Here is a 53,462-nt window from a genome sequence, read left to right on the forward strand (position 1 = left end):
AGCGAGCCATAATGATTTCTTATCTTGTAAGAAAAGCCAGTCCTCTCACTCTGAGAGAGGACTGGCCATTGGGTTTTATGACTTCACGGCAATTACATCCATTTCTATTAGTACGTCTTTAGGAAGCCTCGATACTTCTACTGTCGCTCTTGCTGGGTAAGGTTGTTCGAGATAGGTAGCATAAATTTCATTCACTTTTGCAAAATCATCCATAGAGTTTAAGTATATAGTAAACTTTACTACTTCCTGAAAGGTGATACTAGCTTCCTTTAAAATGGCATTTAAATTTTTCATAACTTGATGAGTTTGGTTTTCAATCCCTTCTACAACCTCACTCGTTGTAGGATCGATGGGAATTTGGCCTGAGACAAAAACAAACCCGCCAGCATCAATTGCCTGTGAATAGGGCCCAATTGCTTGTGGCGCTCCATTCGTTTGTATAACCTTTCTCATGTAAATCAACCTCCTAAATGGCATTCATTTTTTCTTACTATAACATTCTGGAGAAACATATACATAGTCCTATTTGTGCAAAATTCTTTTCTAACCTTAGAAAATTCGTTACAATATTATTTAGGAACTCGAAATAGTTTAACAAAAAGAGAGAAGTGGTCAAAATCAACCAAGAAATAATCGCCAAGAGAAATTTAAAAATTATGTGGTTTGCAAATTTCTTTATTGCAGGAAGTATGACGATGGTACTTCCTTTTCTTTCGTTATATATTGAAACGTTAGGAAATTTTTCAGATGCTTATGTTCAAACTTGGTCAGGGCTAATTTTCGCAGTAACTTTTGTGACGGCTGCCCTATTCTCTCCCATTTGGGGAAGAATTGGTGACAGATTTGGAAGAAAAAACGTTCTCATTATCTTGGGGATAGGTTTGGGAACTTCTGTATTCCTAATGGGATTTGTTACCTCGATTATGCAATTATTTTTCTTACGTCTTTTTATGGGGATCTTTACAGGTTTTATTCCTATGTCACAAGCGTTAATCGCCACTCAGACTCCAAGAAAAATGGCAGGAAGAGTGCTGGGCACATTACAGACCGGAAATATTACAGGAAGTCTGATGGGCCCCCTTATCGGAGGTGCACTAGCTGATTCTATAGGGTTTGCCCAAACCTTTCAATCTCTTTCCTTTGTGTTATTGATAGCTTCCATTCTGGTATGGACTAGTATCAAAGAAGTAAAGATAAATAGTGAGGAAGGTTCTAACAGAAAATATAGTGGAAAAGAAGTTCTTTCCCATATCATCCATCATCCAATGATGCTTACCGTGATGTTATTAGCAATGATCGTCCAAATCGCTCACTTTAGCATTCAGCCCATATTATCCCTTTATGTGGGAGAACTTCATGGCCCCGTCAATTTAGCCTTTTTCTCTGGGATGGCCTTTTCAGCGGCTGGATTAGGAAACTTGATTATGGCGAGAAATTGGGGGAAACTCGGCGACAATAAAGGTTATTTAAAGATATTGATGATCCTCCTTTTCCTTGCGGGGGTCGTTTATCTGCCAGGTGCCTTTGTGACGAATATATGGCAACTAACTTTTATTCGGTTCTTGTTAGGCTTTTCAATTGGTGGAATTATGCCTTTGTTGGTAGCCTACATCCGCCAAGAAGCACCTATCTCTATTCAAGGGGAAGTTTTAGGGTACAACACTAGTCTTAGGTTCACTGGCAATATTATTGGCCCTGTCCTTGGTGGAACAATCTCTAGTTATTTTGGTATTTCATCCGTTTTTTTCGTTACCAGTTTCCTTCTTATATCAAGTGGGGGTATTCTGTATTTAGTAAGGCATAAAATGAGTAAATCAAATAACTCCCCTATCCTGGAAAAACCATAAAGTGAAACTCCAATCAGTGGCCGTCCCCCACTGATTGGTAGCACCCAAGGGCATGTCTAAAGGCCCTTGAACCAATCGGACATTTATGGGCAGTTTATCCTCACCTACTCTTTTCGTTCACTTAAGACTTGAGGTTGGGGTTTACTTCCATGAAAATAAAACATTAAATTTTTTATCCTTGTTGGTGAAGCTTGCTTCATGATTGGCTGCCCGTTCATGCGAAATAAATATAATAACGACATGAATCTAATTTTCCTCTCATATATTAATAGAAATTTCAATGATAATCCCTTGGGAATGGAGGAGAAGGATTTATGGACGAGCCGGAATACTTGTTAACCTACAATGGTGGTCTTTATGAATGGTTTTATTCCGTTGATGAAATGAGAGAATTCCTAGAAGAAAATGAAATTGAATCTTATGAAGCTTTGCATATTCCAGAAGCTTTTGAGGTAGAGATATAAGATTTATCCTTCTAAAAATCTTTCACTTGCAAAACATCAAAAAGTAAGATAAAGTAACTTTTAAGTATTTTAATTGAATAAAGTAAGTTCTTATCAAGAGAGACGGAGGGACTGGCCCTAAGATGTCTCAGCAACCAGCCATTAAAGGCACGGTGCTAATTCCAAAAGGTTATTATGCCTTGAAGATAAGAAGAAAGCGACTCGATTATTCAGGACCTTCTTCTTAGAAGGTCCTTTTTATTATTGTTGATCAAGGAGAGGAATTTATGACAAAACAAAGATTAGAGACAAAGCTAGCACAGTTAGGAAATAAAAGTGACGAAAAAACTGGAGCAGTGAGCCCTCCTATTTATTTATCTACAGCATATCAGCACCAGGGACTTGGTCAATCAACAGGCTATGATTATACTCGTACCAAAAATCCGACTCGTTCTCTCCTAGAAGATGGAATTGCATCACTTGAGGGTGGCGTAAGAGGATTTGCATGTAGCTCGGGTATGGCTGCCATTCAATTAGTTCTTACTCTTTTTCAACCAGGAGATGAATTGCTCGCACCTGAAGATCTTTACGGAGGAACGTATCGTTTATTTGAGCAATATGGTAAGGTTTACCGTATTAAAACAACCTATCATGATTTTGCCGACGTTAAAGAAGTTGCAAAGAAACTTACAGCTAATACTAAGGCTATTTTCATTGAAACTCCAACGAACCCTTTAATGCAAGAGATCGATCTTGAGGATTATGCAGAGTTAGCTCAGAGGAATAACTTATTGCTTATCGTTGACAATACATTCCTCACTCCATACTTACAGCAACCAATATCTCTTGGTGCTGATATCGTCATCCATAGCGCCACCAAATACCTAGGTGGACATAATGATGTTTTAGCGGGGTTAGTTGTAGCAAAGGATACAACTATTGCTGATCAATTAGGAGAGTATCATAATGCTTCTGGGGCTACCCTCTCCCCTTTTGATTCCTGGCTCCTTATCCGGGGACTAAAAACGTTATCACTCCGAGTGGAAAGGCATCAAGATAATGCTCGTGTCCTAGCCGAATTTTTACGAAAGGAACCATTAGTAACAGACGTTCTTTATGCGAACAAAGGTGGAATGATTTCTTTTCGTCTCGCAGACAGCAAGTGGGTTCCTTTATTTTTAGAAAGCCTGGACCTTATCATCTTCGCGGAAAGCTTGGGTGGCGTGGAAAGCTTTATCACATACCCTGCCACTCAGACTCACGCAGATATTCCTAAGGAGGAAAGAGAAAGACGAGGGATCTGTGATCGGTTGTTACGCTTTTCAGTAGGAATTGAGCATGTGGAAGATTTAAAGGAAGATTTGAAACAAGCATTTAACCAAATACGTGCTAAGGAGAGGAAATAATGAGTGAGCATAGGGATCAGTTAGAAACAAAATTTGTCCATTCTGCTAGAGACAACTTTGTGGAAGAAAAAACAGGTGCTGTCAATGTTCCTATCTACTTATCTTCCACCTTTCATCAATAATTGTTTTACCTTTTTGGATAACACGTTCATGACTCCCCTACTTCAAAATCCAATTTTATTGGGAGTAGATGTTGTCTTACATAGTGCAACCAATGTCTATAAATAAAACAAGGACCTTGGAGGTTAAATCCAAGGCCCTTGTTTTATTACTTCATAAAGAATACTAGATGAAGGATATCATCTACTCCTCTGAATGCGATTGAAAAGAATGGGATGTATAATGGAAACGGGATTAATAAAAATAGAAACGCCCAAACTTTTTGATCCGAGTCAAGCTTTACTTTTGTGTAAGTAAGTAGCATCATGATTACGAAAAATAACGGGTATCCAAATAATCCAAGGAAGAATACAGGCTCAACTATAAACTTAGAATGAGGAAACATAGCTATTAAAAAAAAGAAAAAACAAGAAATGATAAGGAAAGCTAGGATAGATATCCAAAACCACTTAGGGAACACTCTCACTGGTAACCCTCCTTTTTCTTCTTTTTCAGCCTACCCTATTCTTTACTAACTTGCCTACCTAAAACTATCCTTTTTGCTTTAATGGTGTGATTTCTTTTCCATACGGCAAAATATGATACACTGTCAATAAAATAACACCAATTAAACTTGACCAACCAAGTATAAAATACATCATTCCCCCACCATAGGAATCAATCAGAAAGCCACCAAATAAAGATCCGAATATTCCAGAGACTCCAAAAAATACTGTAACAAATAATAGGTGCCCCGTAGCTTGGAGAGAAGTTGGAATTAATCGGGAAACATAGTCAAAAGCAGCTAAATAAAAGACACCAAAGGATAACCCATGCAAGAATTGAAAGCCTGTAATAATGATAGGATCAGAGATGAAGGAATAAATAAACCACCTAGTACTATACAAAATACCCGCACCAATAATAAAAATTAATGGATGGTATTTTTTAAACCAAAGACCCGCAAAAGCAAACACTGCTGCTTCACTTGCTACTCCAATAAACCAAGATAAACCAACAAGTCCTTCGCTCCCTCCAATTCTCGTAATGTAAAGCCCAAGAAAACTATCACTAGCGCGATGCGTGATCGTAATAAACATGATCAAAACTAGAAAAATGATAAGGGGTTTATTCTGAAGTAACTGCTTCACGTCAGATAATTGAATCGAAACATCTTTTTCTACTTTCACGTCTGTCAAAAATAAACAGGATATAAAGGCAATGATCCCAAAAGAAAAGTAAGGCCACATAATATGTTGAATTCCCACTCTCCCTAGGATCTCGCCAAAAATTAAGGCCGATACCGCAAAACCAATGGAACCCCAAGTGCGAATACTTCCAAAATTAACACCTAATTGTACGGATTTTCTTTGAGCCAAACTGTCACTTAACGCACCAATGGGAGATACAAAAAAATAAAAAATAGCAGCCATAATTAAAATAGTGGCTAAAGCTGTCATTTGAAAGAAAACGAGCGTACTTAAAAGCAATCCACCCAAACAGATTAACACCATTCTTTTGACTGTTTGGTATTTATCACTCATATATCCCCAAAAAGGCTGTGCAATAATGGATGACATGGGTCCTATAGCCATAACCCAGCCAATTTCACTCCCCTTTAACCCCACGAACTCCAAATAAATAGGAAGAAAGGAAATAAGAATAGCATTCGCTCCATGAAAAAAGAACAATAATGATTTCAAAGGAATAGTGGACTCAGTTTGCAACATATGTATAACTCTCCTAGTATGTACTCCACTCTATATAGAGAGTGATTACGTCTGATTAGTCTAAGATTTTAGTATAACGCTATTTGGAGTACATTAACAAAGATTTTATTTTATAGTACGGGATTATTAAAAGTGTTCCCCTAAATAAAGTGAAACTTCAATCAGTGGTCGTCCCCCACTGATTGTTAGCAACTAAGAGTATATGACCTAAAGGCCCCTGGAACCAATCGAACCTTTACGGGAAAAGTATGAAGATATAAAAAAAATGGCCAGCAGGACTCGGGTTCATCCCGAATCGCACTGGCAGTTTTAAAATATAAACCTACCTAATAGGTTGGATGATGAATTTTTCTTGTTTTCTTCCTACCCTCTTTTATTACTGTTTTACTGTCTTAGAAAACGATGCTCCTAATAACAGCATGACAATGGAAAACGAAAGTACAGCAATATTCTGTAGTTCTTGAGTTCCTAGGAGGTAACCTATAATGGAACTATTGCAGACATGGTAAGTCCCCAAACAAATTTTACTGAAATTCTTCTTTATAAGAAGAACCACTCATTTTTTGATAGCTAATAATTGATACTTAAATGTTTAATATCTATAGACACCTTCACATGTATTGGCTATTGGTTCATAATAACAATGTTGTTTATATTGCCCTGTATTGGGTTGATTATACCATGTTGGAGGGCATTCACCATAAGGGTTAAAATACCAGAGCGCATATTTAGAAGGATGTTGTCTCCAATAATCTAAAACCTGCTTTGCTAATTTTTTCTCCACCCCTCTTGCTCTGTTGTAGAAAACATTTCCCTTTTGTACGGCTTCAAAAGAATAATTCCCTCCCTGCACTTGATAAATGACATCAGGTATGGACTTTAATCCAATAAAATCTAAACAATCAGCCTTTGCTCGATTTACAATAACATTACCAACCATGAGCATCCCAAGCTTACCTTCGCCTTCCGCTTCTGCCCTTATCATCCTTGCTACTAAATCCACATCGCTATCTGTATATTTTACTCTTGGCATTTTTATCACCTCTAAAAGAATTGTATGAAAAATGCCTATAAAAATGTGGGCTTTTCTCTTTTTTTTACTTAGTGAACTTGTACTTATTTCTCTTGGACTATCCATTTCAATCCCATGAAAAGGGAATGAATATTTATTTAGATTACATGAAATTTTAACCCATGCTCATATTAAAAATTAGGAGGCCTATATTATGAAAATGACATACTTAACTATTCTATTTCTTATGTTTAACCATAATGCAGTTTCAAATGACCTAGGGGTGACTTATAAAGGGGATACGCTTACTACTGTAAATAGATCTGATTTTTTAATTCCCTATCTTGACGTACTAGTTATAGATGAAAATAAATATATTCACTTGATAAATCAACTGGATCAGAAAATATATAAGGCGCCTGTTGATGCATCAATCAATGATAATGGAATAATTGTTCCTGGAGAAGTAGGTTATAAATTACATCTTCACAGATTCAAAGAACTTTTCTACACCTATTTTTTTGAAAATGGTTCTGCTCAAATGGAGGCCCCTATTCTTGAAGTTCACCCAAAGGTTGACAGTGAACTATTAGCAAACATTAGGACACAACAAATTGGGCAATATGTTACCTATTATAATTCTAAGAACAAAGAAAGATCCTATAATATTGTTCTTTCTACAGAAGCCATAAATAATCATGTTATATTTCCTGGTGAAACTTTTTCTTTTAACCAGGTTGTGGGTAAGAGAACAAAAGAAAAAGGTTATTTGCCCGCACCTGTGATTGTTAAGGGAGAGGTTGCAGAAGGAATTGGCGGGGGGATATGTCAGGTTTCTTCCACCCTATTTAATGCAGTTGACCGTGCCGGTGTCGAAATTCTTCAACGGTATTCCCACAGTAAGAGCGTTCCCTATGTTCCACCAGGAAGGGATGCAACAGTCAGTTGGTATGGGCCTGATTTTACTTTTAAAAATATCTTAAATGAACCCGTTCTAATCCGTTCAAAGGCACGAGATGGGAAAGTAGTCATTCAAATCTACTCTTCTGACCTTGTGGAATACACTCCACGCAAAGTACCAAAAGTTTTAGATGAGCTTCCAAAGGAAATACAGATTTTCCATTAATTAATAATCTCTATTTTTTAAAAGTTCCTCTTTTTAGGAACTGATCAACTAGTTGTGCAGTTACCTTTTTGTGGTGAATTTCTAAATGTCCATAAGGGAGAACCACATAATCATTCAAATCAGGGAAGTAAACGGAATCCAATTCTACTCGCCCATCATTTGTTACAGGAATTAACTTACCTAACAAAAGATTATTTTTATTACCCGCGATCGCTCCCAACTCAATGGTCGGATGGGAAGTCAGGTTCAATTGTTTAATATATTCCTTATGAAGAGATTTTAAGGTGCGATATATTTTAACAGAAAATGGGAAAATACCGGCTAATTCTGCTAACCTACTTCCATTGTTTGGTGTAGCAATGAGAACACATCTTCCAACTCGATTTTTGTATTTTTTATTGGAAATGACCTTACGAATAACAAGTCCACCAGTACTGTGACCTATTAAATGTGGTTTTTCATTAGGAAAATGCTCATCAATGATACGCTCTAACTCCACAGCTGCTTTATCAAATTCTTTATAAGTTAAAGAAAAGTCCGGAGTTAAACATGTATAACCAAGAGGTTCTAAATGATTCTTTAGTGGAGCCATATCTGAACCATCCTTTTTATATCCATGTACTAATATAGCCTTGATGATAATCACATCCTCTTTCCAAAAGGAATAGTAGAATCAATGATTAAGTTTCTTGTTGGTTACGAACTGAGCATATCCCTTTACAGTAAACCTATCAAAAAATAAATTGGAATAGAAAATATATGATTCCATTTTATAATTTCATATATGCCCAACCATTCAAAGACGTTCCCGTGTTCCCTCAACTCCTCAATGAATTCTTCAATAATTTGAAACTGTTCCACGGTTTCACATCCTTCCTCTTTATTCTTTCCTTTACCAAGATAAAATATTGATTTTGTAATAGTAAGAAAAGCGCAAGCGCCCTTGATCATCGACGTAAGGCGGTGAGGCCCACAGGATGTGGGTCACGTAGGCGGTTGCGACACGATGGCGCGGTTTTAGCCTACGTTCCCTCCCAGATAAAGGAAACACGGTTCACGAAGTGAATCGATGTTGACTTATCGATGGAGAGGAGGGAACCGACTCTAGTCGATAGGGCGCTGGAGCTAGACAAGTTTTATACTTTCCTATCTGTTAAAAAAAGAGAATGCCTGTTGGACATTCTCTTTTATCATTCCTTAAAAAGAAGGTAATTGATCTAAATTATTTTCTTTAATGCCGTCTGGTTCACTTCTTAAGATATCTCTCCCATACTTATGAAAAACATCAACGTGCATAAGTTTTCCTGCTTTTGCTTCTTCTAAGGCAGTAACATAGTCTAATTCTCGTCCAGTATTTGTTTTCATCGCAATGATATCTCCATCATCATTTTTACGAACAGCTACAATTTCTTCGCCGTCATAGCCTTGTTGGTTAACCGCTTCTTCTTGTGCTTGTTGGTCACCTTGCTCCTTGTATTCATTGTAGATTTTTTCAAAGTCTTGTTGACTCATTAAAAACACCTCCTGTACAAGATTAGTATGTGTGGAAGGTGTATGATTTATAAATTTATGATTTGTTCCATCCCTCTGCTAACATGCCATACACCACATGGTCCACATAGTGGTCATATAACCATTCTACTTGTCGCAAAGTTCCTTCTTTTACAAAACCTAACCTTTCTGGAATCGCACGACTCTTTTGATTAGCTTTTGCCACTCTTATCTCAACCTTATGTAGCCCTAATTCTTGGAAGGCATTTGTCGTTAAAGCTCTCGCTACCTTTGTCATAATACCAAGTCCTTGAAAATCTGAATCCAGCCAATATCCTAGATAAGTGATTTTATTAACCCAATCAATTTCATTGTAGCCTGCTACTCCAATTATTTCTCCCCTATAAAGGATCAGTGTAGTCATGCTTCTCTGTTCAGCATAATTTTTTTGCCCAATCTTAATGAAATTCTTTGTATCTATAACGCTTGTTGTCCCATCAAGCCAAGCTAACCACGGTTTAAGATATTCCCTATTTTTATCTATCACTGAAAATAATTTTGTTGCATCTTTATTTTGAGGAAGTTTAAGGGAAAGCTCCTCATCAATTTTCATAACGAACATCTTTTTCCCCTCCATAGAGAAAAACCTTTTTATTTATACTAATTTAACTTCCAGGTTATTCCCCTCTTTTCTGTTATACATTTTGACTTGTCTCTATTTGGCACCCTGAAGTTTTCCTTTATATAATGTCTTCTTTTGAAGCTGGATTTTTAACTCATTAGCGATTTTTCTCAATTTTGAACTTTCGCTTTCCGTAACAATCGAAATGACCTTCCCATCTAGTTCAGAGCCTAGCCTTCCTGTTCTCCCTGATCGATGGATATATTGTGCGGATTCTTTCGGTACATCTAGTTGAATCACATGTGTGATGTCTTGGATATCGAGTCCTCTTGCTGCAACATCTGTAGCAAGCATAAAAGAAACCGCTCCTGAACGAAAATCGCGAATGGCTTTGGCGCGATCCTGCTTTTTGGAATCACTGTGTAACACAGCAACATCGATTCCTTTAAATCGAAGTTTCTCTGCCATAACTGATAAATTTCCAATATCTCTCGCGAACACTAACGTTTTTCCCTCTTCTGCATGATGTATTTTCCTTAAGGTTTCTAATTTGTCCCTTTCCTCAACTACTACAAAGATATGGTCAACTAAAGGTTTACTATCCTCTGATAAATTAACTCTTATGACAGCTGGTTCCTTCATTCGCGTTCTAAAAAATTGTTCCATATCATTGGATACTGTTGCAGAGATGACAACCAATTGACGATCAGCCAAAGCTCTTTTTATCACTTCATCTACCTTCGCTTGATGCTCTGGCACCATTAATTGATCTGCTTCATCTAATACAATTGTTTTCACCTCATGCATTTTTAATTTCTTTTGTTTGGATAGCTCATCGACTCGACCCGGAGTACCAACAATTATATGAGGGTGTTTTTTCAACTTTTCCAATTGACGTTTAGGATTCGCTCCCCCAATTAGAGTAGCACTACGAATTCCACTACCCTCTCCCCATACTTGCACCTGTTCATGAATCTGCATCACAAGCTCATGGGAAGAAGCTAATATAAGTACCTGTGGATGAACTTGATCTAAATCTACATTTTGTAAAAGTGGTAAAAGATAAGCTAACGTCTTCCCAGTACCTGTCGGCGCCTCAGCGATAACATCCTTCCCTTCCTCAATCACAGGAATAGCCTTTTTCTGAACAGTCGTTAAATCTTCAAACCCCGCCTTATCCCACGCCTTTAGAATAAACGGTTGCGGTTCCTTAATAAATATATCTTCCATAAACCATACTTCCCTTCAAATTACTACTCCTAAATCTACCATGTACACACCCGCACTTCAACATGGAGCCGGTTCTCACCAACCCGTTATCTTGTAATATACAGTAGTATGTTGGTGAGAACCGACCCCCCCAACACACCAATACCCCCTAGGGAACACCTGTGATGTAAAACACGCTTATCCGTGATTTCGTTCACTTCAACGACACAAATTTGCCTTTAAGATGTAGTTAGAAGATAAAGAGGGGGAGATAAGAGATGGCGACATCAAAAGTTAGGGGATCTGAACATAATCAAGAAGAAACACAAGTTGGAACAATAATATCTGTTGGCATAGTTGCCGCAGTCATTGTAGTTATGTGGGTAGCCGTATTTGGAATTTATATGGCTAGATTGTAGAGAAAGGGGAGAACTTCATGCACCGTTTAGAGGAAATTTGGATGACCATTAGTATCGGAATCTTAGTTATTTTTATGTTAGTTATTGGATATCAAACTTTTGCTTTAGGAATGGGGCCACCAAGTAATATGGACACCATTGATCCACAAAATGTGGAAGCCACAGAACCTTTTGATGAGCCTGGTGTAAAAGAAATTGGGGAGAACGAATATGAAGCAGTTATTATTATGCAACAATTCGGATTCCAACCAAGTACGATAGAAGTTCCTGCAGGAGCTAAAGTGAATTTTACACTTACATCAAAAGATGTAACTCATGGATTCCAAGTAGTAAATACAAATATTAATGCAATGGTTATGCCTGGACATATTCAAAGAATATCTCATACATTCGACGAACCGGGCGATTATTTAGTCGTTTGTAACGAGTATTGTGGTGCTGGACACCAAGCAATGAGTACGACAATCATAGTTAAGTAAAGGAGGGAATAGCTAATGGCACAAACATTAAAAACTACCATTAAAGAAGGAGCTAAAAGGGCCTTAGGGGTGAATCCTCAGGATGCAAAGATATCACTATCCTACTTCACAGTAGCTTTTGTCTCTCTATTAATAGGTGGCCTTTTTGGATTACTACAAGGATTAGAAAGAGCAGGACTTATACAATTACCCCATTGGTTAGATTACTATTCCATATTAACCGCACACGGATTACTTTTGTTGGTTGTATTTACAGCAACATTCACCATTGGTTATCAATTTGCTAACTTATCCCACTCATTGGGTGGGCTTTTACCAAAAGTAAGAAAAATGGCATGGATAGGTTTCGGTCTCATGCTTATTGGAACAGTAATGTCAGCTACAATGGTGTTATTAGGTAAAGCATCTGTGTTATATACCTTTTATCCACCGATGGCTGCACACCCAATCTTCTACTTCGGATTAGTGCTTATTGTTCTTGGAATTTGGTCTTCCTGTTTTGGAGTATTTACCAACTATCGTCATTGGAGAAAAAATCATCCAGGGCAAACTGCTCCTCTTTTAGCTTACTTTGCAATGGGAGTCTTTATTCTATGGTTCTTTGCAAGCTTAGGAGTAACAATCGAAGTATTCATGATTATCCCTTGGGTACTTGGATGGGTTGAAACGATCAACGTTATGATTTCAAGAACCCTCTTCTGGTGGTTCGGACATACGCTAGTTAACATCTGGTATCTAGTTGCAACCTCAGCTTGGTATGTAATTGTACCGAAGATTCTTGGAGTAAATCATTTCAATGAAAAGCTTATTCGTCTAGTAGTAATTTTAATTGTTATCTTAAACATCCCTGGCGGATTCCACCATCAAATTATCGACTCAGCAATCTCGATTCCTATTAAATTCTTACACGTTTTTATGAGTCTGTCGATTGCAGTACCTTCTCTAATGACAGCATACGCTATGTTTAGAGTATTAGAGAAAGCGGGAAGAAAAAACGGCGGTACTGGTCTATTAGGTTGGTTTAAAAAGCTTCCATGGGGAGATGTCCGCTTCTTAGCACCAATGATTGCTATGATCGGATTTATTCCTGGAGGAGCTGGTGGTATTGTTAACACTAGTAACCAATTAAACCAAGTTGTTCATAACACAATGTGGGTTGTTGGACACTTCCACGTAACTGTTGGAGTTTCCGTAGTTCTTACCTTCTTTGGAATCTGTTACTGGATGATTCCACATCTAGCAGGACGTCAATTAACGCCACAAATGAATAAAATTGGTGTCATTCAAACGATTGTCTGGACTGTTGGTATGACAATAATGGCAGGTTCTATGCATATTGCAGGTTTGTTTGGAGACCCAAGACGTACTTCTGATACTTCTTACGGTGGTCACGAAGCTGCATTAAACTGGCTAAACTTTGAAATTATATTTGGAGTTGGGGCTACAATCCTTCTTATTGGAGTTCTTATCCAAGTTTATGCTGTATTTAATATGATGTTCTTTGCACCAAAAGGTCACACAGAGTTTCCTGTGGCGACAGCTGCACCTGGAGCACCAAAAGCACCAATGTGGACAGAACGTTGGGGATTATGGGCTGTACTATTACTTGCTGTAGTTGCAATGGCTTATGTAGTTCCAATCGTCGATATGATTTGGAACGCACCTCCAGGATCCCCACCATTTAAGATGTATTAATATGAAACTAGAGGTCAGAACCATATTTACCTTCTGACCTCTATCCACCAAGTAAGGAAGTGGTTCTATGAACAATAAGTTACGAAACCGAATAGCCATCATTTTAGTTCTCCTGTTTGGAGTGTCTATCTTTTATGTGGGGACAGATGGTTTCAGAGCCTTCACTGCAGAAAGTGCTAGAACTCTTTCGTTAGAAAAGAATAAGCCCTCCTTCCCTTCTGTAACTTTAGAAGATAGCAAATATCAAACTTATACTTTTCAAGAACTAGCAAAAGACAAATATGTCTTCATTACATTTATGTACACGAATTGTGGTTCTGTTTGCCCTATATTAGAAATGAATATGGCTGACGTTTACGACCTTATACCAGAGGCCTACTTGGGAAAAGATATTCTGTTTCTAAGCATTAGCTTTGATACAGAACGTGATACACCAGAGGTTTTATCAAAGTATGGAAGCTATTTTGAAATTGACGAAGACTTCTGGAGGATGGCACGTATTCCTAATGAACAGGAGCTACAGTCCGTTTTAGATAGCCTAGGAGTCATCGTTATTCCAGATAATAATGGAAACTTTCAACATAACTCCGCTTTTTACTTGATCAATCCAAATGGTCAGTTAGAAGAAGTTATGGATTTCACAAAAATAGAAGAAGCAGCAAGAACAACACAAACTTTTCTTGAAACAGGGAGGGATTAATAATGAAGCAATCCATCTATGGTATGGCTCTTTTCGTTTTCTTAATCCTCCCCCCTGTTGCGAATTTACTAGAATCTATTATGATTATTCATATGCATATGCAAATGCCATTGCTTGTCCTTTCAGGTTTCCTAATGGCCCGATTCTTTCAAATGAAATTTCAAAGTTTTTTTGAAAAATGGAATCAAAATGGTGTACCTGGCATTACCCTCTTTGTTATCCTATGGTTATATTGGATGATCCCAAGGGCAATGGATGAATCTTTAACTCTAGCAACAGTAGAATGGTTTAAATTTATTAGTCTCACTGTAGCAGGTATCGCCCTTCGCGATAGCTGGAAAAAGCTCAGTATGGTAGGTAAAACGATTGTCTACATCTTCTTTACTCTAAAGTTTTTAATTATGGGTTATCTATACGTCATTATTGATAGCCAAGTATGTAACAACTATTTAATTCTTGAGCAAAAAACACTTGGTTGGGGATCGTTCGCCATGGCTATATGTTTTATTATTTATGGCTTTGTTCATCTCTTCACCGACCAATCAGAGTATCAACAATCTTGATAAAAAAGCGGAAGTGCCCTTTGAACATCGACATAAGGAGGTGAGGCCCGCAGGATGTGGGTCACGTATGCGCTTTGCCACACGATATGGCGGTATAGCGTACGTTCCCGTTGAGATAATGGAAACAAGATTCATGTTGAGAATCGATGTTGACTTATCGACTGAGATGAGGGAATCAACTCTAATCGATAGGGCGATGTGGCTAGACAAATTTCAGAAATTGCCCTTTAGGGAGCTGACTCATGCCGACAGGGCACTTAATTTAAGAAAACTTAATTTAAACGGGAGGAATTTTCAATGAAAAAACTAATGTTAACGTTATTATTTGCAGCTTTAGTAATGGCTCTTGCAGCCTGCGGAGGAGACGATTCTAGCAGTAACAATGCAGGTGGTTCTGGAGAAACTGTTGATTTAACTGCTTCTAACTGGCAGTTTGATAAAGATACTTACACTGTTCCAGCTGGAAAAGTAACTTTCAACCTTAAGAATGAAGATGGTTACCACGGAATTGAAATCGAGGGTACTGATGTGAAGATTGAAGGAGAAGGATCTGATTCTGCAACATTAGAAGCTGGAGAATATACTATTAAGTGTAGTGTTCCATGCGGTAGCGGCCACGACACTATGACAACAAAACTCGTCGTAGAATAATAAATATAAAAGGTATTTTATTAAAGAATGATTCCTCGTTTGAGGAATCATTCTTTTCATAGTATCAGCTATTTATAAGTTGTTTGAGAATTTGTCTATCTCCAGCGAAAAAGCTACAATGGCCGTCCCCCAATGATTGTTAGCACCCAAGAGTATGACCTAAAGTCCCTTAAACCAATCGACATTAATGGTCGGTAATGCGGGATAAATGAATGTTTCGAGGATTGTTCTGCGCATGAGCCGGCAGTGATAGAAATGACAGGGACATCAAAAGACAAACAATTACCACAATACTTTTTTTCAAATCAAAACCCTTTCCATACGTTATCTAAGAATGCAATTATAGTTTTTTATTCCCAAGGAAAGTATGCGAGGATTTTAACTTTTTTTAAGTAATAGAAAAAGTTCGTCGATTGACGAGCTTCGGAGCCTCCTTTTTATAAAAAGGTAACACCTATCATAAGAAGAAATATGATCATAATGTAATTGACCGAGTATAAAAACATAGTACGAGCCCATTTCATATGATCTTTTACAGTGAATCCTGTGATGCTAATGATTAACCATATAACATTCAATCCAGTGGCAATAAGTATAAAAGTCCACCCGAGCTCAACCATAAAGAATGGAAGAGGGATTAGGCTGGCAACATACACAGTAGTAACTCTTTTCGTTATGGAGAGCCCGTGTACAACAGGTAAAATAGCAACCTTCGCTCGTTTGTAATCATCATACTTTCGGATAGCAATAGCAAAGGTATGCGGGATTTGCCATATGAATAAGATAAAAAACATAAGAACAGGGATACTACTTGTAGCAGAATCGATCGCGGCCCACCCAATAAGTGGAGTGACAGCCCCCGAAATACTTCCTATGATTGTGTTGAGCGTGTATCTACGCTTAGACCACATCGTGTAAAGAATGACGTAAGTAAACCAACCAACAAAAGCATAGATTGCGGCTTCTATACTTGTTATTAATAATAAGATCATGCCAAGTACACTGAATGATATGCCCATAATTAGGATATACTTAAGCGGAATGGAACCTGTAACAGTGGGTCTCTTTTTGGTTCTTTCCATAACCGAATCAATATCAACATCATACCAGTTGTTGATTACTAAGGCTCCACCCATGACTAATGTACTGCCCAAAATCGTTAAAAAAAAGATTCCCCAATGATTAAGTAATGACAGCCCATTAAAATGCAACGCTAGCCAAAAACCAGCTAACACAGGAAGAATATTTGAAATGAGCACCCCAGACTTAAAAAGTAGTTTTAAATCACTTGCGAATTGGGTATGATTTCTTATATATGCTTGATCTATAACTTCAGATGACTGTTTCACTACTACCACCTCTTAGGGCGTTAATCGTATTCTAACGATAACGATAATAATTCTATTGTAACATGAGGAGCTCAATCACTAAGTGATATAATTCATAGCTGAAAATTCATTTATGAATAGTTGTATAATCTGAAGAAATTTGTTAAAATAAGATGGTTTCATATATTTTTAAGGGGGAAAATTTTTTGTCCATCGAAGTAGGAAGTAAAGTAAAAGGAAAAGTTACAGGAATTACGAATTTTGGAGCTTTTGTAGAACTACCTGGAGGAACAACTGGACTCGTGCATATCAGTGAAGTTGCTGACAGTTATGTAAAAGATGTTAATGATCATTTAAGTGTTGGTGATGAGGTGGAAGTGAAAGTAATCAGTGAAAAAGACGGTAAAACTGCTCTTTCTATCAAAAAAGCTATCGATCGTCCCGAATCTCAATCATTCCAACGTTCTTCACGACCAGGTAGAGATGGAAGAAATTCAAAAGACTTTCGTTCCAAAGGAAATTTCAAAGCAAAGGAAAGTTTTGAGGACAAACTCGCTAACTTCTTAAAAGCAAGTGAAGAAAATCTCTCTACTCTTAGCAAGAACACTGAAACTAAACGTGGTGGTAGAGGCGGACGTCGCGGATAATCACCAATGAACTTATAACTTATACTATCAAAAGGCAAGCCCTTAGCGGCTTGCCTTTTTACGTTTGTGTAAATGGCTGCCAATATGGTTTCTGTCCCAATTAACGACGCCGCTAAACCAAGTTATGCGTAACTTTACGAATAAGCAAACAAAGCAAACAAAAAATATACTATCACAAACAAAAGGTGGTTTTTTTATGAGCATATCCGAATTATTAATAAGACTCACCATAGGATTTGTCGGGTTATTTGTACTTACAAGAATTATGGGTAGAAAAGAAATAAGCCAAATGACTTTTTTTAATTTTGTTTCTGCAATTGCTATTGGATCTTTAACTTCAATGCTTATCCTTAGTCAAAATCTTAGTATTAGAAATGGTATGATAGCACTCGTTGGATGGACCATTTTTACTCTTGTTATGGATACTATTGATATAAAGTCAAAATCCGCAAGAAAAGTCACTACGGGAGATCCCATTATTGTAATTAAGGACGGTAAAATTGTAGAGAGAGCGCTGAAGAAAAGTAGGTTAGATGTGGATTCTCTTATGGCCATGCTACGCCAGAAGAATGTATTTTCCTTAAACGATGTGGATTATGCAGTTTTTGAAACAAACGGAAAAATCTCGGTTATGAAAAATATAGAACAGCAGGCTGCAACTAAAAAGGATATAAACAAAATTTCTTCAGCGAAAGTTTATCCTATCCCCACTGAAGTTATTTCAGATGGAAAAATACTAACCAAAAATCTTGAAAAGCTAAACCTTGACCAAAATTGGTTACAACAAGAATTATCTAAAGCTGGAATAGAGACAGTGGATAATGTTTTTTTTGCACAAGTTTTGCAGGATGGAACACTTCACATCGACCAGGATAATAGACGGGTTCATTAAACATCTAAAGCCCCCGCTTTGTTATAAGCGAGGGCTCCTTTTGTTACTCTTGTAATTCCTTTATCTTTTGATTTAGTTTTTCGAAATACTGGTCAACAAGGGAAAAATCAACTGCTTTTATATAAATATCTTCTAATTGATCATGAAGGACTTTTGCGGTTTTTAAATGCTCCATTCCTTCTTTCATCTTTTGTTTATATCGTTGATTGAAGTATGCAATTTCCTCGCCGTATTTTTCATCTGTTCCTGGAGTAACCGCTTTTTCGTAAACATCTACTATTTCATCCCCATGTCTACTAGGAAAATACTCGTGGGGATCGGTGCTATCAAAAACACATACCCCTAACTCTCGGATGAGCACCATATCCATACTTTCCGGGTCAAAGCCGCAGTGATAAAGTTCAACATCAAAGTGCCGATCTTCAGCTTCTTGAGCCAGCTTTTTTAACATCGTTGATTTGCCCGTCCCTGCACGGCCTTTTATAAAAAATCGTTTGTTTAAACCCTCCGTAATATTCGGTATGAAATCCATCACTCCTTTGGGAGTCGATGCTCCGAAAAAGCGATGGCGAGTAATTCCCTCACCAACCTCACTTTTTTGACCAGTGAAAATAAGATCAATTAGTTTTTCCGTTAACTTATTAGCTTTTTCAAAATCCATTTCGTTAATATAAATTTCCTCAAGTTCATCGTGAATCCAAAGACCTTTCTCGAATAAATCGTAAGCTTTTGAATAATAGGTAGACAACTCAGTTTGTATGTCCACAATCTTTTCCTTACTCTCACGCAATAGATTGGAATCCCAAGCATCACCTAAATTAATATAGTTTTCAATGGCTCCTGGTGCCTTTGGTTCTAGAACATGTGGTGCTGTTGCATCGAACACTCCAAATTTAAGAGAAGGAATAATGATACCATCTAAGGAATCTGGATCGGATGAACAATGAAGCTCCTCGATATCAAATCCTTTTTCATTCCATACTTTTGCGATCTTTTTCATCATGGTGGACTTTCCTGTTCCTGGACCACCTTTTATTAGGTAGATATGCTCCATACCTTGCATATTTGATTCAAACAGATTGTAAAAACCTTTAGCTGTATTTCCACCTGCAAAGTAGTGCGTTATTTCCCCTGCCATAGGACACTCTCCTTTGTGAGGTAATCTACATTAACTTATGCACCTTTTTCAAAATAGGTGAATGACCTATAAAATTCTTATTCGAAAGATTGTACAATTTTCTCCGCAATCAAATGACTTTTTAAATCTCGGTCATAGTCTAATAGTTGAAGATCATTTTGCCGTACTCTCGTTAGAAACTCTTCAATAACCCCATAAAAACCCCTCTTTTGTAGAGTTGGTTCCCAATCATTCGATTCATGAGTCAAAACTTTCTTATCTTTAAAGGAAAAAACTTCATTAACATTGGTCACCATTCGCGTTTCCTCTGAACTTATTACTTCTACTTTTTCTTGAGTTGTTCCAGCCTCTCTATTCATAACACCAATCGCTGTACCCTCTCTCGCCTCCAGCTGCAGTGAAACATGATGAAGTAACCCATTATGGATTTTCCCATGAACATGGAAATTTTCCACATGATAGGGAAATAAGTAAAGTAAAGTATCAATCACATGAATAAAATCATCAAATATGAAGGTTCTTGGATCTGTAGCAAGATTAGCACGATTTTTTTGAATGAGTACCATATTTGGATTCTGTACTTCTTTTACCTTTTGATAAGGGGGAGCAAAGCGTCGATTAAAACCAACCTTTAAAATAAGACCTTTATTTTTAGCTTTGTTCATAAGACGTTCTGACGAAGCAGCATTATATGTAATTGGTTTATCAACGTAAACGTGGATGCCGTGGTCAAGTAATTGATCAACGATTCTCTCATGTGATTCTGTAGAAGAATGAACAAAAGCAGCCTCCATACCACAATTCAGCCAATCATTTATATGATTGTATGTATTTTTAATTCGGTGCTTTTCTTTTATTTCTTGCAAAGTCTCAAGATTTCGCGTGCAAATATGCAATTCAATATTCACGGTTTGCGTAAGTATGGGTAAATAAGCTTTTTTAGCAATATCACCAATTCCAATCATTCCTATTTTCACTAGAAAAACCTCCCTTAATGTATTTAACAATATTTCCTTTTCTATCACAGTATTCTAAAGTTTTCTCCCTGAAGTTAGAAAGGTTTTATGCTTTTTTATTCTATCAACCGACTAAAGTAACAGTGAAACTTCAATCAGTGGTCGTCCCCACGATTGTTAACACCTAAAGGTCCTTGAACCAATCGGACATGAACCGGTTTTTGCTTAAGATTTGGGGTGGGGTATGAATGCCTGTTCATGCGAGATAAATTTTGATAGTATAAAAAGCCCCTAATTTTTCATTGACTTAAATATGTTCAAATCCATTTGCTCTCAAAATAAAAAGGGCAATAGTCAGAATAATCATTACAACAAGACAGCCGGTATCGTGTTTTTGCCAGACAAGTTGACGAAAGGTTGAACGTTTTCCCCCGGATTGATACCCACGCACTTCCATTCCATTGGCCATATCCTCTGCACGATTTAATGAACTTACAAACAAAGGAAGAAAAATTGGAACTAGGGATTTCATTTGTTGAAACAACGAGCCTTCCCCAAATTCAGTACCTCGAGCACGCTGGGCATCCATTACCTTTTGTGTTTCATCTAAAAGATTGGGAATAAAGCGTAAAGAAATAGAAAGCATTAAGGATAGCTCATCCACAGGAACTTTAAATACTTTTAAAGGGCGTAACAGATAGTTAATCCCATCAGTGAGATCAATAGGCTTTGTTGTCAAGGTAAGTACTGTTGAAATAAATACAATTAAAACAAATCGACAGAAAATATAAAAACCCATTTCAAGTCCATAAGAGGATATCGTAATTGGTCCCCAATCGACATAAATAGTTCCTCCAGCTGTAAAAATAATTTGAAGGAAAACGGTAAAAAGAATAAGCCAAATCAGCGGGCGTACTCCTTTAATATAAATACGAAAAGAAACGCCAGACATCCTCATCACAAATAAGGTAAAGGCCCAGAGTATAGCATAGGTTTGCCAATTATTAGCTAAAAATAAGATTAATATAAAATAAATACCAGAAGCGAGTTTTGCACGCGGGTCCATAAGATGGAGAATAGATCCCCCTGGGAAATACCTTCCTAAGATAAGCTGGTTCATACGAGCCCCACCTCGATTAGTTCATCTGCAAGTTCTTCCACGGTTAGACAAGTCTTTGAGAAACGAACGCCCATTTCTTCTTCAATACTCAATTGCAGTTTTCTTGCATTAGGAACATCAACATTCCATTGTTTCAGTTTTTCAACCTCACGAAATATTTCTCGAACGGGTCCATGCATCACAACTTTTCCATGATCCATCACAAGAACATCGTTAGCATAACGTGCCACATCATCCATATCATGAGTCACCAAAACAGTAGTAAGATTTCTTTCTTTATGCCAAAAGGTTAATAACCCCATTATTTCCTTTTTCCCTTTTGGATCAAGTCCAGCACCCGGCTCATCTAGAACTAGCACATCAGGTTCCATGGCTAACACACCCGCAATGGCTACTCTCCTCTTTTGGCCACCTGATAAAGAAAAAGGTGATTTTGATAAAATATCAGGTTCTAAACCAACTAGTTTAATTACATCATATGCAATTTTACGTGCTTCATCCATAGATTTGCCGAAGTTCATAGGTCCGAAGCAAATATCCTTTTCTACCGTTTCCGCAAAAAGTTGTGATTCAGGAAACTGAAACACCATACCAACCTTTTTTCTCACGTTTTTCAATGCCTTTTTATCCTTTTGTTGATTAATAATAAGGTTTCCTACCTTTACTTCTCCCTCACAAGGAATAAGGAGCCCGTTCATAACTTTTAACAGACTTGATTTTCCTGAACCTGTATGACCAATCACAGCCGTAAAGGAATTAGGAGGTAGGACTAAATCTATAGAATCAAGAACTCGTGGTGTTCTAATAGGCCCAATGACATAGTCTGCTGTTACACCGGTAAATGTGATTTGCATATCCACTTCACCATTTCTTCTTCTGACATATAAATTGGAGGAACTTTTCTCCCTCTACGTTCGAGCTCTCTTCGAAGTTTCTCTCCTAAAGGAGCTTCTAGACCCGTGCATTCTGAAAAAATCACCCTTGGATCTCCATCCTTCACAATCCGGCCGGACTCTAGCATGATGACCCTGTCAGAATGAGCAGCCTCATTCATATCATGGGTAATCGATATAATTGTAATATTTTCTTTCTCTTGTAATTGTCTAAGAGTACCTAGTACTTCTCGTCTACTCTTTGGATCCAACATAACTAATGCTTCATCTAAAACAAGGATTGATGGTTTAAAAGCAAGGATCCCAGCAATAGCAACTCGTTGCTTTTGTCCCCCAGATAGTCTAGAAGGATCATGAAACCTGAATTGTGTTAATCCAACCATACCTAACGCTCGATCGACGTTCTCCTTCATTTCCTCATAGGGCATATTTATATTTTCTAACCCAAAGGCAATATCGTCCTGGACAGAGGTACCTACAAATTGATGATCTGGATTTTGAAAGACTAAACCAATATGTCTTCGAGCTTCCCATTTCGTTTGATCAGACATAGGAACTCCTGCTATAGAAACTTTGCCGCGATGGGGTTCTAATAGACCAACTAACAACTGTGCTAAAGTAGATTTGCCGGATCCGTTGTGACCAATGACGGCCAGCCATTCCCCTTGTGTTAAGGAAAACGTGATATCAGACAAAGTCTCTTCCGTTTTTCGCTGGTCATAACGAAAGGAAAGATTTTGGACCTCAAGGACCGGTGCTTCCATCCGAACCCCTCCTCTCTATAACAAAAATGAAATAAGTAAGAAAGCTACGATAGAGCTATTCACTAATATAAGGTTTTTAACAGCCACAAAAAAAGTTTCTGACTTTTCCTGTTTTCGATTAAACAGTCTTACATGCTTATACACTGGAATCGCTATAACTAAAGTGAAAAGCATGATAGTTGGAAGTAAGCGGAATAACACAGCCACTATAATAGCACCGAATGTAGCTAAATACAGCAAATCAAATAACCAAATGGAATATTTCTTTCCCAAATAATAAGGTAACGTATAACGGCGATTCACAATATCATCTTCTAAATCACAGATATTGTTAGCAAGCATTAGATTTGCAATAGTAAAGACACACGGTAAGGAAACAATGATAATTTCTATGATTTTAATAATATCAGCCTCAAAGCTAATGGTTCTTCCTTGCCATACTAACTGTGCAATTCCTTGATCAAAGGCATTCACATACACAATGAGGAAAATAATACCAAATCCCATCGTCGCACCTGAGAAAACCTCTCCTAATGGCATTCTGGAGAAAGGAATAGGACCAAAAGTGTACAATATTCCTATGGAAAAACATACAACTCCAATGAGTAAAACGAGTAAATCCGTTCGGAAAACTAACCAAACTCCTAACCCTGTCGCTGTAAAGAAAAGGGTAAAAATAGTAGTAATAACCACCCATTCAGGTATATTCTGTTGGCCAATAATGTTTCTCTTTTTCCTGTAATCTCTGTCTTTTGCCGTCTTAAAGTCCATATAATTGTTAATGGCCGTAGTAGTCAAATCAATCAACAACATCGAAAAAAAGAAAATTAAAGTGTTCATCGGTTGAAATGTGTCATAGCGAAAATAGACGAAAAGACATCCTATTAAAAAAGGAAATACACTAGCAATCTTTGTTTGAATTTCTACTAGTTTTAAAAATGAGTTAATGGACATTTTTAGCCCTCCTCTTCCAGTCTGACCTTAGTTCCCCATCGTGAACTCATCATTTGTAATTTCAAAATTCTTTAATCCTTTGGTTATATATACTTTTTTATCAAAGGTTACGAAAACAGCCTCTACACCCTCCATATTTTCTAAATGTTTTAGTCCATCCCCTAACCCTTTCGAGAAAATGGTAGTTGAGAGTGCATCTCCATCAATAGAATATTTACTAATAATAGATACACCAGCAATATCTCCTTCAAATGGATATCCATCCGCTGGATTTAATAAGTGATGATATCTTACTCCATTCACTTCTATATAACGTTCATAGACACCAGATGTTACGATAGAAAGGTCTGATGCTGGAAAAATGCCAATCGTTTTCCCTCGGGCCGAAAAAGGATCTTGTATCCCGGTTCTCCATGGATTTCCAGATGGATTATTCCCCATAACGTAGATATTGCCCCCCAAGTCCACAATTGCAGTCGTTACATTTTCTTCTCTTAAAACTTTAACTGCCTCATCTGCAATAAATCCCTTAGCAATCGCTCCTAAGTCGAGCTTCATTCCTCTCTCTTTTAGAAAAACGGTCTTTTCTTCTTCATTTAATACAACATTTTCGTAATTTATCTTTGGTAAAACCACATCGATTTCTGATTGCTCCGGTTTTCTGGCATCATCAAAGCCAATATGCCATAATCTAGTTAATGGCCCAATGGTAATATCGAAGGAGCCATCGGCATCTGAACTATATCGTTTACCTTCCTTAATAAGTCGGAATACATCATCGGAGACTCTAACAGGTTCTATCCCGGCACTATCATTGACAATATCAATCTCTGAATCTTGTTCTTCAGGACTAATTTGATTCGCAAGTTCTTGGATCCTAGCAATGGCCTTTTCTACAGCTGCTCCTTTTTCTTCATCATAAACCTTTACTGTCACAACTGTACCCATTAAAAAAGCAGTTTGTTTATAAGGTTCTTTAAGGAGTTTTACTGATTGCCCTTGAGCAGCAGAACAGCCGGCTACCAACATTATCATAAGGCTCAGAACAGTTATTAATGTTTTTCTCTTCATATTTTTCAGAACCCTTCTTAGTGAAAATAAATACATAATTTATATATATCATGTTGGAATGAAAACAAATCATTGTATAAATACGCATAAATTCCTCTTTCCAATCATGATTGTGAACTTATTCACATTTCAATGTGAGTATATCACCGGACCCTTCTCCTGTCTAGGTATTTCCTCCTTTTATCCCCCTTTCCATATGTCAATTTCTGTTTAAAAAACCTATTAAGTCAACGTTTTTCATTGGTCCTGTAAATATGTATAGAAATCGAACTTTTCTCGCTACCTAGTATTTGTTTCTAATTTGTGAACAGTTGAGCAAATTTTGATTTTCTTTAAGAAAATCCATAGACAGTTTAAAAATCACAAGTTAAAATATGTATAGATTGTTCAACATTTCACATAAAGTATAAAAGGAAGTGAGCTTATGGCTGAGAAAGAGATAATTATTATCGGAGCAGGTTATGCGGGGTTGCGTGCTGCAAAAAATCTAGCAAAAAAATATAAAAAAGACCCTTCCGTATCCATTACATTAATAGATAGACATTCCTATCATACAATGATGACAGAATTGCACGAAGTAGCCGGTAACCGTGTAGAACCTCACGCTGTTCAGTTAGATCTAAGAAGATTATTCAACCGTTCGAAAGTAAACTTGGTGACTGATAATGTCACAGGAGTAGACCACAATTCAAAAATTGTTCATACAGAACACGGATCCTACTCCTACGATTATCTTATACTTGGTATGGGAGGAGAACCGAATGATTTCGGTACTCCAGGAGTTAAGGAACATGCGTTTACCCTTTGGTCTTGGGAAGATGCTGTAGAAATTAAAGAACATATCTTAAAAACCGTTTTAGAAGCCTCTAAAATCCATGATGAGAAAAAGCGTAAAGCAATGCTTACCTTTACTGTCTGTGGTTCAGGGTTCACTGGCATTGAAATGGCGGGAGAACTATTAGAATGGCGAGATAGATTGGCCAGAGACCACAAGCTTGATCCAGACGAAATTACCATTTATGTAGTAGAAGCTGCCCCAACGATTCTTAATATGCTTAATCGTAAGGATGCAGGAAAAGCAGAAGCCTACTTAATGAAAAAAGGCGTACAAATTCTTAAAAATTCACCAATTGTAGAAGTTAAAGCAGAATCTATCATCCTTAAATCTGGTAGTGAACTTCCAACTCAAACTCTCATTTGGACTGCAGGTGTTCAAGGAAACAGAGACGTAAAGGAATACGGAATGAGTGAAGGCTGTGGAGGACGTATTAAAGTAAACGAGTATATGGAGTCCGTTGACCTTGAAAATGTGTATGTTGTTGGTGACTTAGCTTACTTTGAAGAAGAACCTGGAACGCCTACCCCACAAATAGTTGAGGCTGCTGAACAAACGGCAAAGACGGCTGTTCGATCTATCATTTCAGAAATCAGCGGTGGGGACAAAGAGCCTTTTAAATCTAATTATCATGGATTAATGGTCTCTATTGGAGCAAGATATGGCGTTGCGGATGTTGGAGGAATGCACCTTAGTGGTTGGTTCTCTAACCTAGTAAAACACATGGTAAACCTTTGGTATTTCTTCGGAATCCGAAGTGGCTATTATATGTTTCATTATATAATGCATGAATTTTTCCACACGAAAGATAAACGTAATATATTCAGAGACTTTATATCCCGATATGGAAATGTTCTTTGGAGTTTACCTCTTCGAATTTATCTAGGACTCTTCTGGATTATCGAAGGTTGTATTAAGCTTTGGGGAGAAGATAAATGGAGCGAAGCAACCTCTAGTATATCTAGTCTACCAAAACTATTCACAGGTCTAGGAGAACAATCCTGGTTGGTAGGTTCAACGGTTAGAATGCCATTTGATTGGTTACTAACCACTACAAGTGGGGCAAGTGAAGCTGCTGGCGGAACAACAGAATGGACGGAACCAATTATCAGTCATGTACCTGGGATCTTTGCTTGGGTAATGGAGATATTCCTCCCAACACCAGAAATGGCTATCTTGGTACAAAAAATCATGGTATTTGTTGAAATTGGGTTAGGTCTTGCCCTTCTCGTTGGATTATTTACATGGTTAGTTGGGGCAGCCAGTGCTGTCTTTATTGGAATATTTACTTTGTCAGCAATGTTAGGCTGGGAGCAATTCTGGGTATTACCTGCTTCTATCGCTCTTATGAATGGTTCCGGACGTTCCATTGGTTTAGATTACTGGGTTGTTCCCTTCCTTCAACGATTTGCAGGTAACTGGTGGTATGGCAAGGAACAATCTATCTATATTGATCAAGGAAAAGCTGTACCAAGGAACAAAAAACAGCAAAAAGCCTCCTAACCCCTGTGGATGGATTTCATAGATATTCAAGTGAAGCCCTTCACATATATCGATAACTCACTCCTTCCGAGAGGTAGCTCCTTCTTCCTCTCGGACTATAAAAAATGAATGAAGCAAAGGAGAGAAAAGACATGAAGGGCTATCTAGAAATGATTAAACCTTTTGACATAATCATTGTAATTACACTAATCTTAATGTCTTTTCTACCTTTTGCTATTTTCACCGTCCAACAAGGAGAAGCAGAAGGTACAAATTTGGTTGCGGTTATAAAAGTAGAAAATGAAGTAATTAAGACAATCCCACTTACTGGACATGAAGGCGTTGAAATCTTCGATGTGTATCCACATCCTGATGAGGTCAATACAATTGAAGTAAATGGAGAGAAAATTAGAGTAAAAGCCGCCAATTGTCCGGACCAAGTCGACGTGTTAACAGGGTATATATCTAGACCAGGGGAAACTATTGTATGCCTTCCTCACAAAATGGTTATAGAAATACAATCTGATAATGGATATATAGAAGATGAAATAATCATTAGCTCTTAATTGAAAAGCGATAGCACACTTGGGTTGTATAATTCAAAAGGGAGAGGGATTGCCTATGACTAAAAATCAACGCCTTGTTTATATCGCTTTATTAGCAGCACAAGCTGTCATTATTAGTTTACTAGAAAGGGCAATTCCTTTCCCTTTTGCTATTGCTCCCGGTGCAAAACTAGGTTTAGCCAACATTATTACTCTTATGGCCTTATACACTCTTTCCACTATAGATACAGCAAAGGTAATAGGAACACGTTTAATATTAGCTGCTCTTTTAGGCGGAACCATATCTACTTTAATGTATAGTTCTGCAGGAGCTGTTTTAAGTTTTATAGGAATGTGGGCAGTGAAAAAGCTTGGTCCTACTCGTGTAAGCATTATTGGAGTGAGTGTTACAGGCGCTATGCTACATAACGTCGGTCAGCTAATGATTGCTTCTTGGATTGCACAAACCTGGACAGTTATGCTCTACTTACCTATTTTATCCGTTGTTGGAATTTTATCAGGAATTGCAGTAGGAATTGTAGCTAATTATCTGATTTCTCATGTGGAAAAGCTCCATTATTATAAAGATTTGCAAGAGATCAAAGTATCTCATTATCAAATAGAAAGAGGTTAGAGCGATGCGTGTACATCAAATGTGGAATTCTTACCCTGAACTAAAAACTGACTTAGGCATGGTGCTTACACTCATTGATTCCCATGTTAATGTTCGTGATAGAACGGTTGAAACCATAATAAAAGAATTAATTTATTCTGGAGGAAAATTACTAAGACCTGCCTACTCCCTTCTTTGTTCTCAAATTGGACCAAAAATGGATAAGGACCGCGCAATAGCCGTTGCCGCAGCATTGGAAACATTACACATGGCCACCCTAGTCCATGATGATGTTATAGATGAAGCAGAAACACGACACGGAAATCCAACCATTCATACTCGGCAAGGAAACAAATTTGCTGTTTACTCTGGGGACTATCTTTTCTGTATCTGTTTTTCTATTCTTTCAAGGTATTCTAAGTCCTTAGCCCATTTGGAATTCAATTCAAGAAGTATGGAACGAATCTTAAATGGTGAACTAAATCAATGGAACTCACGCTACCAATCTACTCCCTCTATAAGAAACTATTTATCTCGTGTTTCTGGAAAAACGGCTCAATTATTTGCAGTAAGCTGCTATTCAGGAGCAATGGAAAGTGAAGCTGAACGAAGAGACGCAATGAATGCCTGGAATATGGGACATTACATCGGGATGGCCTTTCAAATTATGGATGACATCTTAGATTTTAAGAGTGACAGTAAAATTCTTGGTAAACCAGCAATGGCAGATCTTAAACAAGGAGTCTATACCCTACCATTAATTTACGCAATGCAGGATGATCCAACCCCTTTCATTCCTTTACTTGACAAAAAAGAAGATATGACTGAGGAAGATATTTGGGAAATCACAAAGTTAATTCATCAAAATATGGGTGTTGAAAAAGCCCATAATCTAGCAAAACGATATACAGAGAAAGCACTTATTCAATTGGAAAAACTCCCAGTTGGCGACTACAAGAAAACCCTATGGGATATCACATCCCACTTGCTACAAAGAACAGCTTAATGGATGTTTGATTGATAGATATCCTCCCCCTTCTACCCTGTATGAAACCCTATCATACGGGGTATTTACTTGGATTTGGATATTCTTTTAACAACATCAGTTGCTACAATCGACATCTCCTTATTGAACATTCGTCTCCTTCTTGCAAAAAATCTTCCTACTCTATCCGATGTACTATTTTTGAAAATGTTTTTCGAATAAAAAAGGCATCCTAATAAAGCAACCAAACTGTCTCTATGTTATGCTTGTGGGGAGGAGGATTCGAATGAAACCAATTGCAAAACAAGTCTATGTAGAGGTAGAAAGAGGGATTGCCTCGAGACAACAGTATTATAATCCTAAGGAACATGAGCTTATTTTATATAAAGACCGATTGGAATCATCCAAAGAAACATTTTATTTACAGGATGTGTTAGATCTTTCCTATCGAAAATTTAATGATAATTTCGGATTATTTTATATACATTCCAATCGTGGTGTTTTTCCCTTTCAAGTAAAAATGAACCCAGCTAGTTTTATCGAATACTTTAAGAAAGTTAAAACTGAACTTCTTTGAAGACCTTGATACTAGATAATATAGCCAAACATAATGACTCTAATCGTATGATTTAGCATCTTCACTGTTTTGAATTATTGTTCACAATTCACGAAGGATAAAACAGCTATCAAGAAGTTCGTTCCTTTCACTTTTGTTTTTGCGCGTGATAGTATTTTCTTATATCCGATTCTAATTCATTTAATGATACCATCTACACCTGGGGAGCCCCTTTGTTTACTTTAAGTTACTTGAATGCTTCCAAAGATTATCGTCTTCAATAACTCTACTGATTTAATTGATACCACCTTGTTCTCTCCTATCCATGTCGGCATCCTTACGCACTCCTCAGCTGATAATATTAAAAAACAGCCAACCGGTTTCAACGATTAGCTGTTTTTTATAATAATCTTATTGAACTTCAGTTGCGCCAGTTACTTCACCATCGATAGCGGCAGTTGCTTTAACATCTTCGCTAGCAAAGTAAAGGTTTCCGTCGATCTTAGCAGTTTCATGAAGGTTAAATCCATTTGCTTCTACAATAACATCACCTTTGATGATACCACCCTGAATACGTAGGTTTTCACTTTGTACTGTTAATTTAGGTACAGTAATTGTGTATTGAGCAGTGATGTTATGGTCTGCATCTTGAGCATAGGGAGCGATTTTACGATAGATATCGTTAGCCGCATCGCCCTTATCATGGAATTCACCAGCAACAACTACTTCTTCATCAATTGTTAGATCATTAAGTGTTGCGATAATCCATGTTCCGGTTAGGCCTACAGCACTAATAAATGCCTCTGCATCGTTAACGATTGAAGCAGTAGTTACTACATCTGCTCCACCAGAAACTTCAGTTGAACCAGTTACTTGACCATCGATAGCTGCGGAAGCTTGAGCTTCTTCACTAGCGAAGTAAAGGTTTCCGTCAATTGTAGCAGTTTCGTGTAATTGGAAACCATTAGCTTCTACGTATACATCACCTTTAAGAATTCCACCTTGAAAGTTTAAGTTTTCACTTTTAACGGTAAGTTGAGGCATTGTTAATGTAAATGATTCTGTAATGTTATGATCTTCGTCTTGAGTGTATGGAGCGATTTTACGATAGATATCGTTTGCAGCGTCTCCCTTATCGTGGAACTCACCTGCTACAACAACTTCTTCATCAAAAGTTAAGTCGTTAAGAGTTGCGATGATCCATGTTCCACTTTCGCTTACTGCACTTACAAATGCGTCTGCATTGTCAACGATAGAAGCGGTAGTCACTACGTCTGCGACTCCATCATTCCCTGTGTTTTCTTCGTTATTTTTCGCCGCATTGTTTGTTTCATTGTTTTCTTCGCTAGCGTTCGCATCTTCATCTGCTCCGCATGCAGCTAACAAACCTACCAACAAAAGAGCCGCTAAAATTGCCGTCCATTTTTTCATTTGCTTTTCCCCCTAAGGAATTTTATTGTGATTGCTTTCACATTGAATATTACCATAAATATCACAATAAAAGTTCCTTAACTATGTATATTTTGTGAAATTACGAACATATGCAAACAAAAATATATGTAATATTAAATCATTGTTATATAAGGTTTACACCTGGTTGAAAGTGCTAATTTAGGATGTTCTTTTTTTTGTAACATTTATAAAAGTATGTATATATATGTAAAATTATGCGAAATAATGGTGTTTTAATGAATAAAAAACCAACACTCTTGTAGTAGAATGTTGGTGTGAACTACTCATCACTTCCACCCTTTCGGATTGCTTGAAGTGGAGGCTTCTCGGGTTATTACATTTTTATTAGCTGACGAAATTACCAAGCTAACCCTTTTGTTCCAAGAGCTATATTTTTATAAAGTGAAACTTCAATCAGTGGGGGTCCCTCACTGATTGTTAGGACCCAAGGGCATGACCTAAAAGGCCCTTGAACTAATCGGACATTTAAGGTCAGTCTATCCCCTGCCTACTCTTCTCGTTTCACTAAAGACTTGAGGTGGGGTATTACTTCCATGAAAAAAACATTAAATTTTCCATCCTTGTTGGTGAAGCTTGCTTCATGGTTGGTTGCCCGTTCATGCGGGATAAAAAAAGATCTTAGGATGCCATGCAACCGAAATTCATCTCTCAATTGCCATTGGGCTACGCCCTTCACATGCTTGAACAGAGAGACTCCTTTCGAAAGTACGATACGTCGAGTTTAGCTTCCCATTTTCCGTCGTGAATTACTCACTTTTTTCGTTTGTTGACTTTGCATTCTATGAGTAGGTCCTTTTCCACTCACCATGTTTGTATTATTATTCTGAGCTTGTTTCTTGCGTTCAAGTTGCTGTTTAATAAGCTCTTGGGTAGAAAGCTTTTTTTCATTTGACATAAATTGTCTCCTCTTTCTTGTAACTGTTATGTTTAATTTACTTTACCATTATAATATATGTCCTACTATTTAATCATCATAATTTTAGAAGCACTGACCAACTGGGTGAAATCATGAGTATCCTGTTATAGACAATTTATGATTAATTGGTGGTCAATTTTTCGTTTCACTTAAGACTTGAGGTAGGAGTATTACTATTACTGCCATGAAAATAAAACATTAAATTTTTGTTCCTGTTGGTGAAGCTTGCTTCATGATTGGCTGCCCGTTCATGCGGGATAAATTCTAAGAATGTAAAAAAGAGCGATCCATTCCACCCCAAAAGGAGTAGTCTTTCTCGCTCGTTAATTCTAAAAAAGCACGAAAAGAAAAAACTACCTTGCTAAAGCAAGTTTTTAATTATATCTGTTCAAGACGTGCTATACGATCGTCTAAATCAGGATGACTGGAGAATAATGTGACAACTCCACGCTTACTGCTAATTTTCATCGTTTGAATAGCAGAGTCATCCGAATGATCTTTTAAAGAAGCACGGTTTACATAGGCTTTTAGTGAGCGTAAAGCATGTGCCATTTTATCACGGCCTGCTAGGTCGGCTCCTCCTCTATCAGCATGAAACTCACGATGCCTTGAGTACGCACTAACCACAATACTCCCAAGGATAGAGAATAGAATTTGGAAAATAATAATTGCTGCAAATCGCACAATCACTTGCATTTCTTCACGAACTAGTCTTGAAGCTATAATCGCAACAATTCTTGAGAAGAATACAACAAATGTATTCACGATACCTTGAAGCAAAGTCATAGTTACCATATCCCCATTTGCAACGTGGGCTACTTCATGGGCAATAACACCTTCCACTGCATCTTCATCCATCGCTTGAAGAAGTCCTGAAGAAACTGCTACAAGTGAGCGTTTCTTGGATGGCCCAGTGGCAAAGGCGTTCACTTCAGCAGATTGGTAGATCCCAACTTGAGGCATATGTGATAACCCAGCTGCACGAGCAAATCTATGAACTTTTTCAACAACAGCTCGCTCTTGAGCAGATAAAGAACCCTCAGGATCTAAAACCTTTACCTTCATCATCATTTTTGCCATCCAACGTGACATGGATAAAGATATGAACGATCCTGTAAAACCAACAATTAAACTAAATACCATTAAGGAAGTATAATCAATTCCTAACCCTGAACCGCCTGTTTCAAACGACCCATTTATTCCTGTTAGAGAAGTAATAACAGACCAAACGATTACAATTGTAGTCATAACAAGAATGTTTGTTAAAATAAACAGAAACAATCTTTTTCCCATTCAGTGAAAACCTCCATTTTTTTGTACAAGTACATATACAGTTTACCATAAAAAGAAATCCAGTATAAAGAAAATTTATCGTAGGTATCAAAGATAAGTATAATGCAAGCGCCTTGATCGTCTACAGAAGGAGGGAACCGACGCTAGTCGTAAGCTGCCCCTCGAAACAACTTATTTCTGCGAAGAAGGTCTAAGTAGCTTTCTGTCCGTTGAAATTCAAATAACAAAGAAAGAACTTGTTAACTCTTCCTTACTTCCCCTCTAAAATTTCTCTTGTTTTTTCTAATATTTCTTCATCTTTAAGTCTGAATTTAAATTCAACCCGGCGAGATGCTGCTGCATCATATTCTCCATTTTCATCATAACGACCATCCGTAAATGACTTTCCATTGACCGTTAATTTTTCTTGTAGAATGGGTTGAAGGTCTTTATGAGGAAAGCCGCTTCCCAATATATAGGACGCCACACTATACGCCCGATCTTGGGACAACTTGAGATTATATAAATACCCATTATCTCGATCTGTATGGCCTTCGATGATGATTTCAGCAATATAATCCTCATAACCACTTTTTAATAAAATATCAATGTATTTAGGCATGAACTCATTCAAGTATTGATTGGACTCAAGCTTTAACTGATCATCATCGTAATCAAATAAAATATCCGTATCGAAAATGATTGCCCCTGTTTGTTCATCAACCTCAATTCCTAAAGGAGAGTCTTTAAATTCAGCTTTTAAATCGTTAACGAGTTCTACACGAACACCCATAATCTGATCGATCGTTTTTTTCATTTCTTCAATTTGATAGGATTTTATAATCATCATACTAATGAAAACTAGGATAAAACAAAGCAAAATCGTCGTTAGTAAATCTGTAAAGGATGGCCAAAAAAACCCGTCTTCCTGATCCTTTTGAAACAGACGTTGGTATTTATTAATCATTGATTACCAACCCTCGCTTGGTTAGAAAAATTAGCTGCTTCTTGTGTGAAAGCATAAAGCTGTTGGTTCAATTGTTGAATGGCTTGTTGAAGTTCACTCATGGATTGTTGGGCATAACGGGCATTTTTCTGTTGGCTTTCTTCAGTTACCTCCCGCATTTGCCTATATTCTTTTCGAATGGCATCATTTGTAGATTCGACATAGTCCCCGATACTTTTAACTACTTTATCCAGTTTGTCTCCAAGCACTCCCTCTAAATTAGAGGCATAATTTGTCAAGGAATCCTTCACTAGGTCCAAATTGGAATCAAGTTGATTTTCACGGTGTTGAAAGGAATCTTTCATTTGAGAAATCGTATTATTGATTTCCTTAATCAGTTGGTTATTTTTCATACCGATTTGTTCATAAGAGCTTGTTGCGTCCTTTAAATGATTTTCAAACGCCATGGAATCAGCCAAATGAGATTTTAAGTGATTGTTGAACTCTTGATTAAATTGTTTTAATTCCGCAAACCGATCAGACAGCAGATGCTTATATTCAGCTTGAGTATCATTTAAAATTTGCAAAGCGTGTGGGAGACCTACGATGGATTCTCCAAATTTATCAAAGTCTCGAGTCAGCTCGCTTAAATAAGTAGTAATTCCAGACAACTGCGAGGTTAAATTTTCCCCAAATATATTACGGAACTGCTTGTTATGCTTTTCCATTCGATCCACGAGCTCATGTGTTTTTCTGTTCATTTTTTCAAATTCTGATTGTACAGAACGTTGACTATCTACAATCGATGAAGTGAAATCCTTCAATTCCGTAACGGACTCCTCAAAGGTATGGAGAGTTTCCATTTGAGTTTCTGAAACTTCTTTAATTTTTTCATAGGTTTCATCAAATGTGCTAGCCATCCGCTCGTTTCGGCCGTCCATCTTCTTAAAGTACTGAAACAGCTGGTCAAAGTTTTTGTTTAAGTTAGAGGTGGCACTGCCAAATCCATCAGTAACTTCTCTTACATGATCAAAAATTTCGGCAAAATCCTTTAAGTTTTCAGAGAGACCTACATTAAATTTGGCTAAGTCTTCAGCCGATTGCTGGAGGCCCGTTGTATAATCCTGAAATCCTTTAAAGGAGCTTTCAATACTTTGTAGGGATTGCTGGTTGGTTTCTTGGAGCTGGAGAATAGAAGAGTTGATAGTCTCGGACACTTGGATGAGTCGCCCAAGACCGTTTTGCTCCTGTTCCCCTAACATGGACTCTACTTTTAGCATAATATCTGTCATAAGATATTCTGTGTTAGCAGCTCGAATTAAAACCGTCATGATAAGAGATAAACTCATCCCTGCAATACTTGTATAAAAAGCAATATCAAGCCCTGCTAGAACACTGGCTACCTCCGCTACTAGTTGATCCCCTGCTCCTCCGATACTTCCAAGGGACATTGTCAGTCCAATAAATGTACCAAGGACCCCAATTAAAATGAAGATCGACACCGTCATTTGAATGAGTTTAATAAGAGTAATAACAGGTAAACTAAAAATTCTCCAACCTGAGAATTTTTCCTGGACAAATGTCTCGACTTTTACAGACTCCTCTTTTTGTCTATGGTCAAAATCTTCTTTATAGGAACGCAATGGATCAATATCCATTCGCTTTGTTTCACTAATGTAATTTCGAATTTTTTTTAGTTTGTTATACAAGGCTAAATGGACAAAAACAGCGATAACGAAGGTAATAATAAGTATCGTAAATATAAGCTCAATCACCTGACTAGCCAATATTTCCTGAGCACGCTGCTCCCCAATAAACAACTGCAAAATAGCTTCCACCAAAGTTCACCCCTCCTATATTTCAAACCTAAATCTTTAGTTCAATAGATCATTTATTAGGAGGATAACAAAACAAGACCCTCCCACCCACTTTTAATCATATTCATCAAGGAAGAAAATCATGTCCAAGTGTAAGGGATTTTGGGTATGTTGGTGGGTTGGTGTGTTGGTAGGGACGGTTCTCATCGTGAATTCCATGAATAATAGAGGATTTTTTTAATAATACAAGGAATAAAGTTTAATAGGTTTTGAAAAGGGGGGATAAGCATAATGAGTGTTAAAACTGAGCTTTTACAATTAGTTGAAAGAATGAATGACAATCCATCATTCATTCAGGAGGAAAAGGATCGTATTTTTCAAATTGATTTGGAAGAAAGCGGTCCTTTGCAGATTGTGTTAGAAAATGCTCATGTAGAGGTTATTGATGGGGTGTCAGAAGATGCTTCGGTAACCCTTAAATTATCTGATCAAACCTTTTCCAAGCTTCTTCGAGATGATTTGAACACTACTGTAGCTTTCATGAAGGGTCAAATTAAGGTAGACGGGAATATTGGACTTGCACTAAAACTTCAAGAAATTATGAAGAAATATCAATAGGGTGGAATGGGCGGCATGATGTGAGTTATGCCGCTGTTTCCCATATATAGCGAGGTGTTCTACAAACAAATTTTAATAACAATAAAAGTTATTTTATCAAAGCTTTGCCGTGTTGGCGAGAACCGTCCCCACCAACACGCCCACCAACACGCTTACAGTACCAACATAGTTTGTATATAGATTTGCACTAGGAGGTAGAAGGCTATGGAGTAGGATAGGTTGAAGCTGAATCCGTTTTTTATGACTCCAAGGCCGTTTGTTGCACTTAAAATAATAATGGGAATCACCATTGGTGAGAGTACAACGGAAATGACACTTCCTGATGTCATCGATAAAACTACGAGCTCTGGTGGGTATGGTAGGCTTACTCCTTGCAAGATACCAGCAACCAAAACAATAACAGTAAGAGGACCTAATCCAAGGAACCCTAGAAATATGGCCACAAAAGGAAGGATCATTAAGAAATTCACAAAAGGAACCACTTTTTCCACATAAAAAAGTCCATTTACAATCTGATCTCCAATTCCAGATTGATTTACGGAGAAAATAAGAGCGCCAGCAGCTAGTAGAATTCCAAACTGCTGAGATTTTAGTCTTACTTCTTTTGTGAAATAGACTTTTCCCTCTGACCAAAAGCTCGCCATTCGTCTTTTTAATAAAAAATATCCCATAGTCCAAATAACAATGATGGGTGGAATGATGATCAATAATTCCCATCCCAAACTAATATGCAGAATAAAAATGACACTGAACAAGGAAACAAAAAGAAAAGCAAACTCAAAGACCAACCGATTTCTTTTATGAGGATCCATTGAATTTTCTGCTAAACGTTCTAATTCATCTTGAATTCCTTCCGTATATACAATCTGATACTTTTTTTCTTTCTTAATTAGAAAAAGAACAGATAGGATCATGCCCCCAATGGAAATGATGAAGCCTTGGGCGATTGTCCACCCTAATGGCGCTTTCAAATGGTCAACAGCAAAAGCAAAGCTAGGAATACTGATTACCCAAAGGGTGGTTAACGCAAAGGAACGTAGCAGGGCCGTTCCCTTAAAGTACTCCCACGCCTCCCCTTTTTTTCCTTTGAGGAAATCATTTACAAATTGATACATGACAGGAATAGCACCAAAGAGTAGAAAATAGGCAATAATCTGATTTACCAGCATGATTCCAAAGTGAAAGCGATTGCCTGTGTTTAGAATAGACTTTGCAAAATCCATAATGGCGTCTATGTAAGGTTCTTCTCGTAGGATCCAACCGATAATGGGGACAATTAATAATAAGGCAATTAAACTGCGCATTTCTAACATTCCATAGACTACAAATTCGATGATTGATCCACCAGTAGTCATCTCAATTACTGTTGCTACTGCCAATAAAAAAAGAGGGATTAAAGCCGCTCTCATTGAAAGGAAAAGCAGGGCGAAAATGATGGCAGCAACACCGGATGTTGCTAGTGCATATAAACCGATAGGAGACGGAAAAAGATAGGTAACAAAATGCAGAATGGCATATATCGTTACTGATATCGTGAAACCTATCGCAACAAAACGTTTCATTGGAAAGCTCCTTCTTTAAACTCACTTTTAAATTGGTGAAAAAATTCCTCTTACCTCCCCTATTCTATTTCTAATAACTTGGCCATGTCTATAAAAACGGTTTAATATTATCCAAAATCGTCCAATATATATTTGCGGATATTCATCAGATGGTCAACCCTAAGCTAAAAAGCTAAGTGTGTTGGTGAGAACCGTCCCTACGAACACGCTTTTTATGAAAAAATCCCCTTATACCACTTGGCTGCTGCTTCAGCCTCTGTTCTTGTTAATTGGTGCCCATTGTTTTCCCAATGAATATTCACTTCTGCATTAGCTTCTTTAAGAATTCGTTCAAGCTCATTAGACTCCGTTGGTGTACAAATAGAATCATTCGCTCCCGCCGTAATAAAAACGGAAGTACCATCTAAATTTGGAAGCTTAGTTCCCCTAATTGGAACCATCGGATGATGTAAAATCGCACCCTTTAAGGCATCATCGTAATGAAAGAGCAAGCTACCAGCAATATTTGCTCCATTGGAATATCCAACAGCTACAATATTGTTTCGGTCAAACTTATATTTTTCTGCAGCATCATCTAAAAAACTGTATAGTTCCTTTGTTCGAAAAACCAAATCCTCTTCGTCAAAAACTCCTTCTGATAAACGGCGGAAAAATCGATTCATTCCTTTTTCAGAAACATTCCCTCTCACACTTAATACGTTTGCCTTGGAATCAATCATTTTTGCTAATGGAAGAAGGTCTTCCTCGTTTCCACCAGTTCCATGAAGCAATAAGAGAGTTGGTTTTGATGGATTGCTTCCCTTGTTAAAAATATGTTCCATTGATAGAACTCCTTTCCATTACTCCAGGTTACGCACTTCCAATGGAAGTAAAATTTTCTCAATTTGTGAGCGATCTTGCTCATATTGCTCAGGTAACATTAATTTCTCTCCCATCGTCTCTTTTGATTCATCATGTGTGAAACCTGGTGGATCTGTAGCAATTTCAAACAAGATCTGTCCATGTTCTCTAAAATAGATGGAGTTAAAATAATTACGGTCTTTAACAGGTGTGACCAAATATCCATTTCTTTGAATATGCTTTTTCCAGTCTAATTGGTCTTCGTCATCTTTAGATCTCCAAGCAATATGATGAACAATACCGACTCCCATTCCCCCACGTTCAGTTGGTGTCTTCTTTATATCAATAATATTTCCTATATTATCTTGTGCACGAAAACGGATCAGTTCACCCTCTTCAGCAATTTTATCAAGACCCATCACTTGTTCCAAAAGTTCCGCTGTTTTCTCAGGTTGGATAGAATATAAAATCGCCCCACCAAACCCCTTTATTGCAACATTCTCGTTTACCTCACCAAAGACCCAAGGATTTTTCGCTCCTTCTTCCCTTTCCACCAACTCTAATTGAAGCCCATGTGGATCTTCAAATTGAATGTATTTTTCATCGAATCTAGTTTGTTCTGCATAATTTATTTTGTACTTATCTAGTCTCTTTTTCCAAAAATCAAACGAATTTAATGGGACTACATATGTTGTGACTCCTACTTGTCCTCCACCAATTTTTCCTTTTTGCGCTCCTGCCCAAGGAAAAAAAGTGATAATAGTACCGGGTTGACCCGTTTGATTACCAAAATAGAGATGATAAGTTCCAGGATCATCAAAATTTACGGTTTGCTTGACTAATCTTAGCCCTAGAATACCTGCATAAAAATCAACATTTTCCTGTGGATGACCAACAATAGCCGTAATATGATGTATTCCCATTGATTTTTTTCCCATTCCTACTGCTCCTTCGATATGGAATACTTACCAATATTTATTATGATACATTTCGAATTCGAGATAATTTTAAATTACACTCATTCTTAAGTCAAAAGATTGACAGTAGAAAAAGCCTCGCTGAAATTTCAAGGCTTTTCTGTTTTCCTATTTCGTTACAGTAAAAATATCAACCTGAAATAGGCATGTATGACCTTCCATTGTTTTCCTCGATTCTATTTTTTATTTTACTAGTTCGTTGGCTGACACAACCTCATCCGTCTTTTTTGACGGAGGGTTCCAATATTGTTCATTCCCTGGTAAATCATCAAACCATGAGGCATCTTCAGGGCAGTCAAGAACCATAAACTTTCCATATTCCTTATCTCGCGATTGATGATACTTTAGGTATGCTTTTCCGTCTTCAATTGCCAAAATTTCAATCTTTCCACTGGTATGGCTCATGGCAAGACGAACACGCTTACCAAGCCCAGAGGTAAGTGCTTTAGCTTTTTCTACAATATCATATACTTCTTTAAGGGTTAAAACAAAATCTCGGTTCCCTGCGACAGGCCTGTTAACAAAGAAATAGTAGGGAGTGACACCTGCCCATGATAACTTATCAAGGAGCTCAGATAATACAACAGGATCATCATTAATCCCTTTCAATACTGGTGTTTGATTAACTACAATAGCACCTGCATCGTGCAGAGCTTCCAATGCTTTTTTTGCTTTAGATGTAATTTCTACGGGGTGACTAATGTGGGCCATTACATAAATTCGATGTTCTGGGGTAGAAAACTCTCGGATGAGTTGGAGCAATGCTTCATCTTCATAAATTCTCATAGGATTAAATACAGGCATTTTTGATCCTAATCTGATGATTTTTACATGAGGAATGTCTCGAAGTCTTTCTAATATCATTCTTAATTTTTTTGTAGCCAAAATAAGTGAATCGCCACCAGTTAACAATACATTATTAATTTCAGGGTGATTTTCAATGTACTTTAATCCTGGTTCAACATCACTCATAACTTCCTTTACGTCATTACGGAATAATCTTTTTCTAAAACAATAGCGACAGTACGACCCACACACCTCAGAAATCAATAGTAAAGCCGTTGTTGCGTATTTATGCTGACAACCTGGAACAGCATAGTTTGTATCTTCGTCAGAAGCATCCCATCGACCATATTCTTCTAATTCCTTTTCACTAGGAATAACCAGCTTGCGAATCGGGTCATTGGGATTCTCCCATTCAATTAGACTTAAATAATAGTCATTTACACGAAACACATATTTGTCTGTGATACTTTTTAGTTTTTCCCTTTCGTGTTGTGGGATCTCTTGAATCTTATCAATTTTCGTAATGTACTTGGGCTGTGCCATGTATACCTCTCCCTTCATCAATCGATTCACATTCGTTCCTCAATGATTATTCTAGGGTGTTTACATTTGACCGTCTGTAGAGACCAGCCTAGTATTCTACTAATTTTAGTATACCAAAAAAGAAAGCAAAATTAGGACTCTCTCCAAAGAAAAATCCCTCTAACGCTAAATTAGAAGGATTTCTCGAATCATTATCGATTTTTTATAAAATGATAAATGGCCGACATATCTTTTCTTCCTAACCCGCTTTGCTTAGCTTGGCCATAAAGCTCTTTAGTTGCATTAGCAACTGGCATAGCTTGATTATTTTCATAGGCAGCCTGCGATACTAAATGTAAATCCTTATGCATATGTTCCAAAGGAAATTCCTCTTCAAATTCATTTTCCATAAGCTTATTACGCTTCATATTAAGTATAGGGGCAGTCGTCGGACTATTGAGCAAAGTATCGATAACCGTTTCCTTTTCCAACCCAATTGCCTCACCAAAGCTTATCGCCTCTGAAAAAGCAGCCATGGATTGAGCAAGCATTAAATTAATTACTAATTTCATGGAAGCTCCTTTTCCGTGCTCTCCATGATATTGTACAGATTTACCCATAACGTCAAGTAATGGTCTAACCTCTTCTAAATCCTCTTTGCTTCCACCGACTAAGAAAATTAACTCTCCTTTTTGAGCAGGAATTTTTGAACCTGAAACAGGAGCATCTAGAAAACGAATATTTCTTTGAGTTGCAGCCTCTGCCATTCTTCTACTGAAATTAGGGTCTACAGTACTTGAATCTACCCAGAGCTTACCTTTTGCCAAATGATTGAGGAATCCCGACTCCCCAAGAGCCATACTTTCAACAGCGTTTTCATTTGTGAGCATAGAGAGAATAAGATCTGATTTCTCCGCAACCTCAGCCGGAGTCTCTGCCCACAAAGCCCCTTTTTCCAATAAGTTTTCTGCTTTAGACTTTGTTCGATTATGAACAATCAAATTGTAACCAGCATCCAACAGATTTTCTGCCATAGCATTCCCCATAATACCTAACCCAACAAAACCAATCATCATCCCAACTCCTTACATCTTGTATAACCTACCCTCTCATTTTAGACAATTTAGCAATAAAATTCAATTTAGGGACGGTTCTCACCAACACGGTACAATTTATTATGTGCTAGTGTGTTGGTGAGAACCGTCCCTATCACTACACCACATTCCTCTTTAGTATATTTATTTGGGTAATGTAGTTGTGTAAGGCGTTCTCTGGTGATAGGTTTTTCGAGAAGGTTTCTATGAAGTTATGGAATGTGATGGCGGCAATAATTTTCATAAAATGATATAGTTCTTCGTCTGTTTGTATAGGAAGCTCGTCAGTTTTTATGAATTGGCTCATGAACAGAAATTGTTTTTTATCACCATCATGAGTAAATACCTCTGAAAGAGATTTTTCTATTTTATGATTCATATTTAGTATGGTATTTTTGAAAAAATAAAAGTTTTCATCGTCTTGTATAATACATTGAAAAAATTCGGGTAATGTGTCAAAAAGACTACCTTTATTTTTCTCCAGCATGGACAAAAATTTTTCGTGGGTTTGTATGGAAAGATTACCAAGCAAATAAAAATAGGCGTCCTCTTTGTCTACAAAATACTGATAAAAGCTACCTCTGGGGATATTGGCATCTTTGATAATATTAGAGATTGAAGCTTCGTATAAAGGAGCTCTTGAGAACTCTTTTCTCAATGCTGTGATAAGCAGTGTTTTTTTCTCTTCAGATAGATTGTGGAATGTGGCTTTCGGCATACAATATCCCCTCCTTCCTTAAAAATAAGATAACCGGCTCATTCTATGTTCTTCCTCGAGAAATTCAACAAAATACTGAAAGGAACGGAAAGGGTGTTGTTTTACTAATTGTATATATTTGTTTTTAACTTCTGGAGTAACATCCTCACTCTGATGAATTCGTTTAATGATATACTCCTTAGTTCTCTCCATCAATTCCTTTCTTTGATACCGTACTTCTTTTGATAAGGCTAATCCAATAGCACCTAGTACCGCGTAAAAAGCCATTGCAATTAGATTATTCTGTTGAATAACAAATAACAAAAAGAACAAATTTATTAATGAGAAGACTATCAATGGAAAGGACCAGAAAGAATATTTGGCAGCCTTTTTCGCAATGGGCTCCACAGTCTCTTCTAGTTTATCTACTTCTCGTTTTACAAAAGGGGGTACGTCATTCATTATCATCTTCATCATGATCCTCCTTTCTTCTTCATTTGAGATTGTTGGGTTAATTTAAATAGATCAAAAGGAAGATGCATATCTTCCTCCCCCATGTTAAATTCTTGAATCACTTGGTCAAATTCAGAACTTTCCTTTATTTCATTAACCTCATGATGGATACTTTCCATTTTTACGTCCAATTCGGTAGCTGACTTAGCAGCTTCCTTTAATTCGCCGACCAACCGATGGGGAATCTCTTGATTATATTTATAATAAATTTTATGCTCAAGGCTTGCCCAAAAATCCATGGCAATTGTCCTTATCTGAATTTCAACATAGACATTCTCCTCTCTGTCAGACATAAAAATAGGAATTTGGATAATCAGATGAAGGCTTCTGTAGCCATTTTGTTTTGGATTCTCGATATAGTCCTTGACCTCTACCACCGTAATATCCTTTTGCTCCTGGAGCATTCGACTAATCTTATATATATCAGATATAAAAGAACATGTAATACGAATTCCTGCTATATCCCTAATGTTTTCCCTTACGGAATCTAATGAAACCTCATATCCTTTACGATGGATTTTTTTAAAGATACTTTCTGGATTCTTGACCCGTGACTTTACATGTTCTATTGGATTATATTCATGAATATACTGAAACTCCTGCTGTAAAATATTAATCTTTGTATTTATTTCCTCCACAGCAAACTTATAGGCCATCATAAATCGAATCAGTTCCACCTTAATCCTCTTAACATCCGCTGTCTCTTCCGGAAATTGAATCTTCATGCCAATATCCTCCTACTATCGTGCTGATTAGCGTGCTGATTAGCGTGCTGATAGGGACGGTTCTCACCAACACTTTTCAATGTTTCAGTCTTTAATTTGCCAATCGCAAAAGTGACACCGTGTCACTCGATAACTCTATTCTATTATGACATCGTGTCACATGTCAATGAAATAGTTGTTTTTGGACATAGTAAAAAGTAGGAATCTTTTCATGAGTCACGAAACCGACAAATTCAAGATTGATATGGTAAAATACCATATATCTTATTTAAATTGGAGGAATGAAAATGAAGATTGAAATCTGGTCAGATTTTGTTTGACCGTTCTGTTATATTGGAAAACGTCGCTTAGAAATGGCGTTAGACCAATTCCCTCATGGTCATGAGGTAGAAGTAGAATTTAATAGTTTTGAATTAGATCCAAATGCTCCTTTATACTCAGGTAAGAGCATTCATGAGTCATTGTCTAAGAAATATGGCATGAGTGTAGAACAAGCCAAAAAAGCAAATGAAGACCTCGGGAAACAGGCTTCTTCAGTAGGCTTGAAATTTAATTTTGAAGAAATGAAACCAACTAATACATTCGATGCTCATCGCTTGTTTCAATGGGCAAAGACAAAAGGAAAAGAATACACCTATACCGAAAAAGTACTGCTTGCCTATTTCAGTGACTCCAAACATATTGGGGATATCGAAACCCTAGTGCAATTAGCTGTTGAGGCAGGTCTCGACAAAGAAGAAGCAATTGAGGTTCTCCAAAACAAAGAAGCATATGCTCAGGAAGTGAGAGCTGACGAGAGTAAGGCTCAACGCTATGGCGTTACGGGTGTTCCTTTCTTTGTCATCAACCAAAAATATGCGATATCTGGAGCACAGCCATTAGAAACCTTCAGAAATGCACTTCAACAGGTATGGGAAGAGGAAAATCCAGCACCAGTGCTAAAAGATTTATCTTCTCCATCTCAAGGCGCTGTCTGCACAGATGAAGGTTGCGATTAAAAATTAAGCTACTCATTTTAAGAAAAGCCTAACTATTGGATTACCAACACGTTAGGCTTTTCTATATGATACTATCAATAAATCCCCCAAGCACAGCAGTAAAACAGCGTCAAATTAGCATTTAAACGTGTTGGTGAGAACCGTCCCTACCAACACTTATGCTTCAAATTCGAATAGACCATATTTTGTTCGGAAGCGTTGAATCATTTTAATCCAGGTTGCTCCAAAAAAGTATAGTAGGATCACATTAAATACGCCATGCATTACATCAAAGGTTAGGCTTGCTCCATAATAGGCTGCAATTGTTCCCCAATTCACTTCTTGCATGACACCTAGGACAAACCACAAATTCATCACCCATCCAAAAAGGATTCCAGTAACGAATCCAAAGGAACTAAGTCCAATTCGGTTTTTCAAGAAAAAGGTGTTTCGAAGTAAGCCCGCCGTTAATCCAATCATTCCCCAAGCATACATTTGCCAGGGTGTCCAAGGACCTTGCCCCAAAACCAAATTGGAGACTAGGGCTGACAGTGTCCCAACGATAAAACCACTCTGTGGACCAAGAGCCATTCCCGAAACAATGACTACAAAAGTCGTCGGTTGAACACTTGGTATGGCAGAAAAAGGAATTCTTCCCACAGCAGCGATCGCACCTAATATGGCAATTACTACCAGTTCTCTACTTTTCATTCTTTTTCTTGAAAAGCTAATTAAATAGGGTAGAAAAGAAGCAATCATAAACAAAACACTAATTTCCAAAAAGTAATCAAGCAAAACTTTAGGAAAAGCAATTAATACCATCAATATGATTGCCGAAATGAGGAAAGTTAAATACTTTTTATACGCCATAATCTCTTCGCCTCCTCAAGAGTTAAGGCTGATGGAACAGGACTATTTCTTGTGATTCGATTAATTACAGTTGTATAGTATGTGTTTTCACTAAAAAATTCTCTCGTTGCTTCTAAGGATGTTATGGAACCTTGGAAGAGCATGCTACACCTCGTAGAATACAGCGCAGCAAATTCCGTATCATGGGTCACCATCACAACAGTAACCCCCTTAGCAACCTGGGAGGCAATCAAATCTCCATAAGTTCTTTTCGATTCAGGATCTAACCCCTTGGTAGGCTCATCAATAAGGAGTATAGATGGCTGTATAACTAAGGCACCTAATAAAGCCGCTTTTTGCAACTCTCCCCCACTAAGGTCGTAAGGATGACGATCTTGCAAATGAGTAAGTTGAAATTCTTCTAACAAATCATCAATTTTTTGATCAGGATTTCCTAACTGATGACGGTGTGCTAACAAATCAAATTCCTTACGCAAGGTGTCTTGTAAAAAGAACAGCTTAGGATTTTGCGGCAAATAATGAATTCCCTTTGAATTTGCCTTTTTGATTTTTTGACCATATATACGTACAGATCCATGTTGAGGCTTCAATAGTCCACTTATAACTTTTAATAAAGTGGATTTTCCAGTTCCATTTGCACCGACAATAGTTAACCATTCACCTTCATGAACTGAAAGAGAAAGATTTCTAAGAACAGGTACAGTATATTTTGAATAGGAGTAATCCACTTCTTTCAGTTGAAGAATATGGTTTTTCTTCTCCGTGTTTTCCTTTTCCATCAAATCCTTAGGCAAAATCTCAATTTCTTGAGCAGAAAGCCATTTTCTTGCCTCATTTACATTTAAAGGAACCTCTCCCCCATTAGTATCCGGCATAGAATCTAAGAAAAGCAATGCAGAATTTGGTAGATACTGACGAAAAACAGAATGAGAACTTATCTTTTGAACAAAAGCTCGTGGTGTTGTATCGTGCTTTAACTCACCCTTGTCCAACATGATCACCCGATCAGCAACTTCAAATAGTTCTTCTAATCGATGTTCAGCAATGAGGATGGTCATTCCAAACTCGCGATTCAGTCGTTGTAGGATATGAATGAATTCTTTCGATGCAATCGGATCAAGCTGTGAAGTCGGCTCATCTAATAACAAAACAGAAGGTTCAAGCAAAAGAACAGCCACTAAATTGATCAGTTGTTTTTGTCCACCAGAGAGCTCACTTGTCTTTTTTTCAAGTAGATGATTGAGACCAAAGAAATGAACGAGCTCAGCCACCTTCTTTCTCATATAAGAAGTGGACATTCCTAAGTTCTCCATACCAAATACAAGCTCTTCCATGACATGATCCATCGTGATTTGATTTTCAGGATCCTGAAACACCAGTCCAATTTCCTTGATTAAGAATTCTTGGTCGATATTTTCCATTGCCTCACCGTTGAAGAAGAAAGAACCTTGTCTCACTCCGTGGGGAGCTATTTCTTGTTTTAACAAGCGAAGTAAAGTAGATTTCCCGCTTCCTGTAGGACCACATAAAACCACAAATTCTCCCTTTTGTATGGAGAAAGAAAGATCAGAAATGGCCTTGTCTTTCACCTCTGGATACCTGAAGCTTATGTTGTTTGCTGAAAGTATTTCCATTTGATGATCTCCTTTCCCTCTGTCCATATGGGAAACCCAATGAGTACTACCCAAACGGTCAAATAAAACCACTCACGGCCTATAAGAGCAGGTTGCTCTACGATGGGAGTAAGTGATAAAACTCCATCTCCAAGCCACCATCCTAATAGAATCGCGAACCCTCCAACAGATAAATATAGAAGGGACATCCAATCTCTTTTTTTCATGAGATAAGAATTGTATTTTGTCCGCTTTTTTCTCCCGTATCCACGTGCAGTCATCGAATCGGCTGTTTGTATAGATTCTTCCATGGACCATGTAATTAGCGCTTGAAGAAGGAGGACTCCATTCTTAATTCTTTGTCTTAATGTCCCTTCGTGAACAGAAAGCCCTTTTAACTCTTGAACATCCTTCATTTCTAGTAATCTTCTTTGCAATAACGGAACAAACCTCATAGATAATAAAAGTAATAATGCCCACTGTGGAAAAACTCTGTGAAACAAATAGACAAATTTATTGGGTGTCACTACTTGATTAAACGTTATAAAGATCATCAAAATACATAGGAGAGTGAATGCCGTCATAATTCCTAGATAGACAGACTCCAGTTTCACTGGGTAATCTCCTATATAGAAGGCCACTATTGTACCACGCCGATTAAAAAAGGGAACAAAAAATAGAGTAGCCACCGTCATTAAAGCAATTGGCCAGCGCCATTTTTTTAGTTGCTCACCACGATCAAGTAAAAGATTAATAAAAATAATCATTAAGCTTGCAGTTAAAAGAAAGACTGGATGTTGATAAAGCATCAATCCACTAATGACGATGACATAATAGAGTAGGAGAATGACAGGATGAAGAGAACGAAATCCTCGATCCATGAATTAACCCTCCTCTATCATGGTTGTGATATCGGTCGCATAAATCCATTCTATCTTTTGACCATTCTTTGCTTGATACGTACCAGAACTGGATGTGATGAATACACCGTCCACTTTTACTAGCCAACCACTTAACGCTCCATGATCAAATTCGTAAAGGTTATCTATACCTTCCACATAGGCGGTGGCATTAGAACCCCGGATGTGAACCGTATCCCCTAGAGCACGTTTTGTCACATCAAGAACCGTATCCCCCTCTTTTAGTTCCATCTCTTGAAGAGGGAAAATCGTTCCCCGAATATCCCCTGTTTCTACGGAAAGCTGAACCATATGTTTTGGTTTGTCTGAAGTATCTGATGTTTCTTTTTCTGTTGTTGTGTTCGCTTTAGAATCTGTAGTTGAATTAGTATTCTCGGAAGTGGATTGTTCTTTCGACTTGGAAGGTGTCTCTTGTATGTCACTTTCCGAGCTAGGGGTTGCTCCCTCTCCCTCTCCCTCATTCTCTATTGTTTCATTTTTACTAGAATTGACAAAATCGTTATTTCTATCTAGCACCTTGGGTTCCAACGTTTTTTCTTGCTCAGAAAATAGATGACTTTCCATTCTATTTTCACTAATTGGCTGAACCTCGTCTTTGGAACAACCTATTAAAACAGAGAAAAGCAAGGACATGGTTGTTATGCTTAGTAGAAATCGCTTCATAGGGAGAACCTCCTTACCTAATGACGAGGTAAGGTAATCTATCATTCATAGATCACCATACCGCCCATCTATTGTACTTGTTTTTTCTTAACAATAATCATAGTAGATCCAAGCATGAAAAGAATGAATCCTAGTAAAACAAAATTCATATGATCAGTTGCTGTATCTGGCAGACGATTTCCTGTATCAACTGTTGGCTCGACCTCTTGTAAAGCTCCTTCAAATTGGAATACAGAACCCTTATCGGCCACAAAGCTTTGATAGGATACTAAAGCTAAAAATGCTTGCTGTGTTGCGATAGAGTCGCTTTTAGTTCCATCAATCAAGTGGCTGAATCCACCATCCTCTTGTTGAAACTTAAGTAGATGTTGAACGAGATTTCCGCCAGCCTTTGTAAATTCTGCACCAGTTGGATCAACCCCAACAGCTGCTAATCCTGCAATCACCTGAGAAACAGATTCACTAGAGTCTCCTCCATTAAGTTCGGAAAGAAACCCTCCCATATCATCCTGAGTTTGAGATAAAAACGAAACGGCACGATTTACGGCAGCCCTAACTTCCGTTTGATCAAGATAAGGAGCTAGGCCACTTAAAGCCATTCCAGTAATGTCAGCACTAGCTGTTGTACCAGTTAAGGCCCACGCTCCACCCTCAAGTTCAGCATTCAAGATGATTTCAATTAACTGATCCTTAGTGGTCTGATCTACTTCATAAGATCCACTGTCGATAGCTAACAAGGCATAGATGGCCATATTAATCGAAGGTTCTTGTAAGTTTTTATGGTTAACCAGTGCTTCAACAAGGTCATAACCCTCAAAGTTAGTGGCATCAACTCCAGCAGCCGTAAGTCCCATGATCAATTTTTCCAGGTCAAATACATTTCTAAATTCACCATTTACTTCCTTTACCTGCTTTGAGGCACTTTCTACATAGGATGAAGGAATCTCCTTACCTGATTTCGCCAATGCCCAAATCCATGTTTCTTTTCCATATACATAAGCTATATTGTTTTCCTTTGCATAAACTGAAATTTGGTTGATTGCATTTTGGATGATCTCTTTATTGATAGTAGAAAGATCATCTTGCTGTGACTCATCTGAATCTCCTTCAGTCGGTGGAGAATCCTCTCCATCAGTCGGCGTCAAATAATTATCTAAAGTTAAAGTAATAGAATCGCCTTCCTGAACAGGGTAAGATACCATACCAACTTCCATTGCTTTTCCATTTAATGATGTACCCCAAAAATCCCCTTCAACAAGCTCTGTGTTATCTATGTTGTTTACGAAGGTTAACCATTCACTGTCCACAGAGGCCTGGACCGTTACTCCATTTTCTTGAGCCGCTTGGAGTAAGGCTGCATAGGCGTTGGAACCATTCATCACTTCTACTTCCGTTTTTGGTAGGACGTCTCCATTATTTGCTTTTGCTTCAACTGAAACTTTTACAGGTGCAGGTGGCTCTTTCCAAGATGAGATATATTTAAACATAATATCTTCAGCGTTTTTTACTTCATAACTAGATGCCCCTACTCCCGCTTCCTTCCCATTTATAACAAAGGACCAATAAGCATCCCCCTCCGCTACTAGACCATTAATTCCAGTTAAAAACACTCCCATATCACTAGTCGAATATTCAAGTTGGTCTTCCCCAACCACATCTAACAATACGTCAAAAGCTGTATCTCCCTCTTCAAAACCGACTGCAGTTAAAGGAAGAATTTCTTCCCCCTCGCCATCAATTGCTGAAATGGTAACCCCACGCTCTAAGGTAGCAGCATCAACCACTTCCGGTTGAACAAATACAAAACTGTTTACTAACAAAAAGAAGATCGATAATACAGATAAAATTTTGTTTCTATTCATTGTTCTCATTTTGTTTCCTCCTCGTATAAAAATTCACCAACTTAAGTACAATTAAAGACAAATAAAAAAATACATTCCATAAAGAAATGTATTTTAAATGTCTGCATCCTATCATGGCTACTTTCCTCCATGATCTACGCTGCAACATACACCTCCCTATTCTCGTAGGTCAAGTGGCGTAAAAATAGGCAGGTCTCCTGGCTCATGGTCAACACATCCTTTCACCTTCCCATCTCATGAAGACAGTGGTATTTTGAAAGGACACTCGCATATTACAGTGGCGGAACCGCGCCGGAATTATACCGGACTTCCCTATTAACCTTCCAAATGCTTATGAATTGGAAGGACCTATTTTGCCATATGAAATTATAGTTTAATAGTAGGCAAATAAATCCAAACTGTCAATGTTTTAACACGTGCTGTATGTGTCAAGTTTTTCTCGATGTAGTTTTTATACCAATATTCCTGGCGCTCTATTTTTGTACACTTTATGGACCTACCGCGCTTGCGCTTGCTGACCAGTAAGTAGTTGACACGTTCATAAATACCAAGAACCTGTTCAACTACTTACTGGTGTTTAACGAAAAGTCTTTAACAGTTGGCCCCTTGCAGTTGAGTGAGCTACGTACAGGCTTATAGTCCCTTGTTTCGCTCCTATCGACGGGCGTGTAGGCTGACGTAGTATTTGTGCCATTCGTACAGTCTGTTTCACATGACGCTGTTTCCTTTCACTTCTCCTTTGATGCTTAAGATAAACTTCACGTAACGTTCCATTTAAAATACCTTGGATAACCTTTACCATTCCTTCTCCGCCTTCTTTACTCCAATGCATCCCTCTTTTTTTCATTCGGAAAGAAACGTGCCGTTGGTTGGACTCCATCGCTCCCAAGCTGCGAGCATCCTCAGGAGGATTCTCCACCTTTTCTCTCCAGTCAAAAATACGTTCCCAGTTACGGTTAATATACGTCCGAAATTCTTCAAGTTTTTTTTCGCCTTTTTGTTCTCCTAGCGTGCTTTCGAAGGTATCAATCCAACGTGTGAAATCATCTTGATTATGTTCTTTCAGTGCTTTTTTAACACCGTCCTTAAACACATTTTTCCCTCCACCAAATACACGATTTAATGCTTGGGAAACATGGTAGGGATCTAATTGATTGAGAACTGGATATCTTGATTGGGAGAACGCTTCTTGAAACCTCTCCGCAGTATATCCAGCACCTCCATCACTATTACTCACAATTCTTGTATCTTCTAGTGAATATTCATGGGCTGTAAAGGCTTGAACCTCTTTCCAAAACTCAGTTGTAGGTTGTGTAGTCAAAATGACTTTAGGCTCCTTTAAAGAAACACGCTTTCCGCTTTTTTTCCATCCTTCGTGAACTACCGCATGATGCACTTCTAGATTCTTTTTCTTCTTTGTTCCTCTAACAAATACACCGTCTGCCTCCGCATATAGAAAATCTACCTTTTTTCCTTCCGGGAGAAAGTCTGCTTCATCTAGCTCAACCACCATTTCCGTGTCGGCTTC

At 37.7% G+C, this 53,462-nt stretch carries 56 protein-coding genes, 1 pseudogene and 2 riboswitches; of the genes and pseudogenes, 21 read left to right on the forward strand and 36 right to left on the reverse strand.

Annotated features, from left to right (window positions below; all coding sequences use genetic code 11):
• Positions 1–75: 75 nt before the first annotated feature.
• A complete protein-coding gene (locus RZN25_10005; GenBank protein ID MEQ6377153.1) occupies positions 76–453 on the reverse strand; it encodes a RidA family protein in 378 nt (125 codons plus the stop codon).
• 203 nt (positions 454–656) lie between these two features.
• Here RZN25_10005 and RZN25_10010 point away from each other — a divergent pair, with 203 nt between their 5' ends.
• The 5 genes and pseudogenes from RZN25_10010 (at position 657) to RZN25_10030 (ending at position 3,909) form a co-directional block, all read left to right on the forward strand.
• Entirely contained in the window at positions 657–1,847 is a 1,191-nt protein-coding gene (locus tag RZN25_10010) for an MFS transporter (protein MEQ6377154.1), read from the forward strand.
• A 314-nt stretch (positions 1,848–2,161) separates the two neighbouring features.
• Entirely contained in the window at positions 2,162–2,311 is a 150-nt protein-coding gene (locus RZN25_10015; GenBank protein MEQ6377155.1) for a hypothetical protein, read from the forward strand.
• A gap of 87 nt (positions 2,312–2,398) precedes the next feature.
• Positions 2,399–2,503, forward strand: a riboswitch (SAM riboswitch).
• 74 nt (positions 2,504–2,577) lie between these two features.
• Positions 2,578–3,696 (forward strand): methionine biosynthesis PLP-dependent protein, encoded by a 1,119-nt coding sequence (locus RZN25_10020; protein ID MEQ6377156.1) that lies wholly within the window; start codon positions 2,578–2,580, stop codon positions 3,694–3,696.
• Positions 3,696–3,818 carry a hypothetical protein gene (locus tag RZN25_10025; GenBank protein ID MEQ6377157.1) on the forward strand — a complete coding sequence of 41 codons (123 nt, stop codon included), beginning with the start codon at positions 3,696–3,698 and terminating at the stop codon, positions 3,816–3,818. Before RZN25_10020 ends, RZN25_10025 begins: the two co-directional genes overlap by 1 nt.
• Positions 3,814–3,909, forward strand: a pseudogene (locus tag RZN25_10030) (PLP-dependent transferase). Before RZN25_10025 ends, RZN25_10030 begins: the two are co-directional and overlap by 5 nt.
• 55 nt (positions 3,910–3,964) lie before the next feature.
• Here RZN25_10030 and RZN25_10035 read toward each other — a convergent pair.
• The 3 genes from RZN25_10035 to RZN25_10045 all read right to left on the reverse strand — a co-directional run bounded on the left by RZN25_10035 (position 3,965) and on the right by RZN25_10045 (position 6,558).
• Entirely contained in the window at positions 3,965–4,282 is a 318-nt protein-coding gene (locus RZN25_10035; GenBank protein ID MEQ6377158.1) for a hypothetical protein, read from the reverse strand.
• A 64-nt stretch (positions 4,283–4,346) separates the two neighbouring features.
• Positions 4,347–5,525, reverse strand: coding sequence for an MFS transporter (locus tag RZN25_10040; protein MEQ6377159.1), 1,179 nt, complete (start codon positions 5,523–5,525; stop codon positions 4,347–4,349).
• 592 nt (positions 5,526–6,117) lie between these two features.
• On the reverse strand, positions 6,118–6,558 hold the full coding sequence (locus tag RZN25_10045; GenBank protein ID MEQ6377160.1) for a cell wall hydrolase: 441 nt from the start codon (positions 6,556–6,558) through the stop codon (positions 6,118–6,120).
• Positions 6,559–6,751: 193 nt separating this feature from the next.
• On the opposite strand from RZN25_10045, the gene RZN25_10050 reads away from it, so the two are divergent.
• Positions 6,752–7,663: a VanW family protein gene (locus tag RZN25_10050; GenBank protein ID MEQ6377161.1), complete on the forward strand. Its 912-nt coding sequence runs from the start codon at positions 6,752–6,754 to the stop codon at positions 7,661–7,663.
• A gap of 10 nt (positions 7,664–7,673) precedes the next feature.
• Here the strand turns inward: RZN25_10050 and RZN25_10055 are convergent, their stop codons facing one another.
• The 5 genes from RZN25_10055 to RZN25_10075 form a co-directional block, all read right to left on the reverse strand.
• Positions 7,674–8,309, reverse strand: a complete 636-nt coding sequence (locus tag RZN25_10055) for an alpha/beta fold hydrolase (protein MEQ6377162.1) — start codon at positions 8,307–8,309, stop codon at positions 7,674–7,676.
• Positions 8,310–8,380: 71 nt separating this feature from the next.
• Positions 8,381–8,524, reverse strand: coding sequence for a hypothetical protein (locus RZN25_10060; GenBank protein MEQ6377163.1), 144 nt, complete (start codon positions 8,522–8,524; stop codon positions 8,381–8,383).
• A 336-nt stretch (positions 8,525–8,860) separates the two neighbouring features.
• Positions 8,861–9,175: a DUF3892 domain-containing protein gene (locus tag RZN25_10065; protein ID MEQ6377164.1), complete on the reverse strand. Its 315-nt coding sequence runs from the start codon at positions 9,173–9,175 to the stop codon at positions 8,861–8,863.
• Between the two features lie 55 nt (positions 9,176–9,230).
• On the reverse strand, positions 9,231–9,776 hold the full coding sequence (locus RZN25_10070) for a GNAT family protein (GenBank protein ID MEQ6377165.1): 546 nt from the start codon (positions 9,774–9,776) through the stop codon (positions 9,231–9,233).
• 93 nt (positions 9,777–9,869) lie between these two features.
• Complete coding sequence (locus RZN25_10075; GenBank protein MEQ6377166.1) at positions 9,870–11,006, reverse strand: DEAD/DEAH box helicase; 1,137 nt, start codon at positions 11,004–11,006, stop codon at positions 9,870–9,872.
• A 257-nt stretch (positions 11,007–11,263) separates the two neighbouring features.
• Here RZN25_10075 and RZN25_10080 point away from each other — a divergent pair, with 257 nt between their 5' ends.
• The 6 genes from RZN25_10080 to RZN25_10105 all read left to right on the forward strand — a co-directional run bounded on the left by RZN25_10080 (position 11,264) and on the right by RZN25_10105 (position 15,492).
• Positions 11,264–11,404, forward strand: a complete 141-nt coding sequence (locus RZN25_10080; protein ID MEQ6377167.1) for a cytochrome C oxidase subunit II — start codon at positions 11,264–11,266, stop codon at positions 11,402–11,404.
• A 17-nt stretch (positions 11,405–11,421) separates the two neighbouring features.
• Entirely contained in the window at positions 11,422–11,883 is a 462-nt protein-coding gene (locus RZN25_10085) for a cytochrome c oxidase subunit II (GenBank protein ID MEQ6377168.1), read from the forward strand.
• Between the two features lie 15 nt (positions 11,884–11,898).
• On the forward strand, positions 11,899–13,578 hold the full coding sequence (locus RZN25_10090) for a cbb3-type cytochrome c oxidase subunit I (GenBank protein ID MEQ6377169.1): 1,680 nt from the start codon (positions 11,899–11,901) through the stop codon (positions 13,576–13,578).
• Positions 13,579–13,645: 67 nt separating this feature from the next.
• Positions 13,646–14,278, forward strand: coding sequence for an SCO family protein (locus tag RZN25_10095; protein MEQ6377170.1), 633 nt, complete (start codon positions 13,646–13,648; stop codon positions 14,276–14,278).
• A 2-nt stretch (positions 14,279–14,280) separates the two neighbouring features.
• The gene (locus RZN25_10100; GenBank protein ID MEQ6377171.1) at positions 14,281–14,841 is read left to right on the forward strand and encodes a hypothetical protein; all 561 of its coding nucleotides are present in this window, start codon (positions 14,281–14,283) and stop codon (positions 14,839–14,841) included.
• A 297-nt stretch (positions 14,842–15,138) separates the two neighbouring features.
• The gene (locus tag RZN25_10105) at positions 15,139–15,492 is read left to right on the forward strand and encodes a cytochrome C oxidase subunit II (GenBank protein MEQ6377172.1); all 354 of its coding nucleotides are present in this window, start codon (positions 15,139–15,141) and stop codon (positions 15,490–15,492) included.
• A 437-nt stretch (positions 15,493–15,929) separates the two neighbouring features.
• On the opposite strand, the gene cyoE is transcribed toward RZN25_10105, so the two are convergent.
• Positions 15,930–16,841 carry a heme o synthase gene (cyoE, locus tag RZN25_10110; GenBank protein MEQ6377173.1) on the reverse strand — a complete coding sequence of 304 codons (912 nt, stop codon included), beginning with the start codon at positions 16,839–16,841 and terminating at the stop codon, positions 15,930–15,932.
• A gap of 185 nt (positions 16,842–17,026) precedes the next feature.
• On the opposite strand from cyoE, the gene RZN25_10115 reads away from it, so the two are divergent.
• Complete coding sequence (locus tag RZN25_10115; GenBank protein MEQ6377174.1) at positions 17,027–17,467, forward strand: S1 domain-containing RNA-binding protein; 441 nt, start codon at positions 17,027–17,029, stop codon at positions 17,465–17,467.
• Positions 17,468–17,663: 196 nt separating this feature from the next.
• Positions 17,664–18,359 (forward strand): DUF421 domain-containing protein, encoded by a 696-nt coding sequence (locus RZN25_10120; GenBank protein ID MEQ6377175.1) that lies wholly within the window; start codon positions 17,664–17,666, stop codon positions 18,357–18,359.
• Positions 18,360–18,402: 43 nt separating this feature from the next.
• Here RZN25_10120 and RZN25_10125 read toward each other — a convergent pair whose 3' ends face one another.
• From RZN25_10125 to RZN25_10155, 7 genes are all read right to left on the reverse strand, one after another.
• Positions 18,403–19,497: a PRK06851 family protein gene (locus RZN25_10125; GenBank protein ID MEQ6377176.1), complete on the reverse strand. Its 1,095-nt coding sequence runs from the start codon at positions 19,495–19,497 to the stop codon at positions 18,403–18,405.
• 77 nt (positions 19,498–19,574) lie between these two features.
• Positions 19,575–20,474 (reverse strand): Gfo/Idh/MocA family oxidoreductase, encoded by a 900-nt coding sequence (locus RZN25_10130; GenBank protein ID MEQ6377177.1) that lies wholly within the window; start codon positions 20,472–20,474, stop codon positions 19,575–19,577.
• Positions 20,475–20,760: 286 nt separating this feature from the next.
• Complete coding sequence (locus RZN25_10135; GenBank protein ID MEQ6377178.1) at positions 20,761–21,573, reverse strand: energy-coupling factor transporter transmembrane component T; 813 nt, start codon at positions 21,571–21,573, stop codon at positions 20,761–20,763.
• Positions 21,570–22,427, reverse strand: coding sequence for an energy-coupling factor transporter ATPase (locus RZN25_10140; protein MEQ6377179.1), 858 nt, complete (start codon positions 22,425–22,427; stop codon positions 21,570–21,572). Before RZN25_10140 ends, RZN25_10135 begins: the two co-directional genes overlap by 4 nt.
• Entirely contained in the window at positions 22,403–23,230 is an 828-nt protein-coding gene (locus tag RZN25_10145; GenBank protein ID MEQ6377180.1) for an energy-coupling factor transporter ATPase, read from the reverse strand. The genes RZN25_10140 and RZN25_10145 overlap by 25 nt, the downstream gene beginning before the upstream one ends.
• 15 nt (positions 23,231–23,245) lie before the next feature.
• Complete coding sequence (gene menA, locus RZN25_10150; protein ID MEQ6377181.1) at positions 23,246–24,184, reverse strand: 1,4-dihydroxy-2-naphthoate polyprenyltransferase; 939 nt, start codon at positions 24,182–24,184, stop codon at positions 23,246–23,248.
• Between the two features lie 27 nt (positions 24,185–24,211).
• Positions 24,212–25,255, reverse strand: coding sequence for an FAD:protein FMN transferase (locus tag RZN25_10155; protein MEQ6377182.1), 1,044 nt, complete (start codon positions 25,253–25,255; stop codon positions 24,212–24,214).
• Positions 25,256–25,679: 424 nt separating this feature from the next.
• Between RZN25_10155 and RZN25_10160 the strand changes: the two genes are divergently transcribed.
• From RZN25_10160 to RZN25_10180, 5 genes are all read left to right on the forward strand, one after another.
• Positions 25,680–27,593: an NAD(P)/FAD-dependent oxidoreductase gene (locus RZN25_10160; protein MEQ6377183.1), complete on the forward strand. Its 1,914-nt coding sequence runs from the start codon at positions 25,680–25,682 to the stop codon at positions 27,591–27,593.
• A gap of 131 nt (positions 27,594–27,724) precedes the next feature.
• Entirely contained in the window at positions 27,725–28,138 is a 414-nt protein-coding gene (locus tag RZN25_10165; protein ID MEQ6377184.1) for a NusG domain II-containing protein, read from the forward strand.
• Between the two features lie 55 nt (positions 28,139–28,193).
• Positions 28,194–28,751 carry a Gx transporter family protein gene (locus RZN25_10170; GenBank protein MEQ6377185.1) on the forward strand — a complete coding sequence of 186 codons (558 nt, stop codon included), beginning with the start codon at positions 28,194–28,196 and terminating at the stop codon, positions 28,749–28,751.
• Between the two features lie 4 nt (positions 28,752–28,755).
• Entirely contained in the window at positions 28,756–29,736 is a 981-nt protein-coding gene (locus RZN25_10175; protein MEQ6377186.1) for a polyprenyl synthetase family protein, read from the forward strand.
• A gap of 265 nt (positions 29,737–30,001) precedes the next feature.
• Complete coding sequence (locus tag RZN25_10180; GenBank protein MEQ6377187.1) at positions 30,002–30,292, forward strand: hypothetical protein; 291 nt, start codon at positions 30,002–30,004, stop codon at positions 30,290–30,292.
• 390 nt (positions 30,293–30,682) lie between these two features.
• Here the strand turns inward: RZN25_10180 and RZN25_10185 are convergent, their stop codons facing one another.
• The 5 genes from RZN25_10185 to RZN25_10205 form a co-directional block, all read right to left on the reverse strand.
• Positions 30,683–31,702: a polymer-forming cytoskeletal protein gene (locus RZN25_10185; GenBank protein MEQ6377188.1), complete on the reverse strand. Its 1,020-nt coding sequence runs from the start codon at positions 31,700–31,702 to the stop codon at positions 30,683–30,685.
• A 763-nt stretch (positions 31,703–32,465) separates the two neighbouring features.
• Positions 32,466–32,639 carry a hypothetical protein gene (locus RZN25_10190; GenBank protein ID MEQ6377189.1) on the reverse strand — a complete coding sequence of 58 codons (174 nt, stop codon included), beginning with the start codon at positions 32,637–32,639 and terminating at the stop codon, positions 32,466–32,468.
• 399 nt (positions 32,640–33,038) lie between these two features.
• Positions 33,039–33,953 (reverse strand): protease HtpX, encoded by a 915-nt coding sequence (gene htpX / locus RZN25_10195; GenBank protein MEQ6377190.1) that lies wholly within the window; start codon positions 33,951–33,953, stop codon positions 33,039–33,041.
• A gap of 250 nt (positions 33,954–34,203) precedes the next feature.
• Positions 34,204–34,899: an OmpA family protein gene (locus RZN25_10200; protein ID MEQ6377191.1), complete on the reverse strand. Its 696-nt coding sequence runs from the start codon at positions 34,897–34,899 to the stop codon at positions 34,204–34,206.
• Positions 34,896–36,716 (reverse strand): MotA/TolQ/ExbB proton channel family protein, encoded by a 1,821-nt coding sequence (locus tag RZN25_10205; GenBank protein ID MEQ6377192.1) that lies wholly within the window; start codon positions 36,714–36,716, stop codon positions 34,896–34,898. The genes RZN25_10200 and RZN25_10205 overlap by 4 nt, the downstream gene beginning before the upstream one ends.
• A 270-nt stretch (positions 36,717–36,986) precedes the next feature.
• Between RZN25_10205 and RZN25_10210 the strand changes: the two genes are divergently transcribed.
• Positions 36,987–37,313: an SCP2 sterol-binding domain-containing protein gene (locus tag RZN25_10210; protein ID MEQ6377193.1), complete on the forward strand. Its 327-nt coding sequence runs from the start codon at positions 36,987–36,989 to the stop codon at positions 37,311–37,313.
• Positions 37,314–37,465: 152 nt separating this feature from the next.
• Here RZN25_10210 and RZN25_10215 read toward each other — a convergent pair whose 3' ends face one another.
• The 8 genes from RZN25_10215 to RZN25_10250 form a co-directional block, all read right to left on the reverse strand.
• The gene (locus tag RZN25_10215; GenBank protein MEQ6377194.1) at positions 37,466–38,875 is read right to left on the reverse strand and encodes a hypothetical protein; all 1,410 of its coding nucleotides are present in this window, start codon (positions 38,873–38,875) and stop codon (positions 37,466–37,468) included.
• A gap of 212 nt (positions 38,876–39,087) precedes the next feature.
• Entirely contained in the window at positions 39,088–39,696 is a 609-nt protein-coding gene (locus RZN25_10220; GenBank protein MEQ6377195.1) for an alpha/beta hydrolase, read from the reverse strand.
• 18 nt (positions 39,697–39,714) lie between these two features.
• Complete coding sequence (locus tag RZN25_10225) at positions 39,715–40,653, reverse strand: ring-cleaving dioxygenase (protein ID MEQ6377196.1); 939 nt, start codon at positions 40,651–40,653, stop codon at positions 39,715–39,717.
• 222 nt (positions 40,654–40,875) lie between these two features.
• Entirely contained in the window at positions 40,876–42,021 is a 1,146-nt protein-coding gene (locus tag RZN25_10230; protein ID MEQ6377197.1) for a KamA family radical SAM protein, read from the reverse strand.
• 191 nt (positions 42,022–42,212) lie between these two features.
• A complete protein-coding gene (locus tag RZN25_10235; GenBank protein ID MEQ6377198.1) occupies positions 42,213–43,073 on the reverse strand; it encodes an NAD(P)-dependent oxidoreductase in 861 nt (286 codons plus the stop codon).
• A 139-nt stretch (positions 43,074–43,212) separates the two neighbouring features.
• Positions 43,213–43,812, reverse strand: coding sequence for a TetR/AcrR family transcriptional regulator (locus tag RZN25_10240; GenBank protein ID MEQ6377199.1), 600 nt, complete (start codon positions 43,810–43,812; stop codon positions 43,213–43,215).
• An 18-nt stretch (positions 43,813–43,830) separates the two neighbouring features.
• Positions 43,831–44,265: a DUF5392 family protein gene (locus RZN25_10245; GenBank protein ID MEQ6377200.1), complete on the reverse strand. Its 435-nt coding sequence runs from the start codon at positions 44,263–44,265 to the stop codon at positions 43,831–43,833.
• Positions 44,265–45,029: a GTP pyrophosphokinase family protein gene (locus RZN25_10250; GenBank protein MEQ6377201.1), complete on the reverse strand. Its 765-nt coding sequence runs from the start codon at positions 45,027–45,029 to the stop codon at positions 44,265–44,267. The genes RZN25_10245 and RZN25_10250 overlap by 1 nt, the downstream gene beginning before the upstream one ends.
• Before the next feature lie 287 nt (positions 45,030–45,316).
• Between RZN25_10250 and RZN25_10255 the strand changes: the two genes are divergently transcribed.
• Positions 45,317–46,027 carry a DsbA family oxidoreductase gene (locus RZN25_10255; GenBank protein MEQ6377202.1) on the forward strand — a complete coding sequence of 237 codons (711 nt, stop codon included), beginning with the start codon at positions 45,317–45,319 and terminating at the stop codon, positions 46,025–46,027.
• A 156-nt stretch (positions 46,028–46,183) separates the two neighbouring features.
• Here the strand turns inward: RZN25_10255 and RZN25_10260 are convergent, their stop codons facing one another.
• The 6 genes from RZN25_10260 to RZN25_10285 all read right to left on the reverse strand — a co-directional run.
• Positions 46,184–46,876, reverse strand: coding sequence for an ECF transporter S component (locus RZN25_10260; protein MEQ6377203.1), 693 nt, complete (start codon positions 46,874–46,876; stop codon positions 46,184–46,186).
• On the reverse strand, positions 46,855–48,510 hold the full coding sequence (locus tag RZN25_10265; protein ID MEQ6377204.1) for an energy-coupling factor transporter ATPase: 1,656 nt from the start codon (positions 48,508–48,510) through the stop codon (positions 46,855–46,857). The genes RZN25_10260 and RZN25_10265 overlap by 22 nt, the downstream gene beginning before the upstream one ends.
• Positions 48,483–49,370, reverse strand: coding sequence for an energy-coupling factor transporter transmembrane component T (locus RZN25_10270; GenBank protein MEQ6377205.1), 888 nt, complete (start codon positions 49,368–49,370; stop codon positions 48,483–48,485). Before RZN25_10270 ends, RZN25_10265 begins: the two co-directional genes overlap by 28 nt.
• A 3-nt stretch (positions 49,371–49,373) precedes the next feature.
• Positions 49,374–50,072, reverse strand: coding sequence for a DUF4430 domain-containing protein (locus RZN25_10275; protein ID MEQ6377206.1), 699 nt, complete (start codon positions 50,070–50,072; stop codon positions 49,374–49,376).
• Positions 50,073–50,140: 68 nt separating this feature from the next.
• A complete protein-coding gene (locus RZN25_10280; GenBank protein ID MEQ6377207.1) occupies positions 50,141–51,943 on the reverse strand; it encodes a DUF4430 domain-containing protein in 1,803 nt (600 codons plus the stop codon).
• A gap of 160 nt (positions 51,944–52,103) precedes the next feature.
• A riboswitch (cobalamin riboswitch) is annotated at positions 52,104–52,301 on the reverse strand.
• A 210-nt stretch (positions 52,302–52,511) separates the two neighbouring features.
• A partial coding sequence (locus RZN25_10285; protein MEQ6377208.1) for an ISLre2 family transposase occupies positions 52,512–53,462 on the reverse strand: 951 nt, incomplete at its 5' end.

The organism is Bacillaceae bacterium S4-13-56 (assembly GCA_040191315.1).
GTDB lineage: Bacteria > Bacillota > Bacilli > Bacillales > JAWJLM01 > JAWJLM01.

Coding starts and splice junctions, on each gene's coding strand:
- RZN25_10005 (MEQ6377153.1), bottom strand. CDS start 453: ATGAGAAAGGTTATACAAACGAATGGAGCGCCACAAGCAATTGGGCCC.
- RZN25_10010 (MEQ6377154.1), top strand. CDS start 657: ATGTGGTTTGCAAATTTCTTTATTGCAGGAAGTATGACGATGGTACTT.
- RZN25_10015 (MEQ6377155.1), top strand. CDS start 2,162: ATGGACGAGCCGGAATACTTGTTAACCTACAATGGTGGTCTTTATGAA.
- RZN25_10020 (MEQ6377156.1), top strand. CDS start 2,578: ATGACAAAACAAAGATTAGAGACAAAGCTAGCACAGTTAGGAAATAAA.
- RZN25_10025 (MEQ6377157.1), top strand. CDS start 3,696: ATGAGTGAGCATAGGGATCAGTTAGAAACAAAATTTGTCCATTCTGCT.
- RZN25_10040 (MEQ6377159.1), bottom strand. CDS start 5,525: ATGTTGCAAACTGAGTCCACTATTCCTTTGAAATCATTATTGTTCTTT.
- RZN25_10045 (MEQ6377160.1), bottom strand. CDS start 6,558: ATGCCAAGAGTAAAATATACAGATAGCGATGTGGATTTAGTAGCAAGG.
- RZN25_10050 (MEQ6377161.1), top strand. CDS start 6,752: ATGAAAATGACATACTTAACTATTCTATTTCTTATGTTTAACCATAAT.
- RZN25_10065 (MEQ6377164.1), bottom strand. CDS start 9,175: ATGAGTCAACAAGACTTTGAAAAAATCTACAATGAATACAAGGAGCAA.
- RZN25_10070 (MEQ6377165.1), bottom strand. CDS start 9,776: ATGTTCGTTATGAAAATTGATGAGGAGCTTTCCCTTAAACTTCCTCAA.
- RZN25_10075 (MEQ6377166.1), bottom strand. CDS start 11,006: ATGGAAGATATATTTATTAAGGAACCGCAACCGTTTATTCTAAAGGCG.
- RZN25_10080 (MEQ6377167.1), top strand. CDS start 11,264: ATGGCGACATCAAAAGTTAGGGGATCTGAACATAATCAAGAAGAAACA.
- RZN25_10085 (MEQ6377168.1), top strand. CDS start 11,422: ATGCACCGTTTAGAGGAAATTTGGATGACCATTAGTATCGGAATCTTA.
- RZN25_10090 (MEQ6377169.1), top strand. CDS start 11,899: ATGGCACAAACATTAAAAACTACCATTAAAGAAGGAGCTAAAAGGGCC.
- RZN25_10095 (MEQ6377170.1), top strand. CDS start 13,646: ATGAACAATAAGTTACGAAACCGAATAGCCATCATTTTAGTTCTCCTG.
- RZN25_10100 (MEQ6377171.1), top strand. CDS start 14,281: ATGAAGCAATCCATCTATGGTATGGCTCTTTTCGTTTTCTTAATCCTC.
- RZN25_10105 (MEQ6377172.1), top strand. CDS start 15,139: ATGAAAAAACTAATGTTAACGTTATTATTTGCAGCTTTAGTAATGGCT.
- RZN25_10120 (MEQ6377175.1), top strand. CDS start 17,664: ATGAGCATATCCGAATTATTAATAAGACTCACCATAGGATTTGTCGGG.
- RZN25_10125 (MEQ6377176.1), bottom strand. CDS start 19,497: ATGGCAGGGGAAATAACGCACTACTTTGCAGGTGGAAATACAGCTAAA.
- RZN25_10135 (MEQ6377178.1), bottom strand. CDS start 21,573: ATGAACCAGCTTATCTTAGGAAGGTATTTCCCAGGGGGATCTATTCTC.
- RZN25_10140 (MEQ6377179.1), bottom strand. CDS start 22,427: ATGCAAATCACATTTACCGGTGTAACAGCAGACTATGTCATTGGGCCT.
- RZN25_10145 (MEQ6377180.1), bottom strand. CDS start 23,230: ATGGAAGCACCGGTCCTTGAGGTCCAAAATCTTTCCTTTCGTTATGAC.
- menA (MEQ6377181.1), bottom strand. CDS start 24,184: ATGTCCATTAACTCATTTTTAAAACTAGTAGAAATTCAAACAAAGATT.
- RZN25_10155 (MEQ6377182.1), bottom strand. CDS start 25,255: ATGAAGAGAAAAACATTAATAACTGTTCTGAGCCTTATGATAATGTTG.
- RZN25_10160 (MEQ6377183.1), top strand. CDS start 25,680: ATGGCTGAGAAAGAGATAATTATTATCGGAGCAGGTTATGCGGGGTTG.
- RZN25_10165 (MEQ6377184.1), top strand. CDS start 27,725: ATGAAGGGCTATCTAGAAATGATTAAACCTTTTGACATAATCATTGTA.
- RZN25_10170 (MEQ6377185.1), top strand. CDS start 28,194: ATGACTAAAAATCAACGCCTTGTTTATATCGCTTTATTAGCAGCACAA.
- RZN25_10175 (MEQ6377186.1), top strand. CDS start 28,756: ATGCGTGTACATCAAATGTGGAATTCTTACCCTGAACTAAAAACTGAC.
- RZN25_10180 (MEQ6377187.1), top strand. CDS start 30,002: ATGAAACCAATTGCAAAACAAGTCTATGTAGAGGTAGAAAGAGGGATT.
- RZN25_10185 (MEQ6377188.1), bottom strand. CDS start 31,702: ATGAAAAAATGGACGGCAATTTTAGCGGCTCTTTTGTTGGTAGGTTTG.
- RZN25_10190 (MEQ6377189.1), bottom strand. CDS start 32,639: ATGTCAAATGAAAAAAAGCTTTCTACCCAAGAGCTTATTAAACAGCAA.
- htpX (MEQ6377190.1), bottom strand. CDS start 33,953: ATGGGAAAAAGATTGTTTCTGTTTATTTTAACAAACATTCTTGTTATG.
- RZN25_10200 (MEQ6377191.1), bottom strand. CDS start 34,899: ATGATTAATAAATACCAACGTCTGTTTCAAAAGGATCAGGAAGACGGG.
- RZN25_10210 (MEQ6377193.1), top strand. CDS start 36,987: ATGAGTGTTAAAACTGAGCTTTTACAATTAGTTGAAAGAATGAATGAC.
- RZN25_10215 (MEQ6377194.1), bottom strand. CDS start 38,875: ATGAAACGTTTTGTTGCGATAGGTTTCACGATATCAGTAACGATATAT.
- RZN25_10220 (MEQ6377195.1), bottom strand. CDS start 39,696: ATGGAACATATTTTTAACAAGGGAAGCAATCCATCAAAACCAACTCTC.
- RZN25_10225 (MEQ6377196.1), bottom strand. CDS start 40,653: ATGGGAAAAAAATCAATGGGAATACATCATATTACGGCTATTGTTGGT.
- RZN25_10230 (MEQ6377197.1), bottom strand. CDS start 42,021: ATGGCACAGCCCAAGTACATTACGAAAATTGATAAGATTCAAGAGATC.
- RZN25_10235 (MEQ6377198.1), bottom strand. CDS start 43,073: ATGATTGGTTTTGTTGGGTTAGGTATTATGGGGAATGCTATGGCAGAA.
- RZN25_10240 (MEQ6377199.1), bottom strand. CDS start 43,812: ATGCCGAAAGCCACATTCCACAATCTATCTGAAGAGAAAAAAACACTG.
- RZN25_10245 (MEQ6377200.1), bottom strand. CDS start 44,265: ATGAAGATGATAATGAATGACGTACCCCCTTTTGTAAAACGAGAAGTA.
- RZN25_10250 (MEQ6377201.1), bottom strand. CDS start 45,029: ATGAAGATTCAATTTCCGGAAGAGACAGCGGATGTTAAGAGGATTAAG.
- RZN25_10260 (MEQ6377203.1), bottom strand. CDS start 46,876: ATGGCGTATAAAAAGTATTTAACTTTCCTCATTTCGGCAATCATATTG.
- RZN25_10265 (MEQ6377204.1), bottom strand. CDS start 48,510: ATGGAAATACTTTCAGCAAACAACATAAGCTTCAGGTATCCAGAGGTG.
- RZN25_10270 (MEQ6377205.1), bottom strand. CDS start 49,370: ATGGATCGAGGATTTCGTTCTCTTCATCCTGTCATTCTCCTACTCTAT.
- RZN25_10275 (MEQ6377206.1), bottom strand. CDS start 50,072: ATGAAGCGATTTCTACTAAGCATAACAACCATGTCCTTGCTTTTCTCT.
- RZN25_10280 (MEQ6377207.1), bottom strand. CDS start 51,943: ATGAGAACAATGAATAGAAACAAAATTTTATCTGTATTATCGATCTTC.